This window comes from Paraburkholderia sp., assembly GCF_024281035.1.
Taxonomy (GTDB): Bacteria; Pseudomonadota; Gammaproteobacteria; order Burkholderiales; family Burkholderiaceae; genus Paraburkholderia.
In genome coordinates this window covers 55,914-112,395 of the sequence record NZ_JAMXLH010000053.1, presented here as the reverse complement: position 1 = coordinate 112,395, position 56,482 = coordinate 55,914, and the positions used below count along the sequence as shown (strand labels likewise).

Below are 56,482 nucleotides of genomic sequence, written 5' to 3'. Positions count from 1 at the left end.
TTCGGGTCGACGCCCGCCGGCACGTTCGGTGCGATGTCGACGATCGCTTCGCCCGTCGGCGCCACCCAGTCGCGCACCATCACGGGCGGCAGCGATTCGCGCGTGACCGGCGCGGGCTGCAGCAGGTTCGCCAGCTGCGCAAGCGCGAGCCGGAGCGGCAGGCTGAAGGCCTGTTCGGCACGCTCGCGCGTGGCCGCGTCGGCGCTCGCAAGCTTCGTCAGCGCCTCGGACAGATGCTTCGCTTGCGCGGCGCCCGGGCCCGGGTGATCGTCGGCGGCGAGCGCAAGCTGGTTGGCGGCGCGCTTGAGCGTTTCGACGCGAACCGCATCGGTCACGGGCGCGGCAGGCGGCTGCGTGAGGGCGGGCAGCAGCTGCTGCGCGGCGCCTGCAATCAGCGTGAGTTTTTGCTGCTGGTTGTCGGGGATCAGCGAACTCAACGTCGTGGCGCGCGCGACTTCCGGCAGCTTCGAGAGCTTCGCGGCGATCTTGTCGGCTTCTTCGAGTGACGGCGCGAGCACGCTCACGTTGTTCAGCGAAATGACCGGCGAATTCTTCAGCGCAATGAGCGTCGCCATTGACTCCGTGTGCGGGTCCTTCAGGTGCAGCGGATTGAAGTCGAAGCGCAGATGCAGCAGGAGCGGCGTCGCGCCGAGCACGACGGCGAGCGTGCCGATCAGCACCGGCTTGCGATGATCGGCGAGCCACTTGTCGACGGGCGCGAGAAATGCGAAGCCTGGCGAGCCCGCCTCGCCAGCCGGCTTGAACACGCTGATGAGCGCGGGCAGCAAGGTCATGTTGGCGAAATACGCGACGAACATGCCGACGCCCGCGATCTGGCCGAGTTCCGAAAGACCTTTGTATGCCGTGGGCAGGAACGAAAAGAAACTTTCCGCGACGGCGATCGCGGCGAGCGTGAGCGGCACGCCGATCACGCGCGCGGTCTTGAGCAGCGCGGCGTCGAGCCGGTCGTCCTGATGGCGCGCCTCGCGGTACTTCACGCCGAACTGCACGCCGAAGTCCACGCCGAGACCGACGAACAGCACCATGAACGCGACCGACAGCATGTTCAGCGAGCCGACCATCATGAGGCCGAGCGCGGCCGTGATGACGAGGCCGATGACGAGCGTGATGAGCACGGCGCCGATCAGCTTGCCCGAGCGCAGCGCGAGCCACAGGATCACGAGCACGACGATGGCCGTGAGCGCGCCGTTGAACGCGGCGCCGTCCTGCACCGAGGAGAATTCCTCGTCCGCGAGCGGTTGTTCGCCTGTCAGGCGAACGCGCGCGCCGAATTCCTTATCGAGATGCAGCGACGCAGCGGTCGCGCGGATCGCCTCCGAGGCGTTCGCGCCTGCCTTGAGCGCGCCGAAGTTGAGCACCGGCTGCACGGTGAGGAACGAGAACGCGGGTTGCGCGGCCGAATCCTTGTCGACGAGCCCGCGCCACGAGAATGCGGCCGGTTTGCCGGCCACGACCCGATCGACGACGTCGGCGGCGCTGCCGAGCAGCGTTGCCATCTGCGGCAACTTGACCTGGCCGATCTGCAGCGGCAGCAACAGCGTGGTCGTGAGCGTGCCGGCGAGGCCCGTGAGGCTCGGGTCTCGTGCGAGCTGGTTGACGAGCGGGCGCGCCTGCACGAGCTGGCCCGTGGTCGACAGCACGGTCGCCGTGGGCAGGAACAGCAGGCCGTTATGCTCGAAGAAGGCCCCGCCCGCGGGCTGCGAGACCGCGCCGAATTCACTGGAATCCTTCTTGAGCGCGCTGGCGAGCTTGTTGGCGGCGGCATCGGCGAGTTCGGGCGCCTGCGCTTCGACGACGACGAGCAGCGCCTGACCGCGCTGCGGGAAGGCCTTGTCGATGGCGTCGCCGAGCGAGGCCCATTTCGCGTCGTTCTCGACGAGGCCGCTCACGTCGGTGTTGATCTCGAAATGTTTGGCGACGTAGACGCCGCATAGCACGGCCAGTACGGTTGAGAGTGCGATGACCCACGCCGCACGGCGTACCGACCACGCGACGAGTTGGATGATGAATGGCTTCAGCATACAGGCGAGGGAGCCCTGACGATGGCGTTGTTCTTGGCGAAGCGCATAAGTATACCGGCCTGGCTCATATGGGCGCGGCTCGCGCACATGGGTTTCGACCTTAAAGCCGTTATACTGGATCCGCCGTTCCGTAGACCCGCTGCGGTACGGCGCTTGAATCTCACTGTTCCGATGAGCGTATGAAACGTTACTTCACCGCATTTATCGCAGCCGCTTTCGTCTCGGGCGCTGCATGGGCCCAGAGTTCCCCCGATGCCACGGTCAAAGCCGCCGTGGAAGGCACTGTGAAGGCGATGCAGGCCGACCCGCAGGCGCGCGGCGGCGACATGGCCAGGATCACCCAGGTGGTCCAAACCCATTTTGTTCCGGCCACCGACTTCCAGCGCACCACGCGCATCGCCATCGGCAAGCCGTGGGCGACGGCCACGCCCGAGCAGCAGCAAAAGCTCTATGAGCAATTTCAACTCCTGCTTGTGAAGACCTACGCGGCATCGCTGTCGCAACTGCGCGATACGGCGGTGACCTTCAAGTTCCAGCCGTCCAGTACGGCTGGCGGTGCGAAGGACACGGTCGTGCAGTCGCACGTGATCAGCAGCGGCGGCGACGATGCGATCGACTATCGCCTCACGCACACGCCGACAGGCTGGAAGATCTACGACATCAACATGATGGGCGCCTGGCTGATCCAGGTGTACCAGACGCAGTTCGCCGACCAGATCGCCAAGGGCGGCATCGACGGCCTCATCAAGTTTCTCGTCGAGCACAACGCGCGCAGCTGACCGTAGCTGAGCGCAGTCGACCGCGGTCGACGTTGGCTATGCATCGAAACCGGGCGGCCGGCATGGCCGCCCGCCCGGTCATTTCCTGCGGTGTTCCACCGCAAACTTGATCAGCTCCGCCTGACCTTCGATATCGAGCTTGCGCTTGAGATTGAGCCGGTGCGTCTCCACCGTGCGCACCGAGAGCCCCGCGCGCTGCGCGATCTGCTTGCTCGATAGCCCTTCGGCGAGCGCGTCGAGGATGTCGCGCTCGCGCGGCGTCAGCCGCTCGACGGGCGTTTCCTTCGCCGATGCCTGGATCATCCGCACGCCCAGCCCCGCGCTGAAATACGTCTGCCCTGCCAGCACGGCTTCGATGGCGCGCACGATTTCCGTCGACGGCGAATCCTTCAGCACGTAGCCGCTCGCACCCGCACGCACGGCCTGGGTCACGTATTCGACGTTGTCGTGCATCGAGAGCATCAGCACGCGGATCGCCGGAAAGCGGTCGTGAAAGATGCCCGCGAGCGCGATGCCGTTCATCCCGGCCATGCCGACATCCATCAGCACGAGGTCGGGCTCGACCGTGGCGGCGAGCGCGAGCGCTTCGTCCGCGTTGCCGGCCTCGCCTGCGACCTCGAAGCCCGTGACCGCTTCGAGCCGGGCGCGCAGGCCGTCGCGCACGAGCGGATGATCGTCGACGAGTACGAGGCGCGCCCGCTTGCCAGTGTGTTTCATGATGTCTTTTTCTTTACCGGTTACTGCCTGTTCTGGATGTTGCAGCCGCGGCGCCCGCCTTGACCGGCACCCAGGCGGTGAGAACCGTATGCCCGGGACGCGAGTTGAGCGTGAACTGGCCGCCGAGCGATTCGAGCCGCTCGCGCATGTTGCGCAGCCCGAGCCCCGCGCGGGGATCGGACTGGGCATGCGCGACGTCGAAGCCGTGGCCGTTGTCGGCGACGGTCAGCGTGACGCCGCTTGCGGCCACATCGAGCGTGAGCGCCGCGCGCGCCGCGTTGGCGTGGCGCACGATGTTCGTGAGCGCCTCCTGGGCGATGCGAAAGAGGACGGTGTTCACTGTATCGGGCAATGCGGTGGTGCGCGCCTTCGACGGCTCGCCGCCGGACGAGATCGACTGGGTGAAGTCGATCTTGATGCCCGATTCCTCGCCGAACTCGCGCGTGAGTTGCTCGAGCGCCGCCGCGAGCCCGAGGTCGTCGAGCATCGACGGGCGCAGCGCGTGCGAAATGCGGCGTACTTCGCGCAGCGTTTCCGATAGACGCGTGAGCCCGGTGGCGAGCGACGCTTCGGCTGCGGGGATGCGCGTCTCGCCGCGTTCGAGCCGCGCCAGCGCCGATTCGAGCAGCAGCTTCACGGAGACGAGCATCTGGCTGATGCCGTCATGCAGTTCGCGCGAGAGCCGCGCGCGCTCCTGTTCCTGCGATTCGACCACCTGTTGCGCGAGGCGCTTGAGCTTGGCATCGGTGCTGCGGTACTCGCTCACGTTGAGCACGAGCGCGCAGAGCGCGATCACGCCGACGCCCGCAAGCGCGATCACGCCGAGCCACTGCAGTGTGCGCTCGATGTTGGCGGACGCGCGTTCGTCGATATGCCCGAGCGTCGACACTACGTCATCCATATAAATGCCGGTGCCCATCATCCAGCCCCAGCGTTCGAGCGGCACGACGAAGCCGAGCTTGGGCGCGAGCTTGCCCGTCGACGGCCGCAGCCACGTGTAGCGCACGTAGCCGCCGCCTTGCGCGGCTGTGGCAATGAGTCGCTGGATCGTGAGCGCGCCTTGCGGATCGCGCAGGTCCCAAAGGTTTTGGCCGACCAGATTCGGCTCGCGCGGATGCATCAGCGAGCGGCCATGCATGTCGTAGACGAAGAAATAGCCGTCCGGGCCGAAGTCCATTTTCTGAAGCACGGCAAGCGCTTCGCGCTGGCGCGCGGCGACTTCGGCGGGCGAAGCGTCGCGGCTCGCATTGTAGAGCGGCGCGATCGCACTCGTTGCGAGTTCAACGTAATGACGCAGCTCGAGTTCCTTGCTCGACAGGTAGGCGTTCTGCATCGTCGCGTGCTGCGTCTGCGCAAGCGCGGTGGCCTGCTGGCGCACGCCGATCCCGATGCCGGCAATCGCCGCCAGAAACGGCACGACCGCGAGCAAAAAGATCTTCGTTTTGAGAGTCATTGTCATTTGACAGGTTCTACGTAATTCCACGTAGAGTGCTTACGTAGTTGTGCGCTTGTCGTATGAATTGCGAAAGCGAATACTACACGGCCAAAGCATGGCACAACTGCGTCATGCAATGCGCCGCCGGTTCACAGCGAAATTCACAACGCGATTCACAGCGAACTTCGCAACGAGATTCGCAACGAGATTCGCAACGATTTCCGGTGGATCGAAGGCGCTACGTAACCGGTCCTCGAGCCGGTAATTCTTATAAGTACAAACAGGAGACACCATGAGTCGGGTATCCAGTTTCGTTGTGTGGACAGCCATCGCGCTGCTAGGTGCGTTCGCGTTCGGCACCATCGCGCTCGCGCACGGCGAGCGTGTCAGCGCATTGTGGATCGTGATTTGCGCGATCTGCGTTTATTTGATCGGTTACCGTTTCTACAGCCGCTTCATCGCCAGCACCGTGCTTCAGCTCGACGGCCTGCGCATGACGCCGGCCGTGCGTCACAACGACGGGCTCGACTACGTGCCCACCAACAAATACGTGCTGTTCGGCCACCATTTCGCGGCGATTGCGGGCGCAGGCCCGCTGGTCGGCCCGGTGCTGGCCGCGCAAATGGGCTACATGCCCGGCATGCTGTGGATTCTCGCGGGCGTCGTGTTCGCGGGCGCCGTGCAGGACTTCGTGGTGCTGTTCCTGTCCACGCGCCGCGACGGCCGCTCGCTCGGCGACCTCGTGAAGATGGAACTGGGACCGGTGCCCGGCGTGATCGCGCTGTTCGGCACGTTCCTGATCATGATCATCATTCTCGCGGTGCTCGCGCTGATCGTCGTGAAGGCGCTGACGAACTCGCCGTGGGGCACGTTCACCGTCGCCGCGACGATTCCCATCGCGATCTTCATGGGCCTGTACGTCCGCTATATCCGTCCGGGCAAGATCGGCGAGATCTCGATCATCGGCTTCATCCTGCTGATGGCGTCGATCGCGTTCGGCCAGGTCGTGCACGATTCGCCGACGCTCGCCGCCTGGTTCACGTTCACGGGCACGCAGCTCACGTGGATCCTGATCGGCTACGGCTTCATCGCTTCGGTGCTGCCGGTGTGGCTGCTGCTCGCCCCGCGCGACTATCTCTCGACGTTCCTGAAGATCGGCACGATCCTCGCGCTCGCGATCGGCATTCTGATCGTTGCGCCGGAACTCAAGATGCCGGCCTTCACGAAGTTCATCGACGGCTCGGGCCCGGTCTGGTCGGGCAACCTGTTCCCGTTCCTCTTCATCACGATCGCGTGCGGTTCGGTGTCCGGTTTCCACGCGCTGATCTCGTCGGGCACGACGCCCAAGATGCTCGATAACGAAACCAACGCGCGCTTCATCGGTTACGGCGCGATGCTGATGGAATCGTTCGTCGCGATCATGGCGCTGGTCGCCGCTTCGGTGATCGAGCCGGGCGTGTACTTCGCGATGAACGCACCGCTCGCCGTGCTCGGCGCGACGCCGGACGCGGTTGCGCACACGGTCGGCCAGTGGGGCTTCGTGCTGACGCCGGAGATGCTCACGCACACCGCGCAGGCGGTTGGCGAGACAACCATCGTCGCGCGCGCCGGCGGCGCTCCGACGCTCGCGGTCGGCATGGCGCAGATCCTGCACCAGGTGATCGGCGGCGAAGCGATGATGGCCTTCTGGTACCACTTCGCGATCCTCTTCGAAGCACTCTTCATCCTGACCGCCGTCGACGCAGGCACGCGTGCAGGCCGCTTCATGCTGCAGGATCTGCTCGGCACGTTCCATCCGTCGCTCAAGCGCACGGACTCGTTGCCGGCCAACCTGGTTGCCACCGCATTGTGCGTGGCCGCGTGGGGCTACTTCCTGTATCAGGGCGTGGTCGATCCGCTCGGCGGCATCAACACGCTGTGGCCGCTCTTCGGCATCTCGAACCAGATGCTGGCGGGCATTGCGCTGACGCTCGCAACCGTCGTGCTCTTCAAGATGAAGCGCGAGAAGTTCGCGTGGGTCACGGGCCTGCCGACGCTGTGGCTGCTCATCTGCACGCTGACGGCCGGCTGGCAAAAGATTTTCGACAGCAACCCGAAGGTGAGCTTCGTTGCGCACGCACAGAAGTTGTCGGCGGCGCTCGCTGAAGGCAAAATCGTCGGACCGGCGAAGACGGTCGAGCAAATGCAGCGCATGATCTTCAACGACTACGTCGATGCGGCACTCTCGGGTCTCTTCATCGTGGTGGTGGTGAGCATCGTCGTGTATGGCCTGATTGCGATTGCACGTGCACGCCGCATCAACCATCCGACGGTTCAGGAAACGCCGTTCGAACCGATGCCGGCCGATGCGGGCATCGCACAGCGCGCGGCACACTAAGGGCGAGGCGCATATGTTCTCGGAACTTCGCGACAACGTGCAGACGGCTGGCCGCTATCTGGGCCAGGCGATGCGTCTGATGATCGGTCTGCCGGACTACGAAGGCTACGTCGAGCATATGCGCGCGACGCATCCGGATCGTCCGGTGATGACGTACGAAGAATTCTTCCGCGAGCGGCAGGACGCGCGATATGCGTCCCGCACCGGCAAGTGCTGCTGAACCTGCGCTGTTGAAGCGCCGCCGGGCTACACGGCGCGCGTAGCGTACGCTACGAAGGCGCAACGGGTGGATTGCCCGTTGCGCCTTTTTTTATTGCGGCGCGGGCTCTCGTGGCTGCAGCGTGCTCAAAAAGAGAAAGGGCGTAACGGCTTGAGCCGTTACGCCCTTGTATGAAGCAGCACGGGCGCACGCGCCCGGGCTATCAAACGTCCTGATGCGCGGCGACGGTCACTGCCTTGCCCGACTTCACGGCCTTCTTGATTTCGTCGAGCTTGATCTCGACGTGGCGCGAGAACATGTATTCGGCAGGGCGCTGGTTGTCGAGCGGGATGTCCTTCGCGAACGCGCCTTCGGTGCGCGGGCCGCTCCTCGAAATCCTGAACGCCTTGAGCGGATGCGCGACGGTGTCCATCACGGCCGTGGCTTCGAAGCCGCAGTGGACCATGCAGTCGGCGCACTTCTCGTAGTTGCCGGTGCCGTACTTTTCCCACTCGGTCGTTTCCATCAGTTCCTTGAAGGTCTTCACGTAACCTTCGCCGACCAGATAGCACGGCTTTTGCCAGCCGAACACCGTGCGCGCCGGGTTGCCCCACGGCGTGCATTCATAGGTCTGGTTGCCCGCGAGGAAGTCGAGGAACAGGCCCGACTGGCTGAACGACCAGTTCTTGCCGTTGTTGCCGCGCTTGAAGATTTCGCGGAACAACTGCTTGGTCTTGTCGCGGTTCAGGAAGTGCTGCTGATCCGGCGCGCGCTCGTACGCGTAGCCCGGCGAGACGGTGATGCCGTCCACGCCCATCGGCCCCAGCGTATCGAAGAACTTCGCCACGCGCTCGGGAATCGCGTCGTTGAACAGCGTGCAGTTGATGTTCACGCGGAAGCCGCGGCGCTTCGCTTCCTTGATCGCCGCGACGGCCTTGTCGTACACGCCGGTTTGCGAGACCGAGTGGTCGTGCGTTTCGCGGTCGCCGTCGAGGTGAACCGACCAGACGAAGTACGGGCTCGGCTCGTACTCGTCCATCTTCTTTTCCATCAGCAGCGCGTTCGTGCACAGGTACACGAACTTCTTGCGCGCCATGATGCCCTTGACGATCTCCGGCATGTCCTTGTGCAGGAGCGGCTCGCCGCCTGCGATGGACACGACCGGCGCGCCGCACTCGTCGACGGCTTCGAGGCATTCCTGCAGCGACAGGCGCAGGTTCAGGATGGGATCGGGATAGTCGATCTTGCCGCAGCCGTTACATTCGAGATTGCAGCGGAACAGCGGCTCGAGCATGAGCGCGAGCGGGTAGCGTTTGTTGCCGCTGAAATGCTGGCGAGTGATATAGGCGCCAACGCGGACTTTCTGGAGCAGCGGAATAGACAAGAGTGTCCTCCTTAAACTTCGCGTTCGACGAGTGGCTTCAACAGCTTCGACGGCAGCTTGAATTCGACTTTTTCTTCACGGCCCGCCATCGTCGACACCTCGACAGGCCCCAACGCGCGCAGCGCGTCGATCACGTTTTCAACCATCTCTTCCGGCGCCGACGCGCCGGCCGTCAGGCCCACCGTCGTCACGCCGTCGAACCACTCGGGCTTGATCTCCGAGCCGTCGGCGACGAGATAGCTCGCCACGCCCGACTCGCTGCCGATCTCGCGCAGACGGTTCGAGTTCGAGCTGTTCGTTGCGCCCACCACGAGCAGCACGTCCACGTGCGTGGACAGCTCGCGCACCGCGGCCTGGCGGTTCTGCGTCGCGTAGCAGATGTCGCGCGTGTCCGGGCCGACGATGTCCGAGAAGCGCGCAACCAGCGCATTGATGACGCCGCGCGTGTCGTCGACGGAGAGCGTGGTCTGCGTGACGTATGCGAGCGGCGCATCGAGCGGCAGGTCGAGCTTCGCGACATCGGCCTCGCTCTGCACGAGCAGCACGGTGCCTTCGATCTGGCCGATCGTGCCTTCCACTTCCGGGTGCCCGGCGTGGCCGATCAGGATCAGCGTGCGGCCCTGGGCGACGTACTGGCGGCCCTGCACGTGGACTTTCGTCACGAGCGGGCAGGTGGCGTCGAGCACGTCGAGGCTGCGCACTTGCGCAGCCTGTTCGACTTTCTTCGCAACACCGTGCGCGCTGAAAATCGCGACGGCGCCGGTGGGCACTTCATCGAGTTCTTCTACGAAATGCGCGCCTTTATTGCGCAGGTTTTCGACCACATGACGATTGTGGACAATTTCGTGCCGAACGTAGACGGGTGCGCCGTGCTTCAGCAATGCGCGATCGACGATTTCGATAGCGCGGACAACCCCCGCACAAAAGCCGCGGGGCTGGGCAAGGATGACTCGCATGGGATGGCGAACTCCGGCTGACGCGGGTACCGAAGAAACCGGTAAGAGTGACTTGATCGCCGCGACCATCATATTAATTACGTGCATAAGTCCAGCCAGGGTAGGCCGGACCGAAACTAGACGCGCATTTTAACCCCTTCGCCGCCCATTTGCTGCGTAACCCCTTCGCCGCTCGTTTGCTGTGGTGCGCGCGGTACAGAGACGGCGGCGGACGCCGTGCGGCGGGCGCAAGTGAAGGCTGTTTGTCAGGATTTCGACGCCGCGCGGCGCTGCAACATGGCGCCGGAACCCTTACACTAGCGGGTCCACCCGGGAGCCAGGCGTGGGTAACACGGGACTCGCCGGGCCTCATCCGGGACTCTCCCGGGACTCACCCAGACCCGGCGCTGGCGACTTGACCCCATTCTGGACGCTGTGATGGAAGTCGACCACTACGACAACTTGCCGCTCGTGCGGCGCCTGCCGGGCCGCTTCGGGCACGCGCCATGCCGCGTCGTGCGCACGCCGTCGATCGAGAGCAACAACGCATGATGACGACCATCCTGTTTGTCCTGTCCGGTCTTTCCCTGCTGATCTGGATCGTCTTGCTGCTCGCGCGCGGCGGCTTCTGGCGCGCGCGGCCTGCCGCGCCGCTGCCGCTCGTCGAGCCCGCGCAGGGCTGGCCCGCCGTCTGCGCCGTGGTGCCCGCCCGCAACGAGGCGGACGCAATCGGCGAAGCCGTGAGCTCGCTTCTCACGCAGGATTACGCGGGCGATTTCCACGTGATCGTGATCGACGATCACAGCACCGACGGCACCGCCGAAGCCGCGCGCGCCGCGGCGCTGGCGCTGCAGTGCCCGGAAAAGCTCTCGGTCGTGGCGGCCAAGCCGCTGCCCGCGGGCTGGTCCGGCAAGGTGTGGGCGCAATCGCAGGGGATCGAGGCCGTGCACACGCTCGGACTCGATGCGGACTATCTGCTGCTCACCGACGCGGACATCGGCCATCCCGCCGACGCGCTCGCGCAACTCATCGTGCGCGCGCAGGCCGAAGGGCGCGACCTCGTTTCGCTGATGGTGCGGCTGCGCTGCGACTCGTTCTGGGAAAAGGCGCTGATTCCGGCATTCGTGTTTTTCTTCGCGAAACTGTACCCGTTTTCGTGGGTCAACAATCCGCGCAACAAGACGGCCGCCGCGGCGGGCGGCTGCATGCTCGTGCGCCGCAAGGCGCTGGAGGAGGCGGGCGGCATCGAGTCGATCCGCGCCGAACTCATCGACGATTGCAGCCTCGCCGCGCGCATCAAGCATCGCGGCGACGGACATCATCCGATCCGGCTCGATGTCGCTGCGAAAAGCGTGTCGCTGCGCCCTTACGATTCGTGGCGCGATATCTGGAACATGATCGCGCGCACCGCGTTCACGCAGCTGCACTATTCCGCGTGGCAGCTTGGCGGGACGATTCTCGGCATGACGGTCATCTATCTCACGCCGCCCGTGGTGGCGCTCGTGCTCGGTGCGGCGGGTTGGCCGGCGTGGATCGCATGGGCGCTCATGTGCTGCGCCTATGCGCCCATGCTCGCGTACTATCGCCGCTCGCCGCTGTGGGCGCCGTTCCTGCCGCTCGTCGCGCTGTTCTATGTGGGCGCGACGTTCGCCTCCGCGTGGCGCTTCTGGCGCGGCAAGGGCGGGCAATGGAAGGCGCGCGTGCAGGCGCCCGCACAGGGGCGCTGAGCGAATCGCTCGCGCTTGGTGCTTGCGCTGCTTGCGCAGCTGTCAACTGGCTGGCGCAAAAAAGAAAAGCCGTCGCTTCATGCGACGGCTTTTCTATTTCGGCCTGCGGATCAGCACGCGGCTCGATGCGCAAGCGCGAATCAGCGTTGCGTGAGCATCATGTACATCTCGACGACCGTCTCCGGCGAAAACGTGAACGGCACCCAGCCGTGGCCCGTATGGCGCAGCACCAGCAGGCGGTCGCCGTTCGGCTGTTTCTGCACGGCCATGACCGGATTTTTCGTCGACACGAAACGCCAGCCACCCGGAATGCCGGGCGGCACCTCGGGTTCCATCGACGCGCGCGCGTTCGACAGTTCCTCGATCATTTGCGCGACCTGAAGCGGATGCAGCGTCACCGTCTGGTCGCCGATCGTCATCGTGATGGCGTTCTGCGACGGACGGGCGAGATTCAGCGTCGGCCCGGCGGGTTCGGCGGCGACAGGTTCAGCGGCGGTGGATTCGGCAGCGACGGATTCGGCGGCGACGGATTCGGCGGCGACGGATTCAGCGGCGACAGGTTCAGCAGCCGTGGCTTCGGGCTGCGCTTCGGCTGCAACGGCGGTCTTCGCCGCATCCGCCGTTGCTTCCGCAACAGGTTGGTCCGCGTTCGCCGCCTCTTCCGTGCACGCGGCGTGCGAGGTGGCGGCCACGAGGAGTTGATCGACAGCGGCTTCGAGCGCGCCGATCTGGTCGTGTAGATTCATGCGAGGCTTCTCAGGTAAGGCTTGGGATTTTACCCACAGCACGCATGAATTGACCTTCCAGCGTTGCACGCATGTCGCAACAAAAGTTGTAACAAAATGCGAATTCGCCGGAAAAAACACCGGGAAAACCGGCACGAAAAAAGTGCCGGATAAAGCCGTGCGAATGCGTCGCGCCCGGTTATGCGCTCATTTACACGCTCAGTTACGCGCGCAGTTTTGCATTCAAATAGCCCGCTTGCCTGAACCAGTCGAGCGCGTCTTTCAGGCCTTCGCGATACGGCCGCGCGCGATAGCCGAGTTCGCGCTCCGCCTTCGCCGACGTGAAATACATCTTGTTCTTCGACATCTTCAGCGCGTCGACGGTGACGAACGGCTCACGCTTCGTGAAGCGCGCGACGGCTTCCGCGCCGAGCGCCAGCGGATAGAGCGGCCAGCGCGGCAGTGCGATGGTCGGCGGCTTGCGGTCGACCATGCCCGCGATATCGGCGAGCATCTGCTGCAGCGGCAGATTTTCGCCGCCGAGGATATAGCGCTCGCCGATGCGCCCGCGCTCCAGCGCGAGAAAATGACCGTTCGCGACGTCGTCGACGTGCACGAGATTCAGGCCCGTATCGACGAACGCGGGGATCTTGCCCGTCGCCGCCTCGACGATAATGCGGCCCGTGGGCGTCGGCTTCACGTCGCGCGGACCGATCGGCGTCGACGGATTGACGATCACGGCGGGCAGGCCGTCATTCGCGATCATGCGCTCGACCGCGCGCTCGGACAGCACCTTGCTGCGCTTGTACACGCCGATGGCCTGCTCGGCGGTGAGCGGCCGGGTTTCGTCGGAGGACGCGCCCGAACTCGTCACCTTGAGCGTCGCCACGCTGCTCGTGTAGACGATGCGTTCGACGCCCGCTTCGAGTGCCGCGCGCATGGTGGCTTCGGCCCCTTCGAGATTCGCGCGCTCGATTTCGTGCGGATCGGGTGCCCAGAGGCGGTAGTCGGCGGCGACATGGAACAGATAGCGCACGCCACGCAGGGCCGCGCGCATCGACGCGACATCGCGCATGTCGCCGGTGACGACTTCGGCGTCGAGCGTGGCGAGGTTGGTGCGCGGGCTCGTCGGGCGCACCAGCACGCGCACGGCATAGCCTTTGTCCTGCGCGATGCGGGCGACGGCCGAGCCGACGAAGCCGGATGCGCCGGTGATCAGCACGAGATCGCGTTGGTTGGCGGTCATACGGGAAGAGTTTCCTGATGGGTTGCAGTGGGGTTGCAATCGTGTTGCAAGCGGGCGGTCTTGCCGCCCGCGTCGCACGGATTGTACGTGGCGTGAGGCGTGCGTGGCGCTACGGGCCGCACGTGAGGCTGCGATCGCGTCAAGGACGCGCGGCGCTCACGCGCGATGGCGTCTACAATGCCGCGCAGATGCCAGGACTGAGCAGGACTGAACCAGGAGATTGAACGATGACCGGACCGGATCTCGATTCGCGTGTCGAAACGTATTACGTGCGCGTGCGCGGGACAGTGCAGGGCGTGGGCTTCCGGCAGGCAACCGTGCGCCAGGCGCATGCGCTGCGTATTCGCGGCTATGTCGCCAACATGGAGGACGGCTCCGTGGAAGCCGTGATTCAGGGCACGGCCAACCAGGTGGACCGCATGCTGTCGTGGCTGCGTCACGGGCCGCCTGCGGCGCGTGTCGCGGAAGTGGTCAGCGAAGAACGGGTGACCGAAAAGCGCTACGAGCGCTTCGAGCAGCACTGAACCTCACGTCGGGTGCGGAGCGGCTTGCCAGTCGATTCACGTTAATCGGCACGCCGCTCCGCAGCCCGATCCGCAAATCAAGCCGCAAATCAAGCCGACACTAGCAGGCTTTCCGCGAATCCCCACTCCTTCTCGACCCACTGATGCGCGCAGACGAAGCCCGCATCGGCGGCAATCGCGGGGATCTCGTCCGCGTGGTACTTGTGGCTGCTTTCGGTCCAGATCGTCTCGCCCGCTTCGAGCGCGACTGTGAGGTTCGCCGCGCCCACGCGCGCCTCGACGCGCCTTTTCGCGCGCAGGTGCATCTCGACGCTGCGCGCATCGCGGTTGAAGCGCGCGACATGCTCGAAGGCCGTGAGGTCGAAGCCGCCGTCGAGTTCGCGGTTGATGCGCGCGAGCAGGTTCAGGTTGAACGCGGCTGTCACGCCGATGGCGTCGTCGTAGGCTGCGAGCAGCGTCTCCACGGGCTTGATGAGGTCCGTGCCGAGCAGCAGCATATCGCCGGGCTCGAGCATCGAGCGGATCTCGCGCAGAAAGCGCGTCGCCGCGAGCCGCGCGAAATTGCCGATCGTGCTGCCGAGAAAGAGCACGCAAAGCCGCTCGCCCGCGCCGCGTTGACGGCTCACTTCGGCGAGGCCCGCGAGATAGTCGCGTTCGTAGCCGACGATCGAGATCCGCTCGATATCGGCGAGTTCGCGGCGGCACACTTGCAGCGCCGTGGGTGAAATCTCGATCGGACAATACGATGTCGGGCGCTTGAGGCACAGCGCTTCGAGAATGCGGCGCGTCTTGCGGCCGCTGCCGCTGCCGAGTTCGGCGACGGTGACGCCCGCGGGCAGCGCCTCGACGATTTCGGCGGCATAGCGCGTGAGCAGGCGGTCTTCGGAGCGCGTCAAGCCATATTCGGGCAGTACGGTGATCACCTCGAACAATGCCGAGCCGATATCGTCGTACAGATACTTCGAAGGCAACTCCTTCTGCGGCGCGTGCGTGAGGCCGTTACGGACTTCGGACGCGAAAGCGGCAAGATCGGGAGTCAGCCGGGCGGCGGCGGGGCGGGGCGCGAGTCGGCTCATGCGGGCTCCTGGTGGATTGAACGGTTGGCGGCGGGCGGCGGGCAATGGCGGCCGACGGCGGGCGGTGTGCGGCCCGGGGCGAGCGCAGCGGCCGGACGGCGGCTCCGTGGCGAGAATTACGTTCTAGTCCATCGCGGTGCAATCTGCACGGACTAATTCTGCGCGGAACCACTGCCAGTATCGCCGTGAACGAGAAAGACAGCATCGCGCGTGCCCGGCATGCCGGCGCGAGCGAACCAGACTAGAATGCCCGCTGGCGGACGGGCGCGCTGACCGCCGCAGATAACCGCACATACCTGCAGATAACCGCACATACCAATAGCCGATAACCATGACAACGAATTTACTCGCGCCCCGTGCGGTTCAGCCGGAGGGGAGACACGCTGCCTGCCTTTCCCGATTCTTGCGCATCGTCGGCACGGCTGTACGCCGATGAACCAGTACGAGCCGGGACGCGGCATTGCGCTTTCCACGGGCGCGTCGGCGCTGTTCGCGCTGATGTCGATCTATGCGCTGCTGCTCAAGCCGCTCGGCGGCCTCGATATCTTTGCGTGGCGCGTGATCTGGACGACGCCTGGCGCGCTCGGGGTTTTGCTGCTGCGCGGGCGGGGTGCGCAGTTGGGCGCACTCGCCGCGCGCATGGTCAAGGAGCCGCGCACGGCGCTTTCGCTGGCCGCGTGCGCCGCGCTGCTGGGCTCGCAGCTCTGGGTGTTTCTCTGGGCGCCGCTGCACGGGCGCGTGCTCGAAGTGTCGCTCGGCTATTTCCTGCTGCCGCTCGCGATGGTGGTGGTGGGGCGCTTCTATTATCACGAGCGGCTCGATACGCTCCAGTGGGTTTCCGTAGCGTGCGCGGCAGTCGGCGTGGCCCACGAACTCTGGGCCACGCATGCGTTTTCGTGGCCGACGCTGCTCGTGGTGTTCGGTTATCCGCCGTATTTCGTGCTGCGCCGTAAGATCAACGCGGATTCGCTCACGACCTTCGCCGTCGAGATGATTTTGTTGCTGCCCGTTGCGATTGCGTATGCGTGGGCAGGCGGGTCGTTCGCACTACTCGACGGACGCCCGTTCCTCACGTTCGCGCTGCTGCCTGGGCTGGGCGTGATCAGCACGGTCGCGCTCGCGTCTTACCTCAAGGCGAGCCGCCTGCTGCCGATGGCGCTCTTCGGCATCCTGGGCTACGTCGAGCCGGTGCTGCTCGTGATCATCTCGGTGACCGTGCTCGGCGAGCATCTGGGCGCCGGTCAGCTTGCGACTTATGTGCCGATCTGGATTGCCGTTGCGCTCACGGCGCTGCATAGCGCGCGCTATGTGCGGCTTTCGCGGTAGGACCTGGCTTGAACGCGTCGATTTGTTCACGGTTATGCAGCCGCCTGCAACCGCTTCCAACCACTTGCAACCGCTTGCAACCGCTTGCAACCGTTCACAGCCTGCGCCGACAATGACCGCGGTTTCGCCGCGCACGGCGTCAACTTTTCCTCTCACTTTTTCCGCCTTCCGGCTCCCGATTCATGAGCGACCGCGTCGTTGCCGCATTCGATTTCGATGGCACTATCACCACCACCGACAGCTTCCGCGCGTTCCTGCTCGACGCGGGCGGCCCGCTGCGCTTCGCGCTTGCAGCGGTGCGCTGCCTGCCGTGGCTAGTCGGTATCGCGCCGGGCTGGTCCGAACGCGGGCCGACCAAGGCGCGCTTCATGTACGCCATGTTCGGCCCCGTGCGGCGCGAGACGATCGAAGCGGCGGCGCAGCGTTTTGTCGATACGCGGTTGCCCGCGCTCTTGCGCCCGGAGATGCTCGCGCGCGTTCGCGAACACCAGGCGCTCGGCCATGAGGTCGTGCTCGTGAGCGCGTCGCCTTCGGTGTATCTGCGCAAATGGGCGGCGACGGTCGGCATCGGGACGGTGTTGTCGAGCGAACTGGAATGGCGTGACGGCGTTTATACGGGACGGCTCGCGGGGCTCAACTGCTGGGGGCCGGAGAAGGTCGCGCGGCTGCGCGCATGGTGGGGCGAGCGCGCGCCCGCTACGCTCTACGCGTACGGCGACAGCCGCGGCGACCGTGAAATGGCCGGGCTTGCCGATCATGCGTGGATACGCGGGACAGGGGCGCTACCGCCGCTCGTGGCCGCTGGCGGCGCGCGTTGACGGTTGCGCGGATTGAACCGATCCGGAACCGACGCTGAACCGATGCTGAATCGATGCAAATCAGGAGAACGGGTTATCGACAACGCCGGGTTTTTCATCCGGTTCGTCGGTAATTCTGGCGGGTAAATGCGGGTCCGCCTGCAAGGTCCGCACGACGCTGTCGAGCGCCGCCTTGAGCGCGAGTGCGGCCGCAAGCCCGCGCTTGTCACGCGTCAGCGCGAGCGTGCCTGAGAGCGTTACGCGCGTCGTGCCGTTCGTGAGCGTGAGCGCATCGCCCTCGACGTTGAGGACGTCGTCGTCGTTTGCGTAGGCTTCGAACACCATGTGATCCTCCTCGAACGTCCGTCATGGCGGGCAGTATGGCGAGCCGCCCGCACAGCATTTATCCGGCGCTTATCCGGCGCCGATTTGTCACTTACCCGCCCCACCTGCTCACACCGAACCCGTGCCCGTTGAACGATACCCGCGTCTGGCTGGCGGCGTTCGCGGGAATGCCGGGAAAGCTGATTCCGCTTTGCTGTTCGAGCGCGCGCACCGAGCGCACCTCGTAATGCTCGGCGGTCGTGTTGTCGGCGACGATAGCGAATGCGAGCTGCTGCGACGGCACGTACACCACCTTGAAGATCTGCGTCGGCACGAGCACGCGCGACGTGCCGATCGTCTGCAACTGCGCACCCGTGAAGAGCGGGCCGGTCACGACCCAGGTCTCGCCGTATTTCATCGTGAGCCGGCGCACGGCCGATTCGATATGCGACCACAGGCGCTGATTGTTAATACGATTCTGCGGCACGATATTTGCAAGCGAGAACGACTCCGCCATCGCCTGCTCATTCCAGCGATTGCCCGCCGGGCTCATATGGCCGCGATCGAAACCGCTGCGCTTGTAGTCGGCGAGCGTCGCGCCTTCGCCGTCCGGCAGACGCTCGTCCGCGAAGAAGCGGTTCGTGCGCGTCATGTCTTTCGCCGCTTCGAGGCGATCGCGCGTGAGATGTTCCGCGGACCACAGCGGGCCGTGGGTGATGCCCGAATGCAGTACGACGAAATCCGAGTAGCAGAGCATGCGCGTTTTCGGCGCCATGCGCGGATTCGTGAGCTTCGGGAACTGACCATCGGGGACGAAGTCGGTGCAGGCCGGCGCGGCAAATGCGTGGCTCGCGACAGCCATCAGGAGACAGGCAAACAGCTTCTTCATCGGCAGGGTAGGCAAAACGCAGGGCGGTTGAAGGCGGCCTGGAAGTATAGCGGGCACGTTCGCGCGCGGCCAGTGATGCCGTCGCGCCGCACTACGCGTGTCATGTGCGCGGCGCGGCGCTATTCGTTGGCCCGGCTCCGGTCATCGGCTGTATTCATCGGACGGATTGCGCGCGCAGGGCATGTCCGCACATGCATGCAAAACATGCACGCAAGACGCGACGCGGCGCTGTCTGGACAGCGCCGCGTGCTTGCGGATTCGAAGGTGATTCCGGGCGGAACCGAAGCGGGACTGCGCGACGCGCTGCGTCGTCAGCCCGCGAACAACGCGTGTTCGGCGTGCACGATCTGGCGGTCGACGGCTTGCAGCCGCCATTGACCTTCCATCGGCGAATGCGACGACTCGCACGACCAGGTCGCGTCGCCATGTGCAGAACTGATTTCCTGGCGGCGGTTTACATGCAAGCCGCGCAGGGTGCAAAGCGGTGAATCATCGAGCGGCGCGCACAGCGATGTCACGCCGTTCGTGTCGCGCATCTCGCCCCATTCCGGCAGGGCAATCCCATCGTGCGACTCGCGCGACCAGCGGTGCTGATCGGTGTCGAGCCACAGGACGGCGTAGTCGTGATTGACGGTCGGGTCGGAACCGTTGATCAGGATCGTAAGTCGCATGTCAGCTCCGTTAGAGCGTGTTTGGGGGTGGCAATTACTCACTGTAGGTCGCGTGCGAGCGACTGCAAGGAGGGATTCCACATATTGGGCAACGCGATGCGTTCGCAGTAGATATATATCAAGCCCTTGCTTGCGTGGCGCGGCTATCGGCGGGATTGAAAATCACAATTGGGAAGGCACCGGTCACCTCCTAGATTGATAGATGCGGCGTACCCGCATCCATGGCCTGTTGCACTGCAAGAATCGCGGGCAGCGCTGCGTCCCCACAATGACGCCGATGGAAGGAGGCACAGATGGCACAGCTAAAGGGCTCGAAGACGGAACAAAATCTCAAGGATGCATTTGCAGGCGAATCGCAGGCGAATCGCCGCTATCTTTACTTCGCGGCAAAGGCCGACGTGGAAGGCCAGAACGATGTCGCCGCGCTGTTCCGCTCGACCGCCGAAGGCGAAACGGGCCATGCGCACGGCCACCTCGAGTATCTGGAAGCGGTGGGCGACCCGGCCACCGGCCTGCCGTTCGGTTCGTCGCGGCTGAACCTCCAGTCGGCGATTGCAGGCGAAACGCACGAATACACCGACATGTATCCCGGCATGGCGAAGGTGGCGCGCGAAGAGGGCTTCGACGAAATCGCGAACTGGTTCGAGACGCTGGCGAAGGCGGAGCGCAGCCACGCGAACCGCTACACGAAGGCGCTGGACGTACTCGCGGACTGATCGCGCGACCCACGGCGCTGGGTTTGCGCCGGTTTTGTTCCGCTTTCGCGCCGGCCATGCGCCGGCGCGAGGCGAGCGTATGGCTGAATGACTGTGCTCGCGCCCCGATAACCAGAAACCAGAAACGCAGAACCGGAGACGTCATGCCCCATAAGGAAGGCAGCCTCGAAGCGCCGACGCGGCATCCGCTCGACTGGACGTCCGAAGCGTTCTATGACCCGGAAAAGCGCGACGCCGAATTGGCGCGCGTATTCGACATCTGCGCGGGGTGCCGCCGCTGCGTATCGTTGTGCGGCGCGTTTCCCGCACTGTTCGATCTCGTGGACGCGACCGATTCCGGCGAGGCGCATGACGTCGACAAATCGAAGTACGGTCAGGTGGTCGATCAGTGTTATTTGTGCGACCTCTGCTACATGACGAAATGCCCGTATGTGCCGCCGCATCCGTGGAATGTGGACTTTCCGCACCTGATGCTGCGCGCGAAAGCCATCGATTACCGCAATGGCGACGTGAAGCTGCGCGACCGTGTGCTGTCGAACACGGATACGCTTGGTTATCTCGCGGGTATTCCGGTGGTCACGCAGACCGTCAACGCCGTGAATCACACGAAGGCCATGCGCGGCGTGATGGAGGATGCGCTCGGCGTGGACCGCAAGGCGTGGCTGCCCGACTTCGCTCCGCACAAATTCCGCAGCGCAGCGAAGCGCGCGTCGGCGGACAAGGCACGCGAAGTGCGCAAGGTGCGCGATGGTGAACGCACGCCGGGCAAGGTGGCGATCTATGCGACGTGCTACGTGAATTTCAACGAGCCGGGCATCGGCCACGATCTGCTCGCGGTGCTCGATCACAACGACATCGACTGGGTGCTCGTAAAAAGCGAAGCGTGCTGCGGCATGCCGCTGCTCGAACAGGGCAATCTGGAAGGCGTGGCGAAAAAGAAAGCGCACAACATGCCGGTGCTCGCGCAATACGCGCGCGAGGGTTACGCGCTGATCGGCGCGGTGCCGAGCTGCGTGCTGATGTACAAGCATGAGCTGCCGCTCATGTTTCCCGACGATGCCGAAACGCGCGCCGTGAGCGACGCGTTCTGGGATCCGTTCGAATACTTCATTGCGCGGCATCGCGACGGCCTGCTCAAGACCGATTTCCGCGCGCCGCTCGGCAACGTGTCGTATCACGTTCCGTGCCACGCGCGCGTGCAGAACATCGGCCGCAAGACGTCCGAGCTGCTCTCGCTCGTGCCCGACACGAAGGTCAACGTGGTCGAACGTTGCTCGGGGCATGCGGGCACATTCGGTGTGAAGAAGGAATTTCACGCGATGGCGATGAAAATCGGCACACCCGTGTTCCGGCTGATGGCGGAGGGCGAGCCGCGCTTCATTGCATCGGACTGCGCGCTGGCGGGCCATCACATTGCACAGGGCATCGGCGAAATGCAGCTCGGCGAGCCGCCGCTCGCGCATCCGCTCACGCTCTTGCGCCGCGCCTATGGCATTTAGGCATTGCTGCTCATCCATTTACTGCTCACCCACTCACTGCATGATGAGGCACTGACGATGACGATCGCGAGAAATTCGCTGTTGACGCTGGAGGCTTACGCGAAGGTGCGCAACGACATGCGCGCTCGCATCATCGAACACAAGAAGCGGCGCGCCGTCGCGCTCGGCAATCACCTGACGTTCCTGTTCGAGGACGAAGCAACGATCCGCTATCAGATCCAGGAGATGCTGCACATCGAGAAGATCTTCGACGAAGACGGCATCCAGAGCGAGCTGGACGTGTATCAGCCGCTCGTACCCGATGGCAGCAACCTGAAGGCGACCATGCAGATCGAGTACAAGAACGAGATCGAGCGCCGCGCCGCGCTCGGGCGGCTCATCGGCATCGAGGACCGCGTATTCCTGCAGGTGGAGGGCGACGCGCCGGTCTACGCCATCGCCGATGAAGATCTCGAACGCGAGACCGCCGAGAAGACCTCGGCGGTGCATTTCGTGCGTTTCGAACTCACGCCTGCGATGAAGGCGCGCTTGCGCGACGGTGCGGCGCTCATGATCGGCTGCGATCATCCGAACTATCGCGTGCCGGTGCAGACAATCGACGCCGATACGCGCGCGGCGCTCGCCGCCGACCTCGACTGACGCCGCGTCACACGTCCTTGCGGTACATGACGAAGCCGGGCTTGTCGGCCACGCCGTCATAGAGGCGCATGGCCGTGTGATTCGTCTCGTGCGTGTGCCAGTAAACGCGCGATGCGTTTGCCGCCTTCGCCGCCGCGTAGACGCCTTCGATCAGCGCGCGCCCCACGCCCTTGCCGCGCTCGGATTCGGCGGTGAAGAGATCCTGCAGATAGCAGGTCGGACCTTGCAGCGTCGTGCTGCGGTGAAAAATGTAGTGCACGAGCCCGACGATGTGGCCGCCGCTGTGACCACCCCGCACGGCGACGAGTGCGTGCATCGGCTCGAGGCCGTCGAAGAAGCGCGACCACGTCGTGCGCGTGATCGCCTCCGGCAGCGCCGTCGGCCCGAAGCGGCCGTAAAAGCGGTTGTAGCCGTCCCACAGCGGCAGCCAGGCTTCGTAATCGGCGGGTGTGACGGGGCGGATTTCGACGGTATCGCTCAAGCGTGTTCTCCTCGATTTGTTCTGGGTGTGTTCCGCGGCATGCGTTGTCGCCGCTCTCCTGTCGGCGACAACGTTGAGCGTAAGCGAACTGCCGCGCCGCTGCTAGAGCCACGACCGCGCGAAGTCATGGAGCCATCGGTTGTTCGCGGCGGGTGCGGGCTGGCGAATGTGAAGCGCCGACGCTTAAGCGCCATAAATCGAGACCGCAAAAGCGCGGTCTTATATGTTATCTTTCATCCGGCTAACAATATCTCGCATAGGCGAAGGTCTGCGACATTATTCGCAGTCCACATTGATTAAATAGGGCGGGAGACGAGGGCTCTTCGGAGTCGGCGGTCATGGACGGGGCCAGCGAAGACAGGCCCCGTGATACTGGCCAGCAACCGTGGCCTCCGTCTTGCATGTCGGCCATTTATCAAGCGCCTGTTTTTGTGCCGACGTATCGTTCGGTGAACCCCGACATTCAACGTGTTTTCCTCATGCCGACCGACTATATCGCCCCTTTCGCTCTCTGGATCGTCATTCGTCACATGCGCCTCGCCGACGGCTCGCACCATACCGAGCCCGCATGGGTGCGCAGCGAGGACCATCGGGATCTGGTCGTTTTCGTTTCGCGCCTTCACGCCTATCTCTACGCCACACTGCGCAATATCGACCATACGCGCGGCGAATCGGACGGCTGGCAATGCATACCGTTGTCGGCATTCGATCTGTGCGGGTGTATTCGGGAGGCCGACGGGCCGCTCAAATGCGCCATGGCGTTCAGCTTCGAATGCGATGCAACCGGCGCACTGATCATCGCGAACGGCGCGCCGCGCCTGCGCTTCGTCGAACTCACATTCAACGTGCCCAATCCCGTCGAGGGCGCTGTTTTCAATTTCAGCCAGGGTGCCTTCGACGTCATGCGCGAACAATGGGAACACATCGGCGCCTACGATTACCCGCAATCGGTCGAGCGTATCGATGCAATGGACGACGTGACGTTCGCACATGCGCTCGGCGTCGCGCTACAGGCTGCATTGGTGACGCGCGCGGAATACGCGAGCGATCACTGGACGGTCTACGATGCTGACGCGGGATACTGGATTTCGTCGCCGGTGCGTTCGTACTCCGGCGTGCCCGCCACACGCACGGTTCACTGAATACGCGGTTCAAACCCAACGCCCGGGCGTCTGCTGAAGGAAATGGCCTTTGCACCGACGTTATCGCGCTCGGGTTCCTGGGTCGCACGCTTTTCTCATCGCCATTTTTACCTCCTCTTTCCTTCTTTTACAGCCTCTCTCGACCAGCGCCGGCATCGCGCTTTCGTCACGCGCATGCGCGTTCATGCTGTGCAGATTATCCCTGGTCCCCGTCGCATTTCGCCTGGCAACTTTCTACGGGTCGAAGTGGAAAGCGCGTAGGATTGCTGACTGAGTAGGCTTGGTGCGATCGCACAACCTGGAAAAAATCAGGCAGGGCGACGCCAGCCGGAATTTCCAGCGACGTTTCAGCGACGTTCTGCAACAGGAGGATGTATGAGCGATTCACTCGTATTCGAAAAGCCTGCCATCGGCCGAGGCGCACTGGCGGGCGTGGTGGCGACGGCGGCGTTGTCCGTGCTGATGGTGATGAAGGCGGCGATGGGGCTCATGCCCGAACTCAATCCAGTCGGCACGATTGCGAACATGCTCGGTGTGCCCGTTTCCGTGGGGTGGGTCGTGCACTTCGCGATCGGTACGATCTGGGGTATTGCGTTTGCCCTGGTGAGCCACATGCTCCCGGGTGCATTCTGGCTCAGAGGCATGCTCTTTTCCATCGCGCCCTGGTTGGCGATGATGATCGTCATGATGCCGATGGCGGGCGACGGGTTCTTCGGTCTGAATCTCGGCATGGCGGGACCGGTCATGACGCTGGTGCTGCACCTCTTTTTTGGCGCCGTCCTGGGCGCCGTGTATGGCGCACGTGCTGGCCGCATGCGGCCCGCCTGAAACGCTTCAGTACGATTCAATACGACTAAGCGCGATTAAATACGAATAAATACAACAATCGCGTTTCTGCCGCCCACGACGGCGAGCCGGGCAACGACACGATGCGCCACACAGCATCGACACAACAGATCCAGCCGCCGATTCCAGTAATGGCCGCGCTTTTCGTCGTGGCGCCTGGGGCGGGTTTGTGCCGTGGGGCAGGTTGCAGGTGCCGGATAATCATTGCTCACGCAACTTGACATCGACCGGGCTTGATGCAGTATTCGTCTATTTCAGAGCCGGAGATTTTCGCCCCGTTGAATCGGGCGATACGGGCGCCAACCATTCGAATCTCCCGAAAGCCGCCTCATGGATACCGAACCGCAAGCCAGCGTATTGCGCCAGATTCCACGCAGCGTCTGGATTCTCGGCTGCGTCAGTCTATTGATGGATGTTTCATCCGAAATCATCCATAGCCTGCTGCCGATGTTTCTCATGGCAAGCCTCGGTGCGAGCGCGGCCACGATTGGCATTATCGAGGGCATCGCCGAGGCTACCGCACCGGTCGTCAAGCTGTTTTCGGGCGCGCTGAGCGACTATCTCGGCAATCGCAAGTGGCTTGCCGTGGCGGGATATGGCCTGGGCGCATTGAGCAAGCCGCTTTTCGCTGTGGCGTCGACGGTCGGTGTCGTGGTGACAGCGCGTATCGTCGACCGGGTGGGCAAGGGGATTCGCGGCGCGCCGCGCGATGCGCTGATCGCCGATGTCACACCGTCGCAATTGCGCGGCGCGGCGTTTGGGCTACGCCAGTCGCTCGACACGGTGGGCGCTTTCCTCGGACCGTTGCTGGCCGTCCTCATCATGCTGAGGTGGGTGGACGACTTCCGCCTCGCGTTTCGGCTCGCCGTCATTCCCGGCCTCATTGCGGTTGCGCTGCTGACGTTCGGCATCAAGGAGCCTGTCTGGGAGCCCGGCGCGAAGCAGCGCAATCCGGCACGCTGGCATAACCTCAGGCAACTGGGCGCGAACTACTGGTGGGTCGTTGCGGTGGGCACTTTCTTTGCGCTCGCCCGGTTCAGCGATGCCTTTCTCGTTCTGCGCGCAATGAAAAGCGGCGTACCGGTCGCGCTGGTTCCGCTCGTGATGTTTGCGATGAATGTCGTGTTTGCGGCAGCGGCCTACCCGTTCGGAAAACTCGCCGACTCGATGAGCCACTTTCGCCTGCTGATTGCAGGGCTCGCCGTACTGATTGCCGCCGATATCGTGCTCGCCAACGCAAACCAATGGAGCATCGTGGTGGTGGGTGTCGCCATCTGGGGGCTTCACATGGGCATCACGCAGGGGTTGCTCTCCACCATGGTTTCTCGCACCGCGCCCGCGCAACTGCGCGGGACCGCGTTCGGGTTTTTCAACCTGCTGGGCGGATTGGGCACATTGGTGGCCAGTCTCGTTGCCGGTGAACTGTGGGACCGCTTCGGACCCGCCGCAACGTTTTACGCCAGCGCGGTCTTTTGTCTCGTCACTGTCGTGCTGATGTGCGTCGGCCGCGCGACTGCGTTGGGATTCGAGTAAATCGGCTATACGTATTTCGTGGTTGATTTGTCGTGTTGCGGCGTAGCGATGGCATGGGGTAGCGAGGGCTGTCGGTGTGTCTTCGTGCGGCCATCTACGGCCATTCGACCGCGCTCTCAGACGGACATTCGAACGTCGGCTCCGCCCAGACAACGGACCCTCCCCCGACGATCATGCTCGTCAAGTGATCGGCCAAAGCGGTCTTTCGGACCTCACGTAGATCACTTGGGACAAACGGCCGGTTTGCATTCTCCAGAGGTTCATTCGAGGTCGGCCACTCGTTGTTTTCGACGTGGCGGATAGGCTTCGTCCATTGCCCGCACAGCCGATGCAACGCCTTGCGACGATGACCGGCGCGATGGGTTGCTCATCGCTGCGCTGCGCCCTAGGCAAGCCCATCCCAGCCTCGAACGGGTAGCGTCTCGTCTGCACACAGCTCGGTGCCGGCAGCGTCTCCCTAAAAAGGCCGCCGGATCATTTTGTTACACCTCTTACCGAGGTGGAACCGACAAGTTACAGAGGCCTTTCGGAGGGCGGTTATACTCGGCGCCGTCCCAAAAAACGAAAGACCTTTTTATGTCGAAGAGAATCGTCCAGATAGTTGCCATTACAGCGCTCACCGCTGCGGTGTCGTTGCCGGCGGTGGCCGGCGATATGAATAACGCTTTTGGCGGCGCCCTCGGCGGCGTAGCCGGCGCTGCCCTAGGTGGCGCAGTGGGCGGCAGCACGGGTGCCGTCATTGGCGGTGCAGTCGGCGGCGGCGCCGGCGGCGCAGTCACGTCAAACCGCAGGGAACGCACGGGCGCTATCATCGGCGGCGCGGTCGGCGGCGGTGCCGGCACAGCGGCGGGCAATTCGATGGGCGGCCGCACCGGCGGCCTCGTCGGCGCGGCCGTGGGCGGCGGCGCGGGTGCAGCGCTTGGCGGCAACATCTCGCGATCCAACTCGTACGCGGACGACTACGCCCGCGGCTACCGACCGGGCAAGCGGCATCACAAGCATCACCACTATGACTAAACGGTGAGTTAAAAAACGGCGTGGTTCAATCAAACCTTAAGCTCGAAACGTCGAATAGCGGCGCAGATTGCTGCTCGCGGGCCAGTCGCCGCTAGAGCTGAAACGACGGGCATTTCATTGTCCGCTCGGTGGACGCAAGTTGCTTAGCGAGCAGGCGCCAGCCTTGGTTTCAGGCGTGACAAGATCGCTTTTCACAGCATCGAGACGAGGACGACGGCCAACCCAAGGTTGCGGGGACAGAATTTGAACCCGTGACCTTCCGGGGATGAGTGAGCCCGATGACCAGACCGCGTCATCCCGCCGCACGGAGCCTGCTGATGCTTTGACGTGCGAATGTCTTGTATTGGCGAAGCACCGGACTGGCGCCCATGCTGACTGAGTGACTCAAACGGGTCGAAATCCGTCTGCCAAGCAACGCCCGATCAACGCATCCAATTTCCGCGACGCAGAAAAATTCGTCAGTATCAGTCGCGAAATGCGGATACTCGACAAATCCAATAGCCGATCACAGTGCCAGTCAATTCGGGGCGGCGCATTAAAGTCCTCCGCCGCTTTAATTACAGTCCTCGCCGCCATGCAGTGTGCAATGTAGACGCCTTATCTGCAGCCAGCGCCGCGCGACGCACAACATCGAAGCTTCAAAGCATCTCCATCACGCGGTGATAAAGCATGCCGATTTCGAGCGCGGGCCGCCGCCATGCAGGTCCCCCGGGAAAACGCGCATGCCGCAGTCGCGCGAACAAATCGAACGCCGCGCTCTCGCCCGCGATGGCCTGCGCAACAGAACGTCCCGCAATGCCGGTCAGCGCAACGCCATGACCGGAAAAGCCCTGCACGTAGTAGTAGTTCGGATCGATTGCGCCGAAGTCCGGCGCGCGGTTGCGCGTGACGTCGACGAAGCCGCCCCACGCATAATCCACGCGTGTGCCCGCAAGCTGCGGGAACACATCGACCATGCGCTTTTTCATCGCCTCCGCTAATTCCGCAGGCGCGGCGCCCGCCGAATTCGCACGGCCGCCGAACAGCAGGCGGTCGTCGGCGCTCAGGCGGAAGTAGTCGAGAAAGAAATTGTTGTCGCAGATGGCGGCACGCCCGGGAATCAGCGCGTCGGCGCGTGCGCGGCCGAGCGGTTCGGTCGCGATGATGTACGACGCAATGGGCGCGATGCGTGCGGCGACGCCCTCGGGTAGCACACCGCCCGGCACGGCGTTGCAGCACGCCACGACGAAGCGGCAGCGCACTTCACCGCGCGCGGTCTTCACGACCGGACGCACGCCGCGCACGACCTTCAGCGCGCGCGAATGCGCGAAGAGTTGTGCGCCTTCGCGGCGCGCGGCGTCGGCGAGACCGAGGCAGTATTTGAGCGGATGCAGATGGCCGGAAACCGGATCGAACACGCCCGCGAGATAACGCTCCGAAGCGACACGCGCGCGCGTCGCTTCGGTATCGAGCCATTCGAGCTGGTCATAGCCCCAGCGCGTGCGCGCGGCGTCCATCCATGCACGCAGATCGGGCACGCGTTTGGCCTTCGTCGCGACCGTGACATAACCCGCCGTGAAATCGCAGTCGATGCCGTAGTGTTCGATGCGCTCCCGCACGAGCCCGATGCCCTCGACCGATAGCGCCCATGCGGCGCGCACGCCTTGCGCGCCGAGTTGCTTTTCGAGCACTTCGTCCTTCGCGAAGCCGACAAGCGTTTGCCCGCCGTTGCGTCCCGATGCGCCCCAGCCGGGCCGGTGCGCGTCGAGCACGATCACCGACAAGCCGCGCGCGCGGCATTCGAGTGCGACCGACAAGCCGGCAAAGCCCGCGCCGATCACACAGACATCGGCGTCGAGCGTGCCTTCGAGCACGGGGTCGTCGTCGGCGGGGCGCGCGACCGAAGCCTCGTAATACGAGTTGCGGCCGAGGGCGTGAGCGTGGGCGTCGAGGCGTGCAGTCATCAGAGCAGATCCTTCATTCGATACCAGGCCATGGCGAGTACGAGGGCGGGGGTGCGCAGCGCCGCACCGCCGGGGAAATCGCGGTGACGGATCTTGCCGAACAGGTCGAAGCGCGCGGCCTGGCCGTCGATGGCCTCGGCGATCAGCTTGCCGGCGAGCCCTGTCGTGTTCACGCCGTGCCCCGAAAAACCCTGGGCGAAATAGACGGTCGGCTTGAGCCGGCCAAAATGCGGTGCGCGATTCATGGTGATGTCGACGTAACCGCCCCACGCGTAATCGACTTTCACATCGGCGAGTTGCGGGAAAGTCTTCAGCATGTCGCGCCGCATGGCTTCGCCGAGATTGGGCGGCGCGAACGTCGAATAGCTCACCTTGCCGCCCCAGAGAAGACGCGTGTCGGGTGCGGGCCGGAAGTAGTCGAGCACGAAGCGGCTGTCGCAAACGGCCGCTTGCGCGGGCATGAGCGCGGCCATGCGTTCCTTGCCGAGCGGCTCGGTTGCGATGACGTAGGTGCCGACCGGCATGATCTTGCGCGAGAGTTCGGGCGCGAGCGCACCGAGCCAGGTATTACATGCGAGCACAACGAACTTCGCGCGCACCTTGCCGCGCGCGGTCTCGATGACATGGCCGCCGTTCTCGTCGTGAATGCGCGTCACGGCGCTGTCCTCGAACACGCGCACGCCGGCTTCGACGGCGGCGCGTGCGAGGCCCAGCGTGTAGTTGAGCGGGTGCAGGTGGCCGCTATCGGGATCGTAGAGGCCGCCCGGATAGCGCGACGACTGGGCGTACTGGCCGACGCCATTTGCGTCGACATAGCGGAACCGGTCGTAGCCGAAGCGCGTGGCGGCTTCGTCGCGCCAGCGCTTGAGGGCATCGACATCGCGCGGCTTGTTGGCGGCGGTGAAATACCCTTGCGTGAGCGCGCAGTCGATATGGTGCTTCGCCACGCGCGACTTCACGATGTCGAGCGTTTCAAGGCCCATGGCCCAGATCTGCCGGATTTCGTCCTCGGACATGAAGGCCGCGAACGTGTCGATGTCACAGGCGAAGCCGCCGATCAGCTGCCCGCCGTTGCGCCCGCTCGCGGCCCAGCCGACCTTCGACGCTTCGACGAGCGCCACGCGATGGCCGCGTTCGGCAAGATTGAGCGCTGCCGAAACGCCGGTGAGACCGGCGCCGATCACGCAGACATCGGCGTCGATCGTGCCTTCCAGAACGGGATGGCGCGTGGCGTCGTTGGCTGTCGCCGCGTACCAGGATTCGGCGTGAGGCTGATTGGCGAATTTGAGCATGGGTGAATGTCTAAATGAGAAGCGGACGGCGCCGCAACAGCCGCCGTCCGCCCCGGCCTCGTCAGAACGAGTAGATGAGCTGCGTGCCGATCAGGTCGTTGTTCTTGCTGTACGACCCGTCGCTGCGCAGGAACACCCGCTGCGTGGCCCAGTCGTGGCGATACTCGACCTTGACCGTGATCTGCTGTGTCGGGAAGAACAGCAGATCGAGCGCCACGTCCTGACGCGTTGCGCCCTTGCACTCCAGACCGGCTCCACCGTTGTTCACGGAGTTCACGAGGCAGTCCGCACCGACGCCGAAGCCGTTGTTCACGTCCATGCCGTTCGGATTGAGCACGATGCCGCCGCCGCCGCCGCCGTTCTTGCTGTTGGCGAGCAGGTCGTAGCGTACGGTCGCCCCCATGCGGCCCAGCCCCGGCATGCTGAACTTGCGATGCGCGAGCAGCGAGAAACCGTACCACTGCGCGTTGCCGCCGTTGAATGCCGCGTGCTGCTGCTGGCCGTAGTCGAGCTCGGCGTTGTACTGCAGATCCGCGAGCGTATAGGTCGCATCCAGTTCGCCGAAGAAGAAATAGCCGCCTGAAGTCGTTGCGTTCGCACCCGGACCAAAGCCCTGGTTGCCCGTGAACGGATTGGTGCCGACTCCCAGCGTCTGGCGTCCGATGTTGAACGAACCGCCGATATCGAGCGCGCTGGACCAGGTGTAGTCGGCACGCGCGGTGAATGTCGGGATTCTGTTGCTCCTCGTGATCGGGTCCTGGGTGAGCGGGAAGGGCAGCGAATTCGTGCCGGTCTGCGTGACCGCGCCATTCGTGCGGTACTGCTCGTTGGCGATCATGAACTTCCACGCCCAACTGCTGCCGCTAGGCGTCCAGTTCCAGCCCACGCCCACGTAGCTGCCCGGATCCGAGAAATCGTAGAGCAGGTTGTGCGTGAGGGTCAGCATCAGGTTGGACTGCTGCACCTCGTAGCCGCCGAAGCTCGGCATCAGGCCCGCGACGAAGGTTCCGGTGGCCGTCACCGGCACGGTGATGACGGCCGTGTTCAGGATGTTGCCGGTGATGTTGCCGCGCTCGTCGGACAGCAGCGTGATGCCGTTGCCGCGGCTCGGCATGAGCGTGATTTCGGCGGACGGCGCCATCGGCCCGACACCGAAGGTCTTCTTGATGTCGAGGTAGACGTCGCCGAACGTGCTGTTGAAGTAGTTGTACTGGGGCGAGCGGTTCGCGAACAGGAACGACGATGTGCCCGGCGCGCGATTATAGATATAGGTCGGGTCGATATAACCCGTGACCGACAGCCCCGCGAGCGGGCCCGTATTCGCTGCATCGCTCAGCGAATCCACCTTCAGTTGCTGGTTGGCGATCTGCTGCTTCATCGCCTCGACTTCGTCGTTGGTCAGACGCGCCGGCGCCTTGCCGTAGTCGGGCGACGACACATCCACCACCGGCGCGGGCGCCGCTGCGACGGCCGGGGCTGCACCGGCCGTCGTTGCGGTCGTGGTCTTCGCGTTCTTCGAAGCGGCCAGCTCGGACTTGAGCGATTTCACCTCTTTTTGCAGGGCATTCAACTGCGCCTGCAGGGCCTTGAGCTGGTCGCTGGTCGCGTCCGCCATGGCCAGACCCGGCAGGGCTCCGGCCACGAGCAAACAGATTAACTTCTTCCTCATCAGGATTCTCCTTGTGGGTCGTTTTTTTGCAAAGACTTCGGCGTTTAGCCTGGATACCCCGTCGATGTGCGGCTCGTCCCCACGAGCCGCACATCGATCCGCACGGTTGCCGCGCTGTTGCTTCGCGTTGTGCTTCAGGTTGTATTTCTGGCGTTGTTCCCCGGGTATTTCATGTGTGCTGGTCAGACCACCCCGGCCACTCAGGCCGCTCTGCGGCCGATCGGCTGGCCCACGGCGCCCGCGGGCGCCGCGGGCTTCGGGCCTTCCGCGGGATCCGGCTGCACGAAGGCCATCTGCATGTCGCGCAGGCGCTTTTTCTCGCGGGCCATCATCAACTGATTCACGAGGATCACCCCGATCGTCACGGCGGTAATGAAGAGCGTGGCGAGCGCGTTCATCTCAGGATTGAGGCCGAGGCGCACGCGCGAGAACACGACGAGCGGCAGCGTGGTCGAGCCGGGTCCCGAGAGGAACGCGGAGAGCACGAGGTCGTCGATGGAGAGCGTGAACGAGAGCAGCCAGCCCGAAAGCAGGGCCTGCGAGATGAGCGGCAGCGTGATGACGAAGAACACCTTGAGCGGCGTCGCGCCGAGGTCGAGCGCGGCTTCTTCGAGAGAGCGATTCATCTCTTTCACGCGCGACTGCACGATGATGGCGACGTACGAGACGCAGAGCATGACGTGGCCGATCCAGATCGTCAGTATTCCGCGGCCTCTCGGCCAACCGAGCATCTGTTCGAGCGCAACGAACAGCAGCAGGAGCGAGATGCCCTGGATCACTTCGGGAATCACGAGCGGCGCGTTGATCATGCCCGTGTAGAGCGTGAAGCCCTTGAAGCGGCCCATGCGCGCGAGCACATAACCCGCCCAGGTGCCGATCGCCACCGAAGCGAATGCGGTCATCAGGCCGATCTTCAGCGAAAGCCACGCAGCGCTCAACAGTTCTTCGTCTCGCAGCAGCGCGCTGTACCACTTCAGCGAAAAGCCGGACCAGACCGTCACGAGCTTCGACTCGTTGAACGAGTAGACGACGAGGCTGATGATCGGAATGTAGAGAAACAGGAAGCCGGCTGCGAGCACGCTTGCCGAGAGGGCGCGGTTGGGCTTGATCATTTGGCTTCCTCCAGTTCCTTGACCTGGTAATACTGAAAGACCGCCATCGGCACGAGCAGCAGCACCACCATCGCAACGGTCACTGCGGACGCCATCGGCCAGTCCATGTTGTTGAAGAACTCGTCCCACATGACGCGGCCGATCATCAGCGTGTCGGCGCCGCCGAGCAGTTCGGGAATCACGTACTCGCCCACCGCCGGGATGAACACGAGCAGGCTGCCCGCGATGATTCCGTTCTTCGAAAGCGGCAGCGTGATCTGCGTGAACGCGACCCACGGCTTTGCGCCGAGGTCGTAGGCGGCCTCGAGCAGCGTGAGGTCCATCTTGACGAGGTGCGCGTAGAGCGGCATGACCATGAACGGCAGATACGAATAGACCATGCCGATATAAACGCCCGCGTCGCTGTGATAGAGGCGCAGCGGCGAGTGAATCAGACCGATGGCCATGAGCGCGTGATTGAGCAGGCCGTCATCCTTGAGAATGCCGATCCACGCATACACGCGGATCAGGAACGACGTCCAGAACGGCAGCATCACGCCCATCATCAGCAGGTTGCGCGTGGCCGGATTCGAGCGCGCGATGTAATACGCGATCGGATAGCCGATCAACAGGCAGAAGATGGTTGAGACCGCAGCCATCTTGAGCGAGCTGATGTAAGTGGCGATGTACAGATCGTCCTGCAGCAGGAACGCGTAGTGCGAGAGCTGCATGGCGAAGTGCACGACGCCGTCTTTGATCTCGATGAGGTTCGTGTAGGGCGGAATGCCCATGATCTGGTCGGCGAAGCTGATCTTCAGCACCAGCACGAAGGGCAGGGCGAAGAAGAGCGTCAGCCACAGGAACGGAATGCCGATCACGGCGGTGCGGCCCGAGGGCACGAAGCGCGAGAGAAAACGTACGAGCGCCGCGCGCTGCGCGCCGCTGCGCCCGGCCGTGGCCTGCGCGTTGGCAGTGGGAAGAGACGTACTCATGTGGGGATCCTCCTCATTGCGTGAGCACAACGCCGCTGGCCGGCGACCAGGACACGTAGACGTCGTCGTTCCAGACGGGCGCATCGTCGCTCGTGAGGTGCGAACTGGAGAGGTTCGAGACGACCACCTTGCCGCCCGGCAGGCGCACGTGATAGAGCGAGTAGCTGCCCATGTAGGCGACGTTCGAGACGACGCCGCGCGCCCAGTTGTGCTGCGAGGCGGGCTTCTCGCGCGTGACGCGCACGCGCTCGGGGCGCACCGAGATGCCCACGGGCATGCCGAGCGGGCCCGTGATGCCGTGGCTCACGTACATGCGCGTTTCCAGATCCTCGCTTTCGACGAAGATGTGATCGGGTTCGTCCTCGACCACGTTGCCTTCGAACAGGTTGGTCGAGCCGATGAACTCGGCGGAAAAGCGGCTGTTGGGGAATTCGTAGACCTGGCTCGGCGAGCCGATCTGCACGATGCGGCCTTCGCTCATGACGGCGAGCCGGTTGGCCATCGTCATCGCTTCCTCCTGATCGTGCGTGACCATCACACAGGTGACGCCGACCTTCTCGATGATGTTCACGAGTTCGAGCTGGGTTTTCTGGCGAATCTTCTTGTCGAGCGCCGACATCGGCTCGTCGAGCAGCAGCAGCTTCGGACGCTTGACGAGCGAGCGCGCGAGCGCCACGCGCTGCTGCTGGCCGCCGGAGAGCTGGTGCGGCTTGCGCCTGGCGTAACGGCTCATCTGCACGAGATTCAGCGCGTCGGCCACGCGTTCGCGGATCTCGTTCTTCGGCACGCCTTCCTGCTTGAGGCCGAATGCGACGTTCGTTTCGACGCTCATGTGCGGAAAGAGCGCATACGACTGGAACATCATGTTGACGGGGCGACGGTACGGCGGCAGCGTCGCGAGGTCTTCGCCGTCGACGAAGATGCGGCCCGACGTGGCGGTTTCGAGCCCGGCGAGCATGCGCAGCAGCGTGGACTTGCCGCAGCCGGAGCTGCCGAGCAACGCGAAGAGTTCGTTCTTCGCGATGTCCAGGCTGACATGATCCACGGCGGTGCTGTCGCCGAATTTCTTGACGACGTTTTCGATTCGCACGAAGGCGTCGTTGGGGGTAGCCGCGGCGCCCGATGCACGCGCGGCCGCACTGGCGTTGACTGTTGACGTCGAATTCATGATGTAACCTTGTAGTTCCTTTCTGATCGCAGGCGCGAGCGGTCCCGCACGGGGCGCATGACGCGACTCGCGGATATCTGTACTGCGAACGAGGCTCGGGGGATGCCGTGCGCGCCGTCACGGAATACGGCGCGGCACAACCGGACTTCAGACTTCGGGCTTCAGGCGGAGAGGGGTCGAGCGATCCCTCTTCCGCAGTGTCTCCTTCATGTTTTCTTCAGGGGCTTTCAGGGCATCAGTGGCCCGTCTTGAGCTGCGCCCAGAGACGGTTTTCCAGGCGCAGGATATCGGCCGGCATCGGCTTCATCAGCGTCATCTTCTTCAGGACATCTTCCGGCGGATACACCGTCGTGTCCTGCACGACCGCCGGCGTCACGAACTGGTGAGCGGCCTTGTTCGCGGTCGGATAGAACACTTCGTTCGTGATCTGCGAATTGACCTTCGCGTCTTCGATGTAGTTGATCCACTTCATCGCGGCTTCGGGGTGCGGCGCATCCTTCGGCACGACCATCACGTCGAACCACAGCAGACCGCCTTCCTTCGGGTTCGAGAACTTGAGGTGATACGAACGCTTGGCTTCCTCGGCACGGCGGTGCGCGATGCCGACGTCGCCCGACCAGGCCACCGCGACACAGACGTCGTTGTTGACGAGGTCGTTGATGTAGCCCGACGAGTTGAACTGGGTGATGTACGGGCGGACTTTCTTCAGCACTTCAAAGGCGGCCTGATAATCGGCGGGATTCGTGCTGTTCGGATCCTTGTGCATGTACTGCAGCGTGGCGGCGAACACGTCCACGGCCTGGTCGAGGAACGACACGCCGCAGCCCTTGAGCTTCGAGAGATATTGCGGATCGAACACGAGCGCCCAGCTATCCACCGGCGCGTTGTCGCCGAGCGCCTTCTTGACGGCCTCCACGTTGTAGCCGATGCCGTCGGTGCCGAAGGCCCAGGGCACGCCGTACTGATTGCCCGGATCGGCGTCCGCGATCATGTGCATGAGCACCGGATCGAGGTTCGCGAGGTTCGGGATCTTCGACTTGTCGAGCTTCTGGTACACGCCGGCCTGAATCTGCTTGGCCATGTAGTTCGAGGTGGGCACAACGATGTCGTAGCCCGAGCTGCCGGCGAGCAGCTTGGCCTGCAGCGTGTCGTCGCTGTCGTAGTTGTCGTACTTCACCTTGATTCCGCTTTGCTTTTCAAAGCCCGGAATCGTGTCCTTCGCAATGTAGTCGGACCAGTTATAGACGTTCAATACGTCGTCCGCTGCGCGTGCCGGCTGGCTCGATGTAGCCGTGAGACCCGCGCACAGAGCGAGGGCGGCAACCGCGACCGCATGACGAAGATGACTAACACTCATTTTGGTATCCCCTGAAGTGAAGGTTGACCGGCGGCGCCTGCGCCCCGTGGCGCGCCGCCGGTCAAAGACAAGTGACGTTACATAAGTCCCAGTTGTTGCGCGGTTGCGTCGATGGCGGCCTTCGCCTTCGACACGATTTCATCGATCTCGGCGCGCGTGATCACGAGCGGCGGCGAAAGCAGCATGCGGTCGCCGGTGGCGCGCATGATCAGGTTGCCGTTGAAGCAGAAGTCGCGGCAGATCGTGCCGACGTCGCCGCCGTTGGCGAAGCGCTTGCGCGACTTCGGGTCTTGAGCGAGCTGGATGCCGGCGACGAGGCCGACGCCCGAGATGTCGCCCACGATCGGATGCTTGCCGAGCGCCTCGCGCAGACGTTGCTGGAAGTACGGGCCGGTATCCGCCTTCACGCGTGCGACGATGCCGTCGTCGCGCAGCAGCTTGAGATTCGCGACGGCGACGGCTGCAGCGACCGGGTGACCCGAATAGGTGAGGCCGTGGTTGAAGTCGCCGTTCTCGATGATCGCCTTCGCCACGCGGTCGTGCAGACCCACCGCGCCCATCGGCACATAGCCGCTCGTGAGGCCCTTGGCCATCGTGATCAGGTCCGGCTCGAAACCGAAGTGCTGATGCGCGAACCACTCGCCCGTGCGGCCGAAGCCGCCGATCACTTCGTCGGCGCACAGCAGAATGTCGTACTTGCGGCAGATGCGCTGGATTTCCGGCCAGTAGGTCGACGGCGGGAAGATCACGCCGCCCGCGCCCTGGAACGGCTCGCCGATGAATGCGGCGACATTCTCCGCACCCACTTCGAGGATCTTCGCTTCGAGTTGCTGCGCGCGTGCGAGGCCGAACGCTTCCGGCGTCATGTCGCCTTCGGCCTCGCCGAAGAAATACGGCTGGTCGATATGAACGATGTTCTCGACCTTCGAGGGCATCTGATCGTGCATGTAGCCCATGCCACCGAGCGTGCCGCCCGCGATGGTCGAGCCGTGATAGCCGTTCTTGCGCGAGATGACGACCTTCTTCGACGGCTTGCCTTGCGTGAGCCAGTATTGATGCACGATGCGCAGCACCGTGTCGTTGCCTTCGGAGCCGCTGTTGCAATAGAAGAAGTGATTGAACGGCTCGGGCGACAGCTCGGCGAGCAGCGCCGAAAGCTCGATGACCGGCGGGTGCGTCGTCTTGAAGAACGTGTTGTAGTACGGCAGTTCCTGCATCTGCCGGTAGGCGGCGTCGGCCAGTTCCTTGCGGCCGTAGCCCACGTTCACGCACCACAGACCGGCCATGCCGTCGATGATCTTGTTGCCCTCCGAGTCCCACAGATACACGCCCTTCGCTTTCACGATCACGCGGCTGCCGTGCGCGTTCAGCGCGCCCATGTCCGAGAACGGATGGATGTGATGCGCGGCGTCGAGAGCGCGGTACTCGCTCGTGGAGCGCGCGGCCTGCGCGTGCAGCATCGTCGGGGCGGGTTGGATGGCGCTTGCGGGCGCATCGATTCGGTAGCTCATTGTTTGTCTCCTTGCGGTTACACGTGCAACAGCAGATGTTTGCGTTCCCACGAGCTGATCACGCGGAAATACGCTTCATATTCGGTTTCCTTCAGCGCCAGATAGGCGCGCACGAATTTCTCGCCGAGGATGTCCTTCAGCGGTTCGCATGCGCTCATCAGCGTGAGGCCCTCTTCGAGATTGCGCGGGAGCTGGTACGGCAGCGCGTAGCCGTCGCTCACGAGCGGTTCGGTCGGCTTCAGATGCTGTGTGAGGCCGAGGTAGCCCGCGGCGAGCGTCGCGGCAATCGCGAGGTACGGGTTCGTGTCCACGCCCGGAATGCGGTTCTCGACGCGGCGCGCGGCCGGCGACGAGTACGGCACGCGAAAGCCCACCGTACGGTTGTCGTAGCCCCATGCAACGTTGATCGGCGCGGCCATGAAGCGCGACAGGCGGCGGTACGAATTGATGTACGGCGCGAAGATCGGCATCAGCGCGGGCGTGTATTTCTGCAGGCCCGCGATGTACGCGTAGAACATGTCGGTGGGCTTGCCGTCCTGACCCGTGAAGAGGTTCTGGCCGCTTTCGGCGCTCACGAGGCTCTGGTGCACGTGCATGGCCGAGCCCGGCTCGTTCTCCATCGGCTTCGCCATGAAGGTGGCGTACATGTGGTGACGCAGCGCCGCTTCGCGCACCGTGCGCTTGAACAGGAACACGCGGTCGGCCAGATTGAGCGGATCGCCGTGCAGGAAGTTGATTTCCATCTGCGCGGCGCCGACTTCGTGAATCAGCGTGTCGACTTCGAGATCCTGGATATCGCAGTACTCGTAGATGTCTTCGAAGAGCGGGTCGAACTCGTTGACGGCTTCGATCGAGTAAGCCTGGCGGCCCGTTTCCGGGCGACCCGTCCGGCCGATGGGCGGCGCGAGCGGAATGTCCGGGTCCTTGTTCATGTCGACGAGGTAGAACTCCAGCTCCGGCGCGATAACGGGCTTCCAGCCTTTCGCCGCATAGAGTTCGAGCACGCGGCGCAGCACGCGGCGCGGCGAGATTTCGACCGGCGTGCCGTCGAAGTGGACGCAATCGTGAATCACCTGCGCGGTCGGATCGACGGCCCACGGAATGATGCGGATCGTCGAGGAGTCGGGCACGCAGACCATGTCCGGGTCGGTGACGCCGGTCAGGCTGCCGTCTTCCGGGTAGTCGCCGGTCACGGTCTGGATCATCACGGCTTGCGGCAGCCGCATGGATTCGCCGGATTCGAACTTGCTGCGCGGAATGATCTTGCCGCGCGCAATACCTGCCATATCGGGGATGATGGCTTCGATTTCGGTGATGTGATGCTTTTTCAGAAACTCGTCGATCTCTTGCATGATTGTTCTCTCTATCGGGTACGGGCTGGCTTCAGGCGTGGGCGGTGCGAGGCGCTTCGGCGCCAGGCCTGGCAGCCCCGCCCGGTATTCGGGCCAGCATGCGTGCGCGGCAGGCTTCTCCGAACGCACGGAATAGCGCGGTGGACAGGGCGTTTTGCGCGTGCTTCCACTCGGGGTGCCACTGCACGCCCAGTGCGAATGCGCGCGCATTGGCGACGCTCACGGCCTCGATGAGTCCGTCCGGCGCATGGGCTTCGGCCACGAGCCCGGCGCCCATCCGGTCGATTCCTTGCCCATGCAACGAGTTCACGCGTGCCTCGCGTGCACCGTGCGCGAGGCGTTGCAGCAGGCCGCCGTCGACGAGCGCGATCTGATGCGCCGGACCATATTGCTCATCGAGCGAATCGGCCTTGTTTTCGCGGTGATCGTCGAAGCCTTCCACGGCGTGCACGTGTTGATGCAGCGTGCCGCCGTACACGACGTTCATTTCCTGAAAGCCGCGGCAGATCGCGAGGACCGGCACGCCGGCCTCGATTGCGGCGCGCATGAGCGGCAGCGTGGTTGCATCGCGGTGCGGGTCGTGCAGCGTGCCTGGCTCGCTTTGCGCACCGCCGTAATGATGCGGTTCGACGTTCGAGTAGCTGCCCGTGAAGAGCAGCCCGTCGACCGCGTCGAGCAGATCGGCTGCGGCCTGATGCGTGCCGAGTGCGGGCACCACGAGCGCGAGTGCGCCCGCGCCGTCCACGGCGGCGGTGATGTACTTCTCGCCGGTGACGTGCGACGCATGTGCGCCTGTCATGGTTCGATCGGCAGTGACGCCGACCAGAGGTTTAGTTCGCATGGCTAAAGTTCTGCTTCCTTGGTCTGCCGCTATGCGCAATTCATGAATTGCGGGAAATGCAGCGGGTGTGACATGACCTTGCAGCCCCGCAAGAAACGAGGCCGCAAACCTGAATTGCGCCGGGCGCCCTGCTAACGCATGGCACTGCGCGTGGAGATCATGTAGGCGGTTCGTTTCCTGCCGATGTGCGGTGCAACCGTGGTTGGACGCGCGCAGTCATTTCGCACGGGCGAGGCGACGGACCTCACGGGCGAAAGACGACAGAAACGGCGAACAGCGCAGGAAGGAGAGGCGCTAGGGCAGCAGCGACGCGACTTCGTCCGTATGGACGGCGATGAACGCGCGCGCGGAGATGGCATTACGGCGCCGGACCGACCGGCGCGAAAGTATCGTGATGGCGGATAAAAGCAGGCGAGAGGCAAGCCTGCCGCTACTGCCATCGGCGATGGCGGCACAGTCGCTGCGAAGACACCTCGCAGGACTTTGATGCCATCGGACCAGAGGGCCACGGACTCTCACAATTGCACTCGACTGGGTGACGTTGAACAAGGGTTCATTCCCGCTGCGAACGCGAATACGGCCAACGTTGCATCAACCGGAACGCGGTCGTCTTCCGAAGTTCTTCGCATCGCTATGCATATGCGGCACTGCAGCGTAGCAGCGGGAACTTCATCATGCCCGACCTGTGATTCAGGATATACGAGCCAAAATAGCCGTCAATTATTTTTTAACGTTTTTGGGGTCAGCACTTTCCCGAGTGTCCGCCGGAACGCGCTTGCGCGGGGGACGTATGGCCCGATTTTGCGGCGACGCCCGTCATACGCGGGTTTCTACTGACTGAAAAAAACCCCAACTGATTAGAATATTCAACACGTCCGCTGGGTCCCACGCGCGTGCGCGCGCTTTCGTCTACGGTTCTTGAACGTGTCCGAATCTGTTTCGTCATCCACTGAAGTCGCCGTCCGGTTGCGCTACGTGCGCAAGCGGTACGGCCTGTCTCAGCGTGAGCTTGCAAAGCGCGCGGGCGTCACCAATGGTGCGATCTCGCTGATCGAGCAAAGCCGCGTCAGCCCGTCGGTCGGGTCGCTCAAGAAGCTGCTCGAATGCATTCCCATGAGCCTCGCGGAATTCTTCACCTTCGACTTGAGCGAAGGCAGCAGCGTGGTGTCGCGGCGCGACGAGATGCCGAATCTCGGCACGGCGTCCATCGAGTTCTATCTCGCGGGCTCGAACGTGAAAGACCGCAACATGGGCATCCTGCGCGAGGTGTATCAGCCGCTCGCCGATACCGGCGCCGAAATGCTCACTCATGCGGGTCATGAAGGTGGCGTCGTGGTGTCCGGCCAGCTCGAACTGAGCGTGGACGGCACGACCTGGCTGCTCGACCCCGGCGACAGCTACTACTTCGAGAGCCGCCTGCCGCACCGTTTTCGCAATCCCAGCGCGAACGACATCTGCGAAGTGGTGTCGGCAAATTCGCCGCCCACTTTCTGATCGCGCGAACCAACGGCCGTCAGCCGCCCTGTACGCGGCACGCACGGTAAATCGCACAACATTGAGGCATCCTGATGGAAAAGAAAACACTCGCTTACTGGCAGGACAAGGCTGCAACCCTGTCGATCGAAGGCCGCGCATTTATCGACGGCGCATATCGTGACGCTTACTCGGGCCGTACCTTCGACTGCGTGAGCCCGATCGATGCGCGCGTGCTTGCGAGCGTCGCGGATTGCGGGGCTGCCGATGTGGATGCGGCCGTCGCCGCCGCGCGCCGCGCGTTCGACGCGCAGGTGTGGGCGGGCCTGAATCCGCGTGCGCGCAAGTCGGTCCTGCTGCGCTGGGCCGCGCTCATGCGCGAGCATCTCGACGAACTCGCGCTGCTCGAAACGCTCGATGCGGGCAAACCCATTGGCGACACAACGACCGTCGACGTGCCGGGCGCGGCCTATTGCGTCCAATGGTTCGCGGAGGCAATCGACAAGATCGGCGGCGAAGTCGCGCCCGCCGACCACCATCTCGTGGGCCTCGTCACGCGCGAGCCGATCGGCGTGGTCGCTGCCGTCGTGCCCTGGAATTTCCCGATTCTGATGGCATCGTGGAAGTTCGGCCCGGCGCTCGCGGCGGGCAACAGCGTGGTGCTCAAGCCTTCGGAGAAGTCGCCGCTCACGGCTATTCGCGTCGCGCAGCTCGCGCACGAGGCGGGCATTCCGGCTGGCGTATTCAACGTACTGCCGGGCGGCGGCGAGCCGGGCAAGCTGCTCGCGCTGCATCGCGACGTGGACTGCCTCGCGTTCACGGGTTCGACCGGTGTGGGCAAGCAGATCATGCAGTACGCGGGCCAGTCGAATCTCAAGCGCGTGTGGCTCGAACTCGGCGGCAAGTCGCCGAACATCGTGCTGCCGGACTGCCCGGACCTCGACCGCGCCGCGAACGCCGCGGCCAGCGCGATCTTCTACAACATGGGCGAGATGTGCACGGCCGGTTCGCGCCTGCTCGTGCATCGCGACATCAAGGACGTGTTTCTTGCGAAGCTTGTGGAGGCTGCGCGCCAATACGTGCCGGGCAATCCGCTCGACCCGAAGACGTCGATGGGCGCAATCGTCGACAAGATCCAGCTCGAGCGCGTGCTGAGCTATATCGAAGCGGGCCGCAAGGAGGCGAAGCTGCTGCTAGGTGGCGACCGCGTGAACGAATCGAGCGGCGGCTTCTATCTTCAGCCGACCGTGTTCGATACGCACCACGATTCGAAGATCGCGCGCGAAGAGATTTTCGGACCGGTGCTGTCGGTCATCACATTCAGTACGATTGACGAAGCGGTTCGCATCGCCAACGATACCGACTACGGCCTTGCCGCCGCGGTCTGGACGGCGAACCTCACGCACGCGCACGACATCGCGCGCCGTCTGCGCGCAGGCACTGTGTGGGTCAACTGCTACGACGAAGGGGGAGACATGAACTTCCCGTTCGGCGGTTTCAAGGAATCGGGCAACGGCCGTGACAAGTCGTTGCACGCACTGGAGAAGTACACCGAGCTGAAGTCCACGCTCGTGCGGCTGCGCTAAAGGATTCGCAAGCCAGCGCGGCTGCAGGCACGCAATGCACGCCATGCACGCAATGCATTTAATGCCTGCCGCCGCGTTCCCAATGAATCCGGCCGCCGCGGCGCACTTTTTCCGCTTCATGCGCTGCGGTCCTTTCAATCAGGTCTTGCATGACTGCCATCATCCATGGCGACGGCGCGATTCGCCGTCCATCGCTTTACGGCTCTTCCATCGAAAACACTTATAGCGGCGTGCTGTCGTTCATGCGACGCAACTACACGCGCGAACTCGACGGCGTCGATGTCGTCGTGTCGGGCGTGCCGCTCGATCTCGCCACGACGTTTCGCTCGGGCGCGCGGCTCGGACCCAGCGCGGTGCGTGCGGCCAGCGTGCAGCTCGCCGAACTCGATCCGTACCCGTGGGGTTTCGACCCATTCGAAACGCTCGCGGTGACCGACTACGGCGACTGCTGGTTCGACGCCCACAATCCGCTGTCGATCAAGCCCGCCATCGTCGAGCACGCGCGCACGATCCTGCGCTCGAACGCGAAGATGCTCACGTTCGGCGGCGATCACTTCATTACGTATCCGCTCTTGATTGCACACGCGGAAAAATACGGCAAGCCGCTTTCGCTGATTCACTTCGACGCGCACTGCGACACGTGGGCAGACGATTCGCCGGACAGCCTCAATCACGGCACGATGTTCTACAAGGCCGTGAAAGACGGGCTCATCGATCCGAAGACATCGGTACAGGTGGGGATTCGCACGTGGAATGAGGACTTTCTCGGCATCAACGTGCTTGATGCCGCGTGGGTCCACGAGCACGGTCCGGCCGCCGCGCGCCAGCGCATTCTGGAGATCGTCGGCGAGCGGCCCGCGTATCTCACGTTCGATATCGACTGCCTCGACCCGGCCTTCGCACCCGGCACGGGCACGCCGGTGCCGGGCGGTCTTTCGTCGGCACAGGCGCTCGCGATCGTGCGCGGACTCGAAGCCGTGAATCTGATTGGCGCGGATGTGGTGGAAGTGGCGCCCGCCTACGACCACAGCGAAATTACCGCGATTGCGGCTGCGCACATTGCGTGCGACCTGCTGTGCCTGTGGCGGCAACGCAAGGTTGCCGCGCGATAAACCCCGTCAACGTTCGACGAGCGGTCCCAGATTGGCGCGCACGCGCTGCAGCATCTGGCTGAACTGTTCGGCTTCTTCAGGCGTGAAGCCCGCGAGGGCTTCCGCCTGCACTTCGTCGCCGATGTGGCGCGCGGCTGTGAGCACGCTTTCGGCTTTCGGCGTAAGGCTGACCTGAAGCTCGCGCCGGTCGTCCGGGTTGGCCGTGCGCGCGACCCATCCGCCTTCCTCCAGCCGTTCCAGCAGCCGCCCGGCCGAAATCGGCGCGACCTCCAGCCGTTCTGCGAGGCGCGCCTGATTCATGTCGCCGTAATGCGCGAGGTACGCGATCATGCGGCACTGCGCGCGCGTGAGTTCGAGCGACGACTTCGCCAGATCGTCGTAGCGCTTGCCGCACAGACGGCCCACATCGGCGATCAAGAAGCCGAAGCGTGTTTCGAGGTCGGTAGTCATGCCGCGATTATACGGACCACGGTTGCGAGCCCGGTGCGCGCGGCGGAACGGCGATTGTGCCGATTGTGTTAATTGCGCCGGTTGCGTCGATTGCGCGCGATACGACGCGCGTATAATAAGCATGCTTATTATCTCGACACGCAGGCTTTCCTTCCAAGATGACCGCAGTCGCGCAGGGCGGCCAGGCCGCACCGCTCAACCGCAGCATGATCACGCTCTCGATCATGCTCGCCACCCTCATGCAGACGCTCGACAGTACGATCGCCAACGTTGCGCTGCCGCATATGCAGGGCTCGATGGCGGCGTCGCAGGACGAAATCACGTGGGTGCTCACGTCGTATATCGTCGCCGCGGCCATCGCTACGCCGCTCACGGGCTGGCTGGCCGACCGCTTCGGCGTGAAGCGGCTGCTCGGTTTCGCCATTGCGGGCTTCACCGTGGCTTCGGCGTTGTGCGGGCTTTCGGAGACGCTCGGCGAGATCGTCGGTTCGCGGCTCTTGCAGGGTGTTTTCGGTGCGTCGCTCGTGCCGTTGTCGCAGTCGATCCTGCTCGACATCAATCCGCGCGAGCGCCAGGGCCAGGCCATGGCCGTGTGGGGCATGGGCGTGATGGTCGGGCCGGTGCTCGGCCCCACGCTCGGCGGCTGGCTCACGGACAGCTACAACTGGCGCTGGGTGTTCTTCATCAACGTGCCGGTCGGTGCGTTTGCGTTCTTCGGTGTTTCCACCTTCCTGCCGTCGCGCGAACCGGCCCGTGCGACGCGCTTCGACATGTTCGGCTTCGCCACGCTCGCACTCGCCATCGGCGCGCTGCAAGCGATGCTCGACCGCGGCGAACAGCTCGACTGGTTCGGCTCGCTCGAAATCCAGATCTACGCGCTGATCTCGGCCATCAGCTTCGCGTTCTTCATCGCGCACACGGCGACTTCGGGACCGGGCACCTTCTTTCGCTATCAGCTGCTCAAGGACCGCAACTTCGCGACGGGCACGTTCTTTATCTTCGTGATCGGCGCGGTGCTCTACGCAACGCGCGCGCTCTTGCCGCCGATGCTGCAAAACCTCATGGGCTATCCCGTCGCGACCACGGGCCTCGTCACCGCGCCGAGCGGCGCGGGCACGATGCTCGCAATGCTCATTGCGGGCCGCCTGCTGCGCCGCGTCGATGCGCGCGCGCTGCTGCTGTTCGGCTTCGTGGTGTCCGCCTACGCGCTGTGGCAGATGATGCAGTACACGACCGTCCTCTCGGCTTCGGATATCGTCTGGCCCGGCGTCGTTCAGGGCTTCGGGCTCGGCTTCGTTTTCGTGCCGCTTTCCGCGCTCACGTTCTCGACGCTCACGCCCGAGCTGCGCGCGGACGGCACGGCGACCTATAGCCTGATGCGCAATATCGGCAGCAGTATCGGCATTTCGATCGTGCAGACGTTCGTCACGCGCGGCACGCAGGTCGCGCATGCGGATCTCGCGGCGCACATCACGCCGTTCAATCCGGCGATCCAGCCGATGCTCGCAAACGGCTCGCATAACGATCTCGCGCTGCTCAATCAGACCATCACGCAGCAGGCGCAGATGATTGCCTATCTGAACGACTTCAAGATGATGTTCGTCGCGACGCTGCTCGTGATTCCGCTACTCGTGCTGATCCGGCCATCGTCCAGCAGCGCGTCCTCCGCCGACGCGAGCCACGCCGCGATGGACTGAACGTTCCGCTTCTCGTCCGCTTCTCGCCCGCTTCTTGTCGTACTCCGCCCGCAATTTCCATCGAACCGCATGCTTTCTGCCGTATCCATCCTGTTGCCCGTATTCGGGCTGATCTTTGCGGGCTTCGCCTGCCGCCGTCTCGGCGTGCTGGGCCCGGCCGCCGCTTCCGAACTGAACCGCTTCGTCGTGTGGCTCGCGCTGCCCGCGTTGCTCTTCGACATCCTTGCGCATGCCACGTGGCATGAACTGTTTCAGCCGGCCTTCGTTGCTGCGTTCGGCGGCGCGTGCCTGCTGGTCTTCGCGGGCGTCGTCGGCGTGCGGCTCTTTCTGGGCCGTCCGCTTGCCGATGCGAGCGTCGACGGTCTCGCCGCCGCGTATCCGAACACCGGCTATGTGGGCTTTCCGCTGTGCATGATCGCGTTCGGCCCGTCGAGCCTCACACCGACGACGATCGCAACGATCATCGTCGTGTGCGTGCTGTTCGCCTTCGCCATCGTGCTGATCGAAACCGGCCTGCAAAGCGAGCGTCGTCCGCATCGCCTCGCCATCAAGGTCGTGCGCTCGCTGCTGCGCAATCCGCTACTGGTTGCGCCCGCACTCGGTGCGATCGTTTCGGGCGCACACATCGCGTTGCCCGCAAGCGCGCAGACGTTCCTCAAGCTGCTCGGCGGCGCGGCGAGCCCCTGCGCGCTCGTGAGCCTCGGTTTGTTCCTCGCGGAGCGGCGCAGCAGCGAAACGGCGCCGCGCGAGTCGTCGTGGTGGCTCACGCTTTCGAAGCTCGTCGCACAACCGGCGCTGACCTGGTGGCTTGCCGTGCGCGTGTTTGCGTTGCCGGTTCCGCTCGCGCAGACAGCCGTCCTGCTCGCGGCATTGCCCACCGGCACCGGCCCGTTCATGCTGGCCGAGTACTACCGGCGCGAAGCGCACGTCACGTCGCGCACGATTCTGCATTCCACGATTGGCTCGCTTGTAACGCTCACGTTGCTGTTGCTGTACCTGCGGCACGGAAATTGAGCGCGTGGCACGCGGCTTGCGCCGATAAGGTCATGCCATCGAAAAGGGGGGCAGACGATGAACTGGCTTCGAAGGCACGGCGCGGCACTGGCATTCGCGATTTTCGCCGCATGTCTCACCATATCGGCCACCGGGGCGTGCACGCTGGGCGGTGCGGTTGCGGGCGGCTACGTCGGCAACCGGGTTACCAACGGCAGCGCGCTCGGCACGGTGGGCGGCGCAGTGGCGGGCGGGGTGATCGGTCACGAAATCGGCAGATGATGGCCACGGCGCATTCGTGCCGTGGCGAACCGGGCGCGTGACACGCCACGCGAGCGCGCCCGTTGCCGTCGTTGTTACTTGACCGCGCCGAGCGCGAGTCCTTTGACCATATAACGTTGCAGCCACGCGAACACTACTGATACGGGCAGCGTCGCCGCGAGCGTGGCGGCCATCACGAGTTGCCATTCGACGGTGTACTTGCCCGCCACCATGTCGGTGACCTGCACCGTGAGCGTCTTGTTCTCGGGCGAGCGGATCAGCGTATAGACCACCGCGAATTCATTCCACGCGCTGATGAACGTGAAGATCGCAGTGACCACCATGGCCGGCAAGGCGAGCGGCAGAAACACGCGAAACACCGCGCCCGTGCGGCTGCTGCCTTCGAGCCACGCCGATTCTTCGAGATCGCGCGGCACCGTCTGGAAGTACGACGAGAGCATCCACACGGCAAACGCGATGTTGAATGCCGCATACGAAACGATCACGCCGATCTTCGAATCGACGAGGTTGCCGTCGCCGAACGGAATCATCGCGGCGAGCCGGAACAGGCCCACCACCAGCAGGATCGGCGAAAGCATCTGCGTGACGAGCAGGAACTGCTTGTACAGGCCGCGGCCGCGAAACGGAAAGCGCGCGAGCGCGTAGGCGGCGGGCAGGCTCACGGCGAGTGCGAGCGATGTCGAAAGCACGCTCACGATGATGCTGTTGCGCAGCGCGACGCCGAAGTTCGCGGCTTCCCACATGTCGACGTAGTTCTGCCAGCGCCAGTGCACCGGCAGCCAGCGTGCGGGAAACACGAACACTTCGGAGGCGGGCTTGAACGACGTGAAGAACATCACGGCGAACGGGAACAGCACGGCGACCACCAGCGGCGAGAGCGCGAGCCAGCAGAGCAGCGAGCGTTTGAGCTTGCGGTTCATGCGAGGTCTCCTTCCGCGCTGCTGCCGCGCATGGCTTGCAGGCGCAGATAGGCGATCGAGAATGCGAACAGGATCAGGAGCATGACGAGCGACACGGCCGCCGCTTCGCCAGGGCGTCCCAGACGGAAGCCTATTTCGTAGAGGTAGGTGACGAGAATGTGCGTGCTGTCGTCGGGGCCGCCTTGCGTCATGACCCAGATGATCGGGAACGAGTTGAACACGTAGATCACGTTCAGCAGGATCGCCATGTTGATGAACGGTTTCAGCAGCGGCAGCGTGAGCTGGCGGAACTGCTGCCAGGCGCTTGCGCCGTCGATTCGCGCGGCTTCGTAGATGTCGCCCGGAACCGACGAGAGCCCGCCCAGCAGGATCGTCGTCGTGAACGGAATCGACACGAGTATGCCGACGGCGATCTCGACGGGGAACGCGTATTCCGGCGTGGCGAGCCAGTGAATCGGCCCGGAGATGAAGCCGAGACGCTGCAGCGTCACGTTGACCATGCCGTAGTCGTCGTTGAACGCCCAGCGCCACACCACGGCGGTCATCGTGAGCGAGACGGACCACGGCAGCATCACGATCGTGCGCGCGACGCCGCGCCCATAGAAGTCCTGGTTGAGGATGAGCGCGACCGGCACCGAAATCAGCACGGTGCCCGCGACCACGAAAAACGTCCAGACGAGCGTGTTGCGCAGCGCGCTCATGAACACGGGATCGCCGAGCACGTTATAGAAGTTCTGCAGACCACTGAAACCGCGGATCTGCCCGAAACGCGACACCTCGTGCAGCGACTGATACACGATGTTGAAGATCGGGTAACTGATGATGAACAGCGCGAGCAACAGACTCGGCACGATCAGGAGCCAGGGCGCGCGGGGTACGGCGACGGCACGGTTGGAGCGGCTCATGCGGATGGATTCGCGTGTACGTTCGGGGGCGCCGCCGGGTGCCGGACTGGCTGGCTGCGTTTGCCCGGTTTGTCTCAGGGGACCGGAAGTCATGGTGTTGCGCCGTGGTGACTACGTTGCTTCGATGCTTCGGCGGAGCGTCGCGCATGCGAGCCATGCCCGCATGCGCGACGGTCAGCGCCAGAGGCACGCGGTGCTTACTTGCCGAGCGACTTGTTCGCTTCGGTTGCGGCCTGGTTCAGCGCATCGGCGGGCTTGGCCTTGCCGAGGTAGATCGACTGCATCGCGTTCGTCACGGCCTTCGCGGTGTCTTCCCAGCCCGTCACGGTCGGCGCGAAGCGTGCGTGCGGCAGGAGTGCGATGAATGCCTGCGTGTCCGCATCCTTGAACGCCGGGTCGGCCGCTTCAGCCTTCGTCGTCGGCAAGAAGCCTTCCGTGCTCGTGAACTCCACGCGCGGCGCCTTCGTGAACAGGAAGTCGAGGAACTTCCAGGCGCTCTTCTTCACCTTCGAGTTCTTGAACATCATGATCGAGTCGGTCACCGCGTAGGTCGCGGGCGTCGTGGCGACCGGGATCGCGTCGATGCCGTAATGGATGTTCGGGGCTTCCTTCTTGAGCTGCTTCGCGAGGAACGGCGCCGAGATCATCATCGCCACGCGGCCCTGCTTGAAGAGGTTCTGCACGTCTTCACGGCTGTAGCCCGTCACGCCCGGCTGCGTGAGGCCCTGGTCGATCATCGACTTGTAGAGCGTCGCGGCCTTCACGCCTTCCGCCGAATTGAACGCCGCCTTGCCGTCCTTGCCCACGACTTCGCCGCCGTGGGTCCACAGAGCGTAGTAGAAGTACACGTCGGTTTCGATTTCCTTGCCTTGCAGACCGAAGCCGGCAATGCCCTTGGCCTTCAGCTTCTTCGATGCGTCGACAACTTCATTCCAGCTCTTCGGACCGTTCGGATAGCCCACCGAAGCGAGCATGTCCTTGTTGTAGTAAAGCGCGCGCGCCGAAGCGGCAATCGGCAGGCCATAGAGCTTGCCGTTGATTTCGCCCGGTGCCAGGAACGGGCCGATGAAGCGCGCCTTGAAGTTCGCGTCCATGTAACCGTCGAGCGGCTCGGCGATGTCGTCCTTCACGAAGTCGAGCAACCAGCGCGTGCCGATGATCGCGACGTCCGCGTTCGCGCCGCCTGCGATGTCCGTTTGCAGTTTCTGTTGCAGCGAGTCCCAGTTCACGTCTTCGATCTTGATCGTCGTGCCGGGATTGGCGGCCTCGAACTGCTTGGCCATTCTTTCGAAGTACGGCGCGGTGGCGTCGCTGTAGTGCGCGACGGTCACGCGAACGGTGTCGGCGTGCGCCGCGACCGCGATGCCCGCAAAGGCGAGTGCGACGGCAAGCTTGCCGAGCATGGTGGATGCACGTTGCTGAAACGACATTCTCTATCTCCTGTAGTGGTTATGCCCTGCTTTGCCGCCGCCGTGGCCCCGGCGCTGGGTTGCGTTGTTTGAAAAAATCCTACAGGATGAAAAAAGCGTTGTCACCTGGTAAACGCGATATTGTTTTCCCCTCGGCGTATTGCCTAACATACTGTAAAACCGGGAGAAATCTTGCGTCGCAGCAGAAAATCCAGTGCGTGTTAACCCGGACGCCGATACGCGGTTTTTAAGTAGTGTGTAGGAAATTTTCAGGTATGAGGGTAAGGCTGGCGAGCCTTCTGGAGAGTCGAATATGAGCCGGGTGGTGCTGGTGACGGGCGCGAGCGGCGGGATCGGCCGTGCGCTGTGCAAACAGTTTCTCGATGCGGGCGATACGGTTCTTGCGCTCGATCGCAACGAGGCGGGTGTGCAGTCGTTGCGTACGCAATGGGGTGCGCAACGGCTCGAGGCGCTCGTTGCCGACGTGAGCGACGCCGACGCGCTCGCCGCTGCCGTGTCGGCCGGAGTGGCCGCGCGCGGGCCGGTGGACGTCGTCGTGGCGAATGCGGGCGGCGCGCTCGGCACGACGCTCGCGCGCACCGACGCGGCGGGCTGGCGGCGCGACATCGACCTGAATCTCAACGGCACGTATTACACGGTCGAAACGGTCCGTCAGTCGATGATCGAGCGGCGGCGCGGCGCGATCGTGCTGGTCGGCTCCGTGAACGGACTCGCTGCGCTCGGGCATCCCGCCTATAGCGCGGCGAAGGCGGGGCTCGTGAGCTACACGAAGGCGCTGGCGATCGAACTGGGGCAGTACGGCATCCGCGCGAATCTCGTGTGCCCGGGCACGGTGAAGACGCCTGCGTGGCAGGCGCGTGTCGCACAGCGTCCGCAGATCTTCGAGGAACTGAAGAAGTGGTATCCGCTCGGCGACGTGGCGACGCCCGAGGACATCGCCGACGCGGTCCTGTTTCTCGCGTCGCCGCAGGCGCGCGTGATTACGGGCGTCGCGCTGCCGGTGGACGCGGGCCTCATGGCGGGCAACCGGATCATGGCAAACGAACTGACGCTCGACCCGCTCTGAAGCGTTCGGAGCAGGGTCCGAACAACAATCGGCAGGACACACGCGCGCACGCGCAATCAGCGAACGAGGCAAGCATGGCAGCGGTACAACTGAACGGCATCTACAAACGCTACGGCGAAACGCAGGTCGTGCACGGCGTCGACCTCGACATCGAGGACGGCGAGTTCGTCGTGCTGGTCGGCCCATCGGGTTGCGGCAAGACGACGCTCATGCGCATGATCGCCGGTCTCGAAGACATCAGCGGCGGCGATCTCACGATTGGCGGCACGCGCGCGAACGGCCTGCCGCCGCAGCAGCGCAATGTGTCGATGGTGTTCCAGAGTTACGCGCTCTATCCGCATCTTTCGGTGTACGACAACATCGCGTTCGGCCCGCGCATCCGCAAGGAACGCGAGGACACGTTCAAGCCGCGCATCGAGGCGGCCGCGAAGATGCTCAATCTGTCGAGCTATCTCGAACGCCTGCCGCGCGCGCTCTCGGGCGGCCAGCGTCAGCGCGTGGCGATGGGCCGCGCCGTGGTGCGCGACCCCGCTTTGTTTCTCTTCGACGAGCCGCTTTCGAACCTCGACGCCAAGCTGCGCGTGCAGATGCGCACGGAAATCAAGGCGCTGCACCAGCGCCTGCGCAATACGGTCGTCTACGTGACGCACGACCAGATCGAGGCGATGACGATGGCCGACCGCATCGTCGTGATGAACGCGGGCCGCATCGAGCAGATCGGCCGCCCGCTCGATCTTTACGACCGGCCGGGCAACCTGTTCGTCGCGAGCTTCCTCGGCTCGCCGTCGATGAACTTCGCGCAGGGCACGGTGATGAGCGATGCGCGCGGCACGGCGCTCGTGCTCGAAGACGGCTTGCGCGTGCCGCTTCCCGAAGGCCGGGCGCAGCAAGGCGCGCGCGTGACGCTCGGGATCCGGCCGGAGCATATCGAGGCGGGCGGCGAGGTGCCATTCAACGTCGACGTGATCGAGCCGACTGGCGCGGAGACCCATATGTACGGGAAAATAGGCGGCTCAACCTGGTGCGTCACCACGCGCGCGCGGCCGCAAGTCGAGCCGGGGCAGCGTATGACGCTCGGTCTGCCTCTCGCGCATTTGCATCTGTTCGACACCGAAAGCGGCAAGCGGCTCGATAGCGACTGAATTCGAAACCGAGCATTGTGGGCACATCGGGGCTCATCGGGGCTCATCGGCCAATCCACGGGAAATCCAGCTTGCCGGTCTCCAATCTGATCCATCACATCCGCGATGTCGCCGAGTCGCTGCGGCCCGCCGAGCGCAAGGTCGCCGACATGGTGCTGGGCGACATCGACTTCGCCATGCGCGCAAGCATCACCGAGCTTGCGCAGCGCGCGGACGTGTCCGAGCCTTCGGTGACGCGCTTTTGCCGGGCGGTGGGCGCGCACGGCCTGCGCGACTTCAAGATGCGGCTCGCGCAGAGCGCGGCGGGCGGTGTGCCCTATGCGTCGCCTTCGGGTGTGGAGAGCGGCGACGAGATCGGCACGCTGCTCGACAAGGTGACCGAGTCGGTCGTGCAAGGTGTCGCGCACGCGCGCGCGTCGCTCGATCCGGCCGTGTTCGCGGCGGCAGTGGCGGCGCTCGGCAGCGCAAGGCGCGTGTACTTCTTCGGCGTGGGTGCGGGCTCGGGGCTGGTCGCGCAGGATGCGGCGCTGCGCATGCTGCGGCTCGACATCGCCGCGAGCGCGTTCACCGACGCGCATCTCCAGCGGCTCTACGCAGGGCTGCTCGAACCCGGCGACGTGGCATTCGCGATCTCGCAGTCGGGGCGCAGCGTCGAGGTGAACGAGAGCATCCAGATTGCGAAGGAGCGCGGCGCGACGACCATCGCGCTCACGAATGCCGGTTCGCGGCTCGCGTGGGTGGCCGATATTCCGCTGCTGCTGCGCGTGCCCGCTGCGGCGGAGCCGCATGCGCCGGGTGTCTCGCGCATCGCGCATCTCGCGGTGATCGACGCGCTCGCGATTGCCGTGGCGCTCGGCCTCGGGCCGAAGGCGCTCGAGAAAATGCGCGACGCGCAGGCGCGCAGCGACGGCGATGTCGCGAAAGCGCCCGAAGGCGGCGTATAGCGGCTAAACAGGCGATAACGCTGGTCGCGTGTCCGATGGGGAAAACCATCATCGAAATTGCGCGCGCAACGATTCCAGACGCGAATCGATAGCTTCAGACGTGCGGCCTACACCTGCATCGACGGCACGTCTTTCATGCAGCGCAAGGCGAACATCGACCGGCTGTGCCGGATGCCTGCGATGCGATAGAGCTTCTCGCGCAGGAAGCGCTCATATCCGGCGGTTCCGTCGACCGCAACCTTGATCCAGTAGTCGTACTCGCCCGAGACGAGATACGCCTCCAGCACCTCGGGCAGCGCCGCGAGCGCTTCGCCGAAGCGGGCGAGGGCATCGTCCTCGTGGCGGTCGAGCGTCACTTCCAGAATCACGATATCCGCGTAGCCGAGCTTTTTCTGGTTCACGAGGGCGACATAGCCGTCGATATAGCCATCCGCTTCAAGCTGGCGCGTACGATTCCAGCACGCCGTGGTGGACATGCCGACCTGTTCGGCCAGTTCGGCGTTGGACAGGCGTGCATTCGTTTGCAGCGCGCGCAGGATCTTGTGATCCTGGCCGTCGAGTGTTCGGGCGGGGCGTTCGCGGGCGATCATGGTGAAAAAGAATTCTGTTCAGTTAATACGATTTACTGCGGAAGAACGTTCTGCATTTTGCCCGAAGCGGCACAGAAACAGGAAGCCTTTACAGCGGTGCGGCCGGTATATTTTCCGGCGTGCCTTCATGCCCCGGCACGATCCGCGCGGCCACCTCGCCTGCGCGGGGCGCGCCGCCGCAGCCACAAGCCGCGGCGGACCGTCCGGAGGGCGTGAAGGCATTCACACGCCGATTCCCTTGCCTGTCTTGCAGAACCACAACGATGTCGATCCAGCTGTATCTGTCCTTTCTTGCCGCCGCACTTGTGCTCGTCTACACGCCCGGTCCCGTCAACGTCATGACCATGAGCCACGCGCTCCAGGCCGGCTGGCGCGATGCGCTGCCCTGTGTCTGGGGCAGCACGGTTGCCGTACTGCTCCAGCTCACGGTAACGGCGCTCTGCCTCAATTCCCTGCTTCTCATCAGTGAGCACTCGCTCACCGTGCTGCGCTGGCTCGGTGCGGCTTATCTCGTCTGGCTCGGTTTCAAGCAATGGCGCAGCGGCGCACTGGTGGGCGCACAGGCGAGCGACGATGCATCGGGCGACAGCCGCCGCGATCTGTTCTGGCGCGGCTTCGCGACCTCAGGGCTCAATCCGAAGACGCTGCTGTTCTTTCCGTCGTTCTTTCCGCAGTTCATGCGCGCCGACGCGCACTGGAGCGAAAACCGTCAATTTCTGCTGCTGGCGGTGACGTTTGCCATGCTGTTCGCTTTCGGCGTGGCATCGATGGCGCTGTTCTCGCACCGGCTGCGCCACACGCTGCAAAGGCCCAGGCGCGTGCGCGCGGTGAACCGGCTGATGGGCAGTTTGCTCGTGGGTATGGGCGCGCTGATGGTTGGGTTGCGCTAAGCACGTAGCTAAGCGCAAGAGTGCGCAAGAACACGCCGCCCCGCAGCGCACGGGCGTAAGCGCGCGAGTGGGCGCTCACCTGGCGCCGTAGCGTTGCGGAGATTGAAGGCGCTTGGGGTGCTTGGGGCGCTTGAAGTGCTTGAGCCGGTTACGGCGTCGCAGGCGTTGCTGAAGCCGGCGCAGCGCCCGTTGTCGCGTTACTGCTGCCGGTTGCGCCTGCACTTGGCGTGCTGCTGCCGCCTTGAGCTGCGGGAGCCGGAGCCGTTGTGGCGGGCGTGGACGCCAGCGTCGTCGCGCTGGCTGCCGCGGAAGCGGCGGCAACGTGCGTTGCCGCGGCTGCGTCGCTGGCCGCCACCGCTGCGCCGGTGGCGCGCGGTGCCGTGACGGGCGCGAGCGCCGTTTGAGGCGTCACGCCTGTTGCAACGGGTTGAAGCAGGGACGCCGGATCAGCCGATGCAGCCGTTGCAGCGGTATTCGGCGCCGCCGGATGCGGCGCGGCAGCCGGCACAGTGACGGGCGGCGGCAGCGGCGTGACCTTGATCTTCGCCGTATCCGGTACGGCTTCGCTACGTGCGGCCGCACCCAGATAGCTCCCGACCAGTTCGAAGAAACGGTCGTAAAACTTGCTGGACTGGATCGTTTCGCTCGAAATCTTGACCATCGCGTCGCTGTTCGAGCGGATCGGCAGCGAGACCGACCCCAGAATCGACAATCCCACGCTCGCCGACGTATCGCTCTTC

General features: G+C 64.1%; 53 protein-coding genes (2 of these 53 only partly in view). 24 read left to right on the top strand and 29 right to left on the bottom strand.

Features of this window, described 5'->3' with window-relative positions:
• On the bottom strand, positions 1–2,042 hold the 5' portion of the coding sequence (locus Q0L30_RS18850; protein ID WP_296659647.1) for an MMPL family transporter. The gene continues 586 nt to the left of window position 1, outside the view; only the first 2,042 of its 2,628 coding nucleotides appear in the window; its start codon is at positions 2,040–2,042; the stop codon falls past the left edge of the window.
• Between the two features lie 179 nt (positions 2,043–2,221).
• Between Q0L30_RS18850 and Q0L30_RS18845 the strand changes: the two genes are divergently transcribed.
• Positions 2,222–2,821, top strand: coding sequence for a phospholipid-binding protein MlaC (locus tag Q0L30_RS18845; RefSeq protein WP_296659645.1), 600 nt, complete (start codon positions 2,222–2,224; stop codon positions 2,819–2,821).
• Between the two features lie 78 nt (positions 2,822–2,899).
• On the opposite strand, the gene Q0L30_RS18840 is transcribed toward Q0L30_RS18845, so the two are convergent.
• Together Q0L30_RS18840 and Q0L30_RS18835 are read right to left on the bottom strand one after the other, a co-directional pair.
• Positions 2,900–3,538 (bottom strand): response regulator transcription factor, encoded by a 639-nt coding sequence (locus Q0L30_RS18840; RefSeq protein ID WP_296659643.1) that lies wholly within the window; start codon positions 3,536–3,538, stop codon positions 2,900–2,902.
• 13 nt (positions 3,539–3,551) lie between these two features.
• A complete protein-coding gene (locus Q0L30_RS18835; protein WP_296659642.1) occupies positions 3,552–4,991 on the bottom strand; it encodes a cache domain-containing protein in 1,440 nt (479 codons plus the stop codon).
• Positions 4,992–5,265: 274 nt separating this feature from the next.
• Between Q0L30_RS18835 and Q0L30_RS18830 the strand changes: the two genes are divergently transcribed.
• Positions 5,266–7,350, top strand: a complete 2,085-nt coding sequence (locus Q0L30_RS18830; protein WP_296659639.1) for a carbon starvation CstA family protein — start codon at positions 5,266–5,268, stop codon at positions 7,348–7,350.
• Positions 7,351–7,363: 13 nt separating this feature from the next.
• Positions 7,364–7,570 carry a YbdD/YjiX family protein gene (locus Q0L30_RS18825; protein ID WP_293034429.1) on the top strand — a complete coding sequence of 69 codons (207 nt, stop codon included), beginning with the start codon at positions 7,364–7,366 and terminating at the stop codon, positions 7,568–7,570.
• Positions 7,571–7,772: 202 nt separating this feature from the next.
• Here Q0L30_RS18825 and hpnH read toward each other — a convergent pair whose 3' ends face one another.
• Together hpnH and ispH are read right to left on the bottom strand one after the other, a co-directional pair.
• Positions 7,773–8,933: an adenosyl-hopene transferase HpnH gene (gene hpnH / locus Q0L30_RS18820; protein WP_296659635.1), complete on the bottom strand. Its 1,161-nt coding sequence runs from the start codon at positions 8,931–8,933 to the stop codon at positions 7,773–7,775.
• 11 nt (positions 8,934–8,944) lie between these two features.
• Entirely contained in the window at positions 8,945–9,889 is a 945-nt protein-coding gene (gene ispH / locus Q0L30_RS18815; protein ID WP_296659632.1) for a 4-hydroxy-3-methylbut-2-enyl diphosphate reductase, read from the bottom strand.
• Between the two features lie 527 nt (positions 9,890–10,416).
• Here ispH and Q0L30_RS18810 point away from each other — a divergent pair.
• Positions 10,417–11,595, top strand: coding sequence for a glycosyltransferase (locus Q0L30_RS18810; RefSeq protein ID WP_296659630.1), 1,179 nt, complete (start codon positions 10,417–10,419; stop codon positions 11,593–11,595).
• Positions 11,596–11,735: 140 nt separating this feature from the next.
• On the opposite strand, the gene Q0L30_RS18805 is transcribed toward Q0L30_RS18810, so the two are convergent.
• Both Q0L30_RS18805 and hpnA read right to left on the bottom strand, forming a co-directional pair.
• The gene (locus tag Q0L30_RS18805) at positions 11,736–12,341 is read right to left on the bottom strand and encodes a hypothetical protein (protein ID WP_296659628.1); all 606 of its coding nucleotides are present in this window, start codon (positions 12,339–12,341) and stop codon (positions 11,736–11,738) included.
• Between the two features lie 202 nt (positions 12,342–12,543).
• Positions 12,544–13,566: a hopanoid-associated sugar epimerase gene (gene hpnA / locus Q0L30_RS18800; protein ID WP_296659626.1), complete on the bottom strand. Its 1,023-nt coding sequence runs from the start codon at positions 13,564–13,566 to the stop codon at positions 12,544–12,546.
• 227 nt (positions 13,567–13,793) lie between these two features.
• Here hpnA and Q0L30_RS18795 point away from each other — a divergent pair, with 227 nt between their 5' ends.
• Positions 13,794–14,090, top strand: a complete 297-nt coding sequence (locus tag Q0L30_RS18795; protein WP_296659623.1) for an acylphosphatase — start codon at positions 13,794–13,796, stop codon at positions 14,088–14,090.
• Between the two features lie 89 nt (positions 14,091–14,179).
• Here Q0L30_RS18795 and egtD read toward each other — a convergent pair whose 3' ends face one another.
• Entirely contained in the window at positions 14,180–15,166 is a 987-nt protein-coding gene (gene egtD, locus Q0L30_RS18790; RefSeq protein WP_296659621.1) for an L-histidine N(alpha)-methyltransferase, read from the bottom strand.
• A 432-nt stretch (positions 15,167–15,598) separates the two neighbouring features.
• Between egtD and rarD the strand changes: the two genes are divergently transcribed.
• Together rarD and Q0L30_RS18780 are read left to right on the top strand one after the other, a co-directional pair.
• Positions 15,599–16,492 carry an EamA family transporter RarD gene (rarD, locus tag Q0L30_RS18785; RefSeq protein ID WP_296659618.1) on the top strand — a complete coding sequence of 298 codons (894 nt, stop codon included), beginning with the start codon at positions 15,599–15,601 and terminating at the stop codon, positions 16,490–16,492.
• Between the two features lie 182 nt (positions 16,493–16,674).
• On the top strand, positions 16,675–17,310 hold the full coding sequence (locus tag Q0L30_RS18780) for an HAD family hydrolase (RefSeq protein WP_296659614.1): 636 nt from the start codon (positions 16,675–16,677) through the stop codon (positions 17,308–17,310).
• Positions 17,311–17,370: 60 nt separating this feature from the next.
• Here Q0L30_RS18780 and Q0L30_RS18775 read toward each other — a convergent pair whose 3' ends face one another.
• The 3 genes from Q0L30_RS18775 to Q0L30_RS18765 form a co-directional block, all read right to left on the bottom strand.
• Entirely contained in the window at positions 17,371–17,631 is a 261-nt protein-coding gene (locus tag Q0L30_RS18775) for a hypothetical protein (RefSeq protein ID WP_296659734.1), read from the bottom strand.
• A gap of 94 nt (positions 17,632–17,725) precedes the next feature.
• Positions 17,726–18,502 (bottom strand): DNA/RNA non-specific endonuclease, encoded by a 777-nt coding sequence (locus tag Q0L30_RS18770; RefSeq protein WP_296659611.1) that lies wholly within the window; start codon positions 18,500–18,502, stop codon positions 17,726–17,728.
• 311 nt (positions 18,503–18,813) lie between these two features.
• Positions 18,814–19,173, bottom strand: a complete 360-nt coding sequence (locus Q0L30_RS18765) for a DUF3564 domain-containing protein (protein WP_296659609.1) — start codon at positions 19,171–19,173, stop codon at positions 18,814–18,816.
• Positions 19,174–19,466: 293 nt separating this feature from the next.
• Here Q0L30_RS18765 and Q0L30_RS18760 point away from each other — a divergent pair, with 293 nt between their 5' ends.
• From Q0L30_RS18760 to Q0L30_RS18750, 3 genes are all read left to right on the top strand, one after another.
• Complete coding sequence (locus Q0L30_RS18760; protein WP_293034441.1) at positions 19,467–19,889, top strand: rubrerythrin family protein; 423 nt, start codon at positions 19,467–19,469, stop codon at positions 19,887–19,889.
• Positions 19,890–20,032: 143 nt separating this feature from the next.
• Positions 20,033–21,388 carry a heterodisulfide reductase-related iron-sulfur binding cluster gene (locus Q0L30_RS18755; protein WP_296659602.1) on the top strand — a complete coding sequence of 452 codons (1,356 nt, stop codon included), beginning with the start codon at positions 20,033–20,035 and terminating at the stop codon, positions 21,386–21,388.
• Positions 21,389–21,445: 57 nt separating this feature from the next.
• Positions 21,446–22,027 (top strand): DUF3501 family protein, encoded by a 582-nt coding sequence (locus tag Q0L30_RS18750; RefSeq protein WP_296659600.1) that lies wholly within the window; start codon positions 21,446–21,448, stop codon positions 22,025–22,027.
• A gap of 7 nt (positions 22,028–22,034) precedes the next feature.
• Here Q0L30_RS18750 and Q0L30_RS18745 read toward each other — a convergent pair whose 3' ends face one another.
• The gene (locus tag Q0L30_RS18745; protein ID WP_296659597.1) at positions 22,035–22,508 is read right to left on the bottom strand and encodes a GNAT family N-acetyltransferase; all 474 of its coding nucleotides are present in this window, start codon (positions 22,506–22,508) and stop codon (positions 22,035–22,037) included.
• 479 nt (positions 22,509–22,987) lie between these two features.
• On the opposite strand from Q0L30_RS18745, the gene Q0L30_RS18740 reads away from it, so the two are divergent.
• The 4 genes from Q0L30_RS18740 (at position 22,988) to Q0L30_RS18725 (ending at position 27,046) form a co-directional block, all read left to right on the top strand.
• Positions 22,988–23,650, top strand: coding sequence for a hypothetical protein (locus tag Q0L30_RS18740; protein WP_296659595.1), 663 nt, complete (start codon positions 22,988–22,990; stop codon positions 23,648–23,650).
• Positions 23,651–24,025: 375 nt separating this feature from the next.
• Complete coding sequence (locus Q0L30_RS18735; RefSeq protein ID WP_296659593.1) at positions 24,026–24,478, top strand: DUF6789 family protein; 453 nt, start codon at positions 24,026–24,028, stop codon at positions 24,476–24,478.
• A 348-nt stretch (positions 24,479–24,826) separates the two neighbouring features.
• The gene (locus Q0L30_RS18730) at positions 24,827–26,029 is read left to right on the top strand and encodes an MFS transporter (protein WP_296659590.1); all 1,203 of its coding nucleotides are present in this window, start codon (positions 24,827–24,829) and stop codon (positions 26,027–26,029) included.
• Between the two features lie 576 nt (positions 26,030–26,605).
• Positions 26,606–27,046: a hypothetical protein gene (locus Q0L30_RS18725; protein ID WP_296659588.1), complete on the top strand. Its 441-nt coding sequence runs from the start codon at positions 26,606–26,608 to the stop codon at positions 27,044–27,046.
• A gap of 638 nt (positions 27,047–27,684) precedes the next feature.
• Here Q0L30_RS18725 and Q0L30_RS18720 read toward each other — a convergent pair.
• From Q0L30_RS18720 to Q0L30_RS18670, 11 genes are all read right to left on the bottom strand, one after another.
• Positions 27,685–28,989: an FAD-binding oxidoreductase gene (locus tag Q0L30_RS18720; RefSeq protein ID WP_296659585.1), complete on the bottom strand. Its 1,305-nt coding sequence runs from the start codon at positions 28,987–28,989 to the stop codon at positions 27,685–27,687.
• Positions 28,989–30,281: an FAD-binding oxidoreductase gene (locus tag Q0L30_RS18715; protein ID WP_296659582.1), complete on the bottom strand. Its 1,293-nt coding sequence runs from the start codon at positions 30,279–30,281 to the stop codon at positions 28,989–28,991. Before Q0L30_RS18715 ends, Q0L30_RS18720 begins: the two co-directional genes overlap by 1 nt.
• 61 nt (positions 30,282–30,342) lie before the next feature.
• The gene (locus Q0L30_RS18710; RefSeq protein WP_296659579.1) at positions 30,343–31,950 is read right to left on the bottom strand and encodes a DUF3138 family protein; all 1,608 of its coding nucleotides are present in this window, start codon (positions 31,948–31,950) and stop codon (positions 30,343–30,345) included.
• 200 nt (positions 31,951–32,150) lie between these two features.
• Complete coding sequence (locus tag Q0L30_RS18705; RefSeq protein ID WP_296659576.1) at positions 32,151–33,062, bottom strand: ABC transporter permease subunit; 912 nt, start codon at positions 33,060–33,062, stop codon at positions 32,151–32,153.
• Entirely contained in the window at positions 33,059–34,033 is a 975-nt protein-coding gene (locus Q0L30_RS18700) for an ABC transporter permease subunit (protein ID WP_296659573.1), read from the bottom strand. Before Q0L30_RS18700 ends, Q0L30_RS18705 begins: the two co-directional genes overlap by 4 nt.
• Positions 34,034–34,046: 13 nt before the next feature.
• Positions 34,047–35,201, bottom strand: coding sequence for a polyamine ABC transporter ATP-binding protein (locus tag Q0L30_RS18695; RefSeq protein WP_296659569.1), 1,155 nt, complete (start codon positions 35,199–35,201; stop codon positions 34,047–34,049).
• A 235-nt stretch (positions 35,202–35,436) separates the two neighbouring features.
• Positions 35,437–36,558, bottom strand: a complete 1,122-nt coding sequence (locus Q0L30_RS18690) for a polyamine ABC transporter substrate-binding protein (RefSeq protein ID WP_296659566.1) — start codon at positions 36,556–36,558, stop codon at positions 35,437–35,439.
• A gap of 77 nt (positions 36,559–36,635) precedes the next feature.
• On the bottom strand, positions 36,636–38,069 hold the full coding sequence (locus Q0L30_RS18685; RefSeq protein WP_296659563.1) for an aspartate aminotransferase family protein: 1,434 nt from the start codon (positions 38,067–38,069) through the stop codon (positions 36,636–36,638).
• Between the two features lie 17 nt (positions 38,070–38,086).
• Complete coding sequence (locus tag Q0L30_RS18680; protein WP_296659562.1) at positions 38,087–39,421, bottom strand: glutamine synthetase family protein; 1,335 nt, start codon at positions 39,419–39,421, stop codon at positions 38,087–38,089.
• Positions 39,422–39,452: 31 nt separating this feature from the next.
• Positions 39,453–40,262, bottom strand: coding sequence for a gamma-glutamyl-gamma-aminobutyrate hydrolase family protein (locus tag Q0L30_RS18675; RefSeq protein ID WP_296659559.1), 810 nt, complete (start codon positions 40,260–40,262; stop codon positions 39,453–39,455).
• Positions 40,263–40,556: 294 nt separating this feature from the next.
• A complete protein-coding gene (locus Q0L30_RS18670) occupies positions 40,557–40,781 on the bottom strand; it encodes a hypothetical protein (RefSeq protein WP_293034701.1) in 225 nt (74 codons plus the stop codon).
• A gap of 405 nt (positions 40,782–41,186) precedes the next feature.
• Between Q0L30_RS18670 and Q0L30_RS18665 the strand changes: the two genes are divergently transcribed.
• From Q0L30_RS18665 to speB, 3 genes are all read left to right on the top strand, one after another.
• Positions 41,187–41,756, top strand: coding sequence for a cupin domain-containing protein (locus tag Q0L30_RS18665; RefSeq protein WP_296659557.1), 570 nt, complete (start codon positions 41,187–41,189; stop codon positions 41,754–41,756).
• A 74-nt stretch (positions 41,757–41,830) separates the two neighbouring features.
• Positions 41,831–43,321: an aldehyde dehydrogenase gene (locus Q0L30_RS18660; RefSeq protein ID WP_296659554.1), complete on the top strand. Its 1,491-nt coding sequence runs from the start codon at positions 41,831–41,833 to the stop codon at positions 43,319–43,321.
• Between the two features lie 149 nt (positions 43,322–43,470).
• Positions 43,471–44,433, top strand: coding sequence for an agmatinase (speB, locus tag Q0L30_RS18655; RefSeq protein ID WP_296659551.1), 963 nt, complete (start codon positions 43,471–43,473; stop codon positions 44,431–44,433).
• Positions 44,434–44,439: 6 nt separating this feature from the next.
• Here speB and Q0L30_RS18650 read toward each other — a convergent pair whose 3' ends face one another.
• On the bottom strand, positions 44,440–44,883 hold the full coding sequence (locus tag Q0L30_RS18650) for a MarR family winged helix-turn-helix transcriptional regulator (protein WP_296659548.1): 444 nt from the start codon (positions 44,881–44,883) through the stop codon (positions 44,440–44,442).
• 158 nt (positions 44,884–45,041) lie between these two features.
• On the opposite strand from Q0L30_RS18650, the gene Q0L30_RS18645 reads away from it, so the two are divergent.
• The 3 genes from Q0L30_RS18645 to Q0L30_RS18635 all read left to right on the top strand — a co-directional run bounded on the left by Q0L30_RS18645 (position 45,042) and on the right by Q0L30_RS18635 (position 47,855).
• The gene (locus Q0L30_RS18645; RefSeq protein WP_296659546.1) at positions 45,042–46,580 is read left to right on the top strand and encodes a DHA2 family efflux MFS transporter permease subunit; all 1,539 of its coding nucleotides are present in this window, start codon (positions 45,042–45,044) and stop codon (positions 46,578–46,580) included.
• Between the two features lie 69 nt (positions 46,581–46,649).
• Positions 46,650–47,594, top strand: a complete 945-nt coding sequence (locus Q0L30_RS18640) for an AEC family transporter (RefSeq protein ID WP_296659543.1) — start codon at positions 46,650–46,652, stop codon at positions 47,592–47,594.
• 57 nt (positions 47,595–47,651) lie between these two features.
• Positions 47,652–47,855: a glycine zipper 2TM domain-containing protein gene (locus Q0L30_RS18635; protein WP_296659540.1), complete on the top strand. Its 204-nt coding sequence runs from the start codon at positions 47,652–47,654 to the stop codon at positions 47,853–47,855.
• 74 nt (positions 47,856–47,929) lie between these two features.
• Here the strand turns inward: Q0L30_RS18635 and Q0L30_RS18630 are convergent, their stop codons facing one another.
• The 3 genes from Q0L30_RS18630 to Q0L30_RS18620 all read right to left on the bottom strand — a co-directional run bounded on the left by Q0L30_RS18630 (position 47,930) and on the right by Q0L30_RS18620 (position 51,110).
• Positions 47,930–48,775, bottom strand: coding sequence for a carbohydrate ABC transporter permease (locus Q0L30_RS18630; protein WP_296659538.1), 846 nt, complete (start codon positions 48,773–48,775; stop codon positions 47,930–47,932).
• Positions 48,772–49,680, bottom strand: coding sequence for a carbohydrate ABC transporter permease (locus Q0L30_RS18625; protein WP_296659535.1), 909 nt, complete (start codon positions 49,678–49,680; stop codon positions 48,772–48,774). Before Q0L30_RS18625 ends, Q0L30_RS18630 begins: the two co-directional genes overlap by 4 nt.
• Before the next feature lie 197 nt (positions 49,681–49,877).
• Positions 49,878–51,110, bottom strand: coding sequence for an ABC transporter substrate-binding protein (locus tag Q0L30_RS18620; protein ID WP_296659532.1), 1,233 nt, complete (start codon positions 51,108–51,110; stop codon positions 49,878–49,880).
• Between the two features lie 292 nt (positions 51,111–51,402).
• Here Q0L30_RS18620 and Q0L30_RS18615 point away from each other — a divergent pair, with 292 nt between their 5' ends.
• The 3 genes from Q0L30_RS18615 (at position 51,403) to Q0L30_RS18605 (ending at position 54,262) form a co-directional block, all read left to right on the top strand.
• A complete protein-coding gene (locus Q0L30_RS18615) occupies positions 51,403–52,176 on the top strand; it encodes an SDR family oxidoreductase (protein ID WP_296659528.1) in 774 nt (257 codons plus the stop codon).
• Between the two features lie 74 nt (positions 52,177–52,250).
• Positions 52,251–53,318, top strand: coding sequence for an ABC transporter ATP-binding protein (locus Q0L30_RS18610; RefSeq protein WP_296659525.1), 1,068 nt, complete (start codon positions 52,251–52,253; stop codon positions 53,316–53,318).
• Between the two features lie 71 nt (positions 53,319–53,389).
• Positions 53,390–54,262 (top strand): MurR/RpiR family transcriptional regulator, encoded by an 873-nt coding sequence (locus tag Q0L30_RS18605; RefSeq protein WP_296659523.1) that lies wholly within the window; start codon positions 53,390–53,392, stop codon positions 54,260–54,262.
• 107 nt (positions 54,263–54,369) lie between these two features.
• On the opposite strand, the gene Q0L30_RS18600 is transcribed toward Q0L30_RS18605, so the two are convergent.
• The gene (locus Q0L30_RS18600) at positions 54,370–54,852 is read right to left on the bottom strand and encodes an Lrp/AsnC family transcriptional regulator (RefSeq protein WP_296659520.1); all 483 of its coding nucleotides are present in this window, start codon (positions 54,850–54,852) and stop codon (positions 54,370–54,372) included.
• Between the two features lie 263 nt (positions 54,853–55,115).
• Here Q0L30_RS18600 and Q0L30_RS18595 point away from each other — a divergent pair, with 263 nt between their 5' ends.
• Positions 55,116–55,742 carry a LysE family translocator gene (locus Q0L30_RS18595; RefSeq protein WP_296659518.1) on the top strand — a complete coding sequence of 209 codons (627 nt, stop codon included), beginning with the start codon at positions 55,116–55,118 and terminating at the stop codon, positions 55,740–55,742.
• 148 nt (positions 55,743–55,890) lie between these two features.
• Here Q0L30_RS18595 and Q0L30_RS18590 read toward each other — a convergent pair whose 3' ends face one another.
• Positions 55,891–56,482 carry the 3' portion of a DUF2242 domain-containing protein gene (locus Q0L30_RS18590; protein WP_296659515.1) on the bottom strand. It continues 374 nt past the right edge of the window, so 592 of the gene's 966 nt are visible here — the last part of the coding sequence; its start codon lies beyond the right edge, outside the window — the gene reads right to left on this strand; it ends in the stop codon at positions 55,891–55,893.

Bases quoted from the DNA above. Each gene is read 5' to 3' on its own strand.
- Q0L30_RS18600 (WP_296659520.1), bottom strand. From the start codon at position 54,852: ATGATCGCCCGCGAACGCCCCGCCCGAACACTCGACGGCCAGGATCAC.
- Q0L30_RS18845 (WP_296659645.1), top strand. From the start codon at position 2,222: ATGAAACGTTACTTCACCGCATTTATCGCAGCCGCTTTCGTCTCGGGC.
- Q0L30_RS18835 (WP_296659642.1), bottom strand. From the start codon at position 4,991: ATGACTCTCAAAACGAAGATCTTTTTGCTCGCGGTCGTGCCGTTTCTG.
- Q0L30_RS18680 (WP_296659562.1), bottom strand. From the start codon at position 39,421: ATGCAAGAGATCGACGAGTTTCTGAAAAAGCATCACATCACCGAAATC.
- Q0L30_RS18760 (WP_293034441.1), top strand. From the start codon at position 19,467: ATGGCACAGCTAAAGGGCTCGAAGACGGAACAAAATCTCAAGGATGCA.
- Q0L30_RS18710 (WP_296659579.1), bottom strand. From the start codon at position 31,950: ATGAGGAAGAAGTTAATCTGTTTGCTCGTGGCCGGAGCCCTGCCGGGT.
- speB (WP_296659551.1), top strand. From the start codon at position 43,471: ATGACTGCCATCATCCATGGCGACGGCGCGATTCGCCGTCCATCGCTT.
- Q0L30_RS18645 (WP_296659546.1), top strand. From the start codon at position 45,042: ATGACCGCAGTCGCGCAGGGCGGCCAGGCCGCACCGCTCAACCGCAGC.
- Q0L30_RS18660 (WP_296659554.1), top strand. From the start codon at position 41,831: ATGGAAAAGAAAACACTCGCTTACTGGCAGGACAAGGCTGCAACCCTG.
- Q0L30_RS18615 (WP_296659528.1), top strand. From the start codon at position 51,403: ATGAGCCGGGTGGTGCTGGTGACGGGCGCGAGCGGCGGGATCGGCCGT.
- Q0L30_RS18780 (WP_296659614.1), top strand. From the start codon at position 16,675: ATGAGCGACCGCGTCGTTGCCGCATTCGATTTCGATGGCACTATCACC.
- Q0L30_RS18640 (WP_296659543.1), top strand. From the start codon at position 46,650: ATGCTTTCTGCCGTATCCATCCTGTTGCCCGTATTCGGGCTGATCTTT.
- Q0L30_RS18755 (WP_296659602.1), top strand. From the start codon at position 20,033: ATGCCCCATAAGGAAGGCAGCCTCGAAGCGCCGACGCGGCATCCGCTC.
- ispH (WP_296659632.1), bottom strand. From the start codon at position 9,889: ATGCGAGTCATCCTTGCCCAGCCCCGCGGCTTTTGTGCGGGGGTTGTC.
- Q0L30_RS18695 (WP_296659569.1), bottom strand. From the start codon at position 35,201: ATGAATTCGACGTCAACAGTCAACGCCAGTGCGGCCGCGCGTGCATCG.
- Q0L30_RS18650 (WP_296659548.1), bottom strand. From the start codon at position 44,883: ATGACTACCGACCTCGAAACACGCTTCGGCTTCTTGATCGCCGATGTG.
- Q0L30_RS18625 (WP_296659535.1), bottom strand. From the start codon at position 49,680: ATGAGCCGCTCCAACCGTGCCGTCGCCGTACCCCGCGCGCCCTGGCTC.
- Q0L30_RS18720 (WP_296659585.1), bottom strand. From the start codon at position 28,989: ATGACTGCACGCCTCGACGCCCACGCTCACGCCCTCGGCCGCAACTCG.
- Q0L30_RS18810 (WP_296659630.1), top strand. From the start codon at position 10,417: ATGATGACGACCATCCTGTTTGTCCTGTCCGGTCTTTCCCTGCTGATC.
- Q0L30_RS18620 (WP_296659532.1), bottom strand. From the start codon at position 51,110: ATGTCGTTTCAGCAACGTGCATCCACCATGCTCGGCAAGCTTGCCGTC.
- Q0L30_RS18795 (WP_296659623.1), top strand. From the start codon at position 13,794: ATGACCGGACCGGATCTCGATTCGCGTGTCGAAACGTATTACGTGCGC.
- Q0L30_RS18725 (WP_296659588.1), top strand. From the start codon at position 26,606: ATGTCGAAGAGAATCGTCCAGATAGTTGCCATTACAGCGCTCACCGCT.
- Q0L30_RS18830 (WP_296659639.1), top strand. From the start codon at position 5,266: ATGAGTCGGGTATCCAGTTTCGTTGTGTGGACAGCCATCGCGCTGCTA.
- Q0L30_RS18840 (WP_296659643.1), bottom strand. From the start codon at position 3,538: ATGAAACACACTGGCAAGCGGGCGCGCCTCGTACTCGTCGACGATCAT.
- Q0L30_RS18610 (WP_296659525.1), top strand. From the start codon at position 52,251: ATGGCAGCGGTACAACTGAACGGCATCTACAAACGCTACGGCGAAACG.
- Q0L30_RS18805 (WP_296659628.1), bottom strand. From the start codon at position 12,341: ATGAATCTACACGACCAGATCGGCGCGCTCGAAGCCGCTGTCGATCAA.
- Q0L30_RS18770 (WP_296659611.1), bottom strand. From the start codon at position 18,502: ATGAAGAAGCTGTTTGCCTGTCTCCTGATGGCTGTCGCGAGCCACGCA.
- Q0L30_RS18730 (WP_296659590.1), top strand. From the start codon at position 24,827: ATGGATACCGAACCGCAAGCCAGCGTATTGCGCCAGATTCCACGCAGC.
- Q0L30_RS18735 (WP_296659593.1), top strand. From the start codon at position 24,026: ATGAGCGATTCACTCGTATTCGAAAAGCCTGCCATCGGCCGAGGCGCA.
- egtD (WP_296659621.1), bottom strand. From the start codon at position 15,166: ATGAGCCGACTCGCGCCCCGCCCCGCCGCCGCCCGGCTGACTCCCGAT.
- Q0L30_RS18685 (WP_296659563.1), bottom strand. From the start codon at position 38,069: ATGAGCTACCGAATCGATGCGCCCGCAAGCGCCATCCAACCCGCCCCG.
- hpnA (WP_296659626.1), bottom strand. From the start codon at position 13,566: ATGACCGCCAACCAACGCGATCTCGTGCTGATCACCGGCGCATCCGGC.
- Q0L30_RS18700 (WP_296659573.1), bottom strand. From the start codon at position 34,033: ATGAGTACGTCTCTTCCCACTGCCAACGCGCAGGCCACGGCCGGGCGC.
- Q0L30_RS18740 (WP_296659595.1), top strand. From the start codon at position 22,988: ATGCCGACCGACTATATCGCCCCTTTCGCTCTCTGGATCGTCATTCGT.
- Q0L30_RS18715 (WP_296659582.1), bottom strand. From the start codon at position 30,281: ATGCTCAAATTCGCCAATCAGCCTCACGCCGAATCCTGGTACGCGGCG.
- Q0L30_RS18750 (WP_296659600.1), top strand. From the start codon at position 21,446: ATGACGATCGCGAGAAATTCGCTGTTGACGCTGGAGGCTTACGCGAAG.
- Q0L30_RS18675 (WP_296659559.1), bottom strand. From the start codon at position 40,262: ATGCGAACTAAACCTCTGGTCGGCGTCACTGCCGATCGAACCATGACA.
- Q0L30_RS18765 (WP_296659609.1), bottom strand. From the start codon at position 19,173: ATGCGACTTACGATCCTGATCAACGGTTCCGACCCGACCGTCAATCAC.
- Q0L30_RS18635 (WP_296659540.1), top strand. From the start codon at position 47,652: ATGAACTGGCTTCGAAGGCACGGCGCGGCACTGGCATTCGCGATTTTC.
- rarD (WP_296659618.1), top strand. From the start codon at position 15,599: ATGAACCAGTACGAGCCGGGACGCGGCATTGCGCTTTCCACGGGCGCG.
- Q0L30_RS18705 (WP_296659576.1), bottom strand. From the start codon at position 33,062: ATGATCAAGCCCAACCGCGCCCTCTCGGCAAGCGTGCTCGCAGCCGGC.
- Q0L30_RS18630 (WP_296659538.1), bottom strand. From the start codon at position 48,775: ATGAACCGCAAGCTCAAACGCTCGCTGCTCTGCTGGCTCGCGCTCTCG.
- Q0L30_RS18690 (WP_296659566.1), bottom strand. From the start codon at position 36,558: ATGAGTGTTAGTCATCTTCGTCATGCGGTCGCGGTTGCCGCCCTCGCT.
- Q0L30_RS18825 (WP_293034429.1), top strand. From the start codon at position 7,364: ATGTTCTCGGAACTTCGCGACAACGTGCAGACGGCTGGCCGCTATCTG.
- Q0L30_RS18595 (WP_296659518.1), top strand. From the start codon at position 55,116: ATGTCGATCCAGCTGTATCTGTCCTTTCTTGCCGCCGCACTTGTGCTC.